Origin of the sequence: Pseudomonas sp. LAIL14HWK12:I10, from assembly GCF_900184205.1 — a bacterium.
GTDB classification, from domain to species: Bacteria; Pseudomonadota; Gammaproteobacteria; order Pseudomonadales; family Pseudomonadaceae; genus Aquipseudomonas; species Aquipseudomonas kermanshahensis.
Genome location: NZ_FXWU01000006.1, coordinates 1 through 57,671, shown reverse-complemented (window position 1 = coordinate 57,671; position 57,671 = coordinate 1). Strand labels below are relative to the sequence as shown.

At 63.0% G+C, this 57,671-nt stretch carries 48 protein-coding genes and 1 pseudogene (1 of these 49 running past the window's edge); 26 read left to right on the top strand and 23 right to left on the bottom strand.

Annotated features, from left to right (window positions below):
- The 4 genes from sfnR to mrdA form a co-directional block, all read right to left on the bottom strand.
- On the bottom strand, positions 1–1,025 hold the 5' portion of the coding sequence (sfnR, locus tag QOS90_RS14920) for a sigma54-dependent transcriptional activator SfnR (RefSeq protein ID WP_085273331.1). 73 nt of this gene lie to the left of the window's left edge; only the first 1,025 of its 1,098 coding nucleotides appear in the window; its start codon is at positions 1,023–1,025; its stop codon lies off the left edge, out of view.
- Between the two features lie 9 nt (positions 1,026–1,034).
- Positions 1,035–2,222, bottom strand: coding sequence for an acyl-CoA dehydrogenase family protein (locus QOS90_RS14915; protein WP_085273332.1), 1,188 nt, complete (start codon positions 2,220–2,222; stop codon positions 1,035–1,037).
- A 9-nt stretch (positions 2,223–2,231) separates the two neighbouring features.
- Positions 2,232–2,792 (bottom strand): FMN reductase, encoded by a 561-nt coding sequence (gene msuE, locus QOS90_RS14910; protein WP_085273333.1) that lies wholly within the window; start codon positions 2,790–2,792, stop codon positions 2,232–2,234.
- Between the two features lie 337 nt (positions 2,793–3,129).
- A complete protein-coding gene (gene mrdA / locus QOS90_RS14905) occupies positions 3,130–5,022 on the bottom strand; it encodes a penicillin-binding protein 2 (protein ID WP_085273334.1) in 1,893 nt (630 codons plus the stop codon).
- A gap of 563 nt (positions 5,023–5,585) precedes the next feature.
- Here mrdA and QOS90_RS14900 point away from each other — a divergent pair.
- The gene (locus tag QOS90_RS14900) at positions 5,586–6,917 is read left to right on the top strand and encodes an MFS transporter (protein ID WP_027593686.1); all 1,332 of its coding nucleotides are present in this window, start codon (positions 5,586–5,588) and stop codon (positions 6,915–6,917) included.
- 396 nt (positions 6,918–7,313) lie between these two features.
- Positions 7,314–8,027: a GntR family transcriptional regulator gene (locus tag QOS90_RS14895; RefSeq protein WP_027593685.1), complete on the top strand. Its 714-nt coding sequence runs from the start codon at positions 7,314–7,316 to the stop codon at positions 8,025–8,027.
- Between the two features lie 6 nt (positions 8,028–8,033).
- Here the strand turns inward: QOS90_RS14895 and QOS90_RS14890 are convergent, their stop codons facing one another.
- From QOS90_RS14890 to QOS90_RS14855, 9 genes and pseudogenes are all read right to left on the bottom strand, one after another.
- The gene (locus QOS90_RS14890; protein ID WP_027593684.1) at positions 8,034–8,984 is read right to left on the bottom strand and encodes a PDR/VanB family oxidoreductase; all 951 of its coding nucleotides are present in this window, start codon (positions 8,982–8,984) and stop codon (positions 8,034–8,036) included.
- 12 nt (positions 8,985–8,996) lie between these two features.
- Positions 8,997–10,064 carry an aromatic ring-hydroxylating dioxygenase subunit alpha gene (locus QOS90_RS14885; RefSeq protein WP_027593683.1) on the bottom strand — a complete coding sequence of 356 codons (1,068 nt, stop codon included), beginning with the start codon at positions 10,062–10,064 and terminating at the stop codon, positions 8,997–8,999.
- Between the two features lie 292 nt (positions 10,065–10,356).
- A pseudogene (locus tag QOS90_RS14880) lies at positions 10,357–10,476 on the bottom strand (flagellar basal body protein); the annotation flags it as partial.
- A gap of 400 nt (positions 10,477–10,876) precedes the next feature.
- Positions 10,877–11,263 (bottom strand): hypothetical protein, encoded by a 387-nt coding sequence (locus tag QOS90_RS14875; RefSeq protein ID WP_085273335.1) that lies wholly within the window; start codon positions 11,261–11,263, stop codon positions 10,877–10,879.
- A 511-nt stretch (positions 11,264–11,774) separates the two neighbouring features.
- Positions 11,775–11,957: an RHS repeat-associated core domain-containing protein gene (locus QOS90_RS27635; RefSeq protein ID WP_225876703.1), complete on the bottom strand. Its 183-nt coding sequence runs from the start codon at positions 11,955–11,957 to the stop codon at positions 11,775–11,777.
- Between the two features lie 75 nt (positions 11,958–12,032).
- A complete protein-coding gene (locus QOS90_RS14870) occupies positions 12,033–12,446 on the bottom strand; it encodes a hypothetical protein (RefSeq protein WP_050580739.1) in 414 nt (137 codons plus the stop codon).
- Positions 12,443–13,633, bottom strand: a complete 1,191-nt coding sequence (locus QOS90_RS14865; protein WP_177408596.1) for an RHS repeat-associated core domain-containing protein — start codon at positions 13,631–13,633, stop codon at positions 12,443–12,445. Before QOS90_RS14865 ends, QOS90_RS14870 begins: the two co-directional genes overlap by 4 nt.
- Positions 13,633–14,352, bottom strand: a complete 720-nt coding sequence (locus QOS90_RS14860) for a hypothetical protein (RefSeq protein ID WP_283600553.1) — start codon at positions 14,350–14,352, stop codon at positions 13,633–13,635. The genes QOS90_RS14865 and QOS90_RS14860 overlap by 1 nt, the downstream gene beginning before the upstream one ends.
- On the bottom strand, positions 14,340–16,169 hold the full coding sequence (locus QOS90_RS14855) for a type VI secretion system Vgr family protein (protein WP_085273336.1): 1,830 nt from the start codon (positions 16,167–16,169) through the stop codon (positions 14,340–14,342). The genes QOS90_RS14860 and QOS90_RS14855 overlap by 13 nt, the downstream gene beginning before the upstream one ends.
- A 350-nt stretch (positions 16,170–16,519) precedes the next feature.
- On the opposite strand from QOS90_RS14855, the gene QOS90_RS14850 reads away from it, so the two are divergent.
- The 3 genes from QOS90_RS14850 to QOS90_RS14840 are packed head-to-tail and all read left to right on the top strand — an operon-like array spanning position 16,520 to position 20,698.
- On the top strand, positions 16,520–17,188 hold the full coding sequence (locus QOS90_RS14850) for an ABC transporter ATP-binding protein (protein ID WP_027593680.1): 669 nt from the start codon (positions 16,520–16,522) through the stop codon (positions 17,186–17,188).
- Positions 17,185–19,647 carry an ABC transporter permease gene (locus tag QOS90_RS14845; protein ID WP_085273337.1) on the top strand — a complete coding sequence of 821 codons (2,463 nt, stop codon included), beginning with the start codon at positions 17,185–17,187 and terminating at the stop codon, positions 19,645–19,647. Before QOS90_RS14850 ends, QOS90_RS14845 begins: the two co-directional genes overlap by 4 nt.
- Positions 19,637–20,698: a lipocalin-like domain-containing protein gene (locus tag QOS90_RS14840; RefSeq protein WP_085273338.1), complete on the top strand. Its 1,062-nt coding sequence runs from the start codon at positions 19,637–19,639 to the stop codon at positions 20,696–20,698. Before QOS90_RS14845 ends, QOS90_RS14840 begins: the two co-directional genes overlap by 11 nt.
- A gap of 277 nt (positions 20,699–20,975) precedes the next feature.
- Here the strand turns inward: QOS90_RS14840 and QOS90_RS14835 are convergent, their stop codons facing one another.
- Positions 20,976–21,722: an enoyl-CoA hydratase gene (locus QOS90_RS14835; protein ID WP_085273339.1), complete on the bottom strand. Its 747-nt coding sequence runs from the start codon at positions 21,720–21,722 to the stop codon at positions 20,976–20,978.
- Positions 21,723–21,852: 130 nt separating this feature from the next.
- Here QOS90_RS14835 and QOS90_RS14830 point away from each other — a divergent pair, with 130 nt between their 5' ends.
- From QOS90_RS14830 to QOS90_RS14760, 15 genes are all read left to right on the top strand, one after another.
- The gene (locus QOS90_RS14830; RefSeq protein WP_027593676.1) at positions 21,853–22,497 is read left to right on the top strand and encodes a TetR family transcriptional regulator C-terminal domain-containing protein; all 645 of its coding nucleotides are present in this window, start codon (positions 21,853–21,855) and stop codon (positions 22,495–22,497) included.
- Between the two features lie 73 nt (positions 22,498–22,570).
- Positions 22,571–23,287: a response regulator gene (locus QOS90_RS14825; protein WP_085273340.1), complete on the top strand. Its 717-nt coding sequence runs from the start codon at positions 22,571–22,573 to the stop codon at positions 23,285–23,287.
- 5 nt (positions 23,288–23,292) lie between these two features.
- Positions 23,293–24,066 carry a substrate-binding periplasmic protein gene (locus tag QOS90_RS14820; protein WP_085273359.1) on the top strand — a complete coding sequence of 258 codons (774 nt, stop codon included), beginning with the start codon at positions 23,293–23,295 and terminating at the stop codon, positions 24,064–24,066.
- A complete protein-coding gene (locus tag QOS90_RS14815) occupies positions 24,063–26,315 on the top strand; it encodes an ATP-binding protein (protein ID WP_085273341.1) in 2,253 nt (750 codons plus the stop codon). The genes QOS90_RS14820 and QOS90_RS14815 overlap by 4 nt, the downstream gene beginning before the upstream one ends.
- Before the next feature lie 196 nt (positions 26,316–26,511).
- Positions 26,512–27,921: an amino acid permease gene (locus QOS90_RS14810; RefSeq protein ID WP_027593672.1), complete on the top strand. Its 1,410-nt coding sequence runs from the start codon at positions 26,512–26,514 to the stop codon at positions 27,919–27,921.
- 229 nt (positions 27,922–28,150) lie between these two features.
- On the top strand, positions 28,151–28,945 hold the full coding sequence (locus tag QOS90_RS14805) for an enoyl-CoA hydratase/isomerase family protein (RefSeq protein ID WP_027593671.1): 795 nt from the start codon (positions 28,151–28,153) through the stop codon (positions 28,943–28,945).
- Positions 28,946–28,972: 27 nt separating this feature from the next.
- Positions 28,973–30,133 (top strand): acyl-CoA dehydrogenase family protein, encoded by a 1,161-nt coding sequence (locus tag QOS90_RS14800; protein WP_027593670.1) that lies wholly within the window; start codon positions 28,973–28,975, stop codon positions 30,131–30,133.
- A gap of 18 nt (positions 30,134–30,151) precedes the next feature.
- Positions 30,152–32,269, top strand: a complete 2,118-nt coding sequence (locus QOS90_RS14795) for an acetate--CoA ligase family protein (RefSeq protein ID WP_027593669.1) — start codon at positions 30,152–30,154, stop codon at positions 32,267–32,269.
- Complete coding sequence (locus tag QOS90_RS14790; protein ID WP_027593668.1) at positions 32,262–33,869, top strand: 5-guanidino-2-oxopentanoate decarboxylase; 1,608 nt, start codon at positions 32,262–32,264, stop codon at positions 33,867–33,869. The genes QOS90_RS14795 and QOS90_RS14790 overlap by 8 nt, the downstream gene beginning before the upstream one ends.
- A 34-nt stretch (positions 33,870–33,903) precedes the next feature.
- Positions 33,904–35,133: an alanine racemase gene (gene alr, locus QOS90_RS14785; protein WP_027593667.1), complete on the top strand. Its 1,230-nt coding sequence runs from the start codon at positions 33,904–33,906 to the stop codon at positions 35,131–35,133.
- Between the two features lie 22 nt (positions 35,134–35,155).
- Positions 35,156–36,343 carry a pyridoxal phosphate-dependent aminotransferase gene (locus QOS90_RS14780; RefSeq protein ID WP_027593666.1) on the top strand — a complete coding sequence of 396 codons (1,188 nt, stop codon included), beginning with the start codon at positions 35,156–35,158 and terminating at the stop codon, positions 36,341–36,343.
- Positions 36,340–37,041, top strand: a complete 702-nt coding sequence (locus QOS90_RS14775) for an NAD(P)H-dependent oxidoreductase (RefSeq protein WP_085273342.1) — start codon at positions 36,340–36,342, stop codon at positions 37,039–37,041. The genes QOS90_RS14780 and QOS90_RS14775 overlap by 4 nt, the downstream gene beginning before the upstream one ends.
- Before the next feature lie 251 nt (positions 37,042–37,292).
- A complete protein-coding gene (locus QOS90_RS14770) occupies positions 37,293–38,396 on the top strand; it encodes a polyamine ABC transporter substrate-binding protein (protein ID WP_085273343.1) in 1,104 nt (367 codons plus the stop codon).
- Positions 38,397–38,430: 34 nt separating this feature from the next.
- A complete protein-coding gene (locus QOS90_RS14765) occupies positions 38,431–39,843 on the top strand; it encodes an aminotransferase (protein ID WP_027593663.1) in 1,413 nt (470 codons plus the stop codon).
- Positions 39,840–40,742 carry a helix-turn-helix domain-containing protein gene (locus QOS90_RS14760; protein ID WP_027593662.1) on the top strand — a complete coding sequence of 301 codons (903 nt, stop codon included), beginning with the start codon at positions 39,840–39,842 and terminating at the stop codon, positions 40,740–40,742. Before QOS90_RS14765 ends, QOS90_RS14760 begins: the two co-directional genes overlap by 4 nt.
- Positions 40,743–40,757: 15 nt before the next feature.
- Here the strand turns inward: QOS90_RS14760 and QOS90_RS14755 are convergent, their stop codons facing one another.
- Positions 40,758–41,849 carry a tartrate dehydrogenase gene (locus tag QOS90_RS14755; protein ID WP_027593661.1) on the bottom strand — a complete coding sequence of 364 codons (1,092 nt, stop codon included), beginning with the start codon at positions 41,847–41,849 and terminating at the stop codon, positions 40,758–40,760.
- Positions 41,850–41,946: 97 nt separating this feature from the next.
- On the opposite strand from QOS90_RS14755, the gene QOS90_RS14750 reads away from it, so the two are divergent.
- The gene (locus QOS90_RS14750; protein WP_085273344.1) at positions 41,947–42,858 is read left to right on the top strand and encodes a LysR substrate-binding domain-containing protein; all 912 of its coding nucleotides are present in this window, start codon (positions 41,947–41,949) and stop codon (positions 42,856–42,858) included.
- A 226-nt stretch (positions 42,859–43,084) separates the two neighbouring features.
- Here the strand turns inward: QOS90_RS14750 and QOS90_RS14745 are convergent, their stop codons facing one another.
- Entirely contained in the window at positions 43,085–43,567 is a 483-nt protein-coding gene (locus QOS90_RS14745) for an Lrp/AsnC family transcriptional regulator (RefSeq protein WP_027593659.1), read from the bottom strand.
- A gap of 123 nt (positions 43,568–43,690) precedes the next feature.
- Here QOS90_RS14745 and QOS90_RS14740 point away from each other — a divergent pair, with 123 nt between their 5' ends.
- The gene (locus tag QOS90_RS14740; protein ID WP_085273345.1) at positions 43,691–44,725 is read left to right on the top strand and encodes a histone deacetylase family protein; all 1,035 of its coding nucleotides are present in this window, start codon (positions 43,691–43,693) and stop codon (positions 44,723–44,725) included.
- Between the two features lie 70 nt (positions 44,726–44,795).
- Positions 44,796–46,193 (top strand): amino acid permease, encoded by a 1,398-nt coding sequence (locus QOS90_RS14735; protein ID WP_085273346.1) that lies wholly within the window; start codon positions 44,796–44,798, stop codon positions 46,191–46,193.
- Here QOS90_RS14735 and dsdA read toward each other — a convergent pair.
- On the bottom strand, positions 46,190–47,521 hold the full coding sequence (dsdA, locus tag QOS90_RS14730) for a D-serine ammonia-lyase (protein ID WP_085273347.1): 1,332 nt from the start codon (positions 47,519–47,521) through the stop codon (positions 46,190–46,192). The genes QOS90_RS14735 and dsdA overlap by 4 nt on opposite strands.
- Before the next feature lie 169 nt (positions 47,522–47,690).
- Entirely contained in the window at positions 47,691–48,563 is an 873-nt protein-coding gene (locus tag QOS90_RS14725; RefSeq protein WP_085273348.1) for a LysR family transcriptional regulator, read from the bottom strand.
- 135 nt (positions 48,564–48,698) lie between these two features.
- Here QOS90_RS14725 and QOS90_RS14720 point away from each other — a divergent pair, with 135 nt between their 5' ends.
- Genes QOS90_RS14720 through catA form a run of 3 tightly spaced genes read left to right on the top strand, consistent with a single transcriptional unit; the run spans position 48,699 to position 51,122 of the window.
- Positions 48,699–49,820 carry a muconate cycloisomerase family protein gene (locus tag QOS90_RS14720; RefSeq protein ID WP_085273349.1) on the top strand — a complete coding sequence of 374 codons (1,122 nt, stop codon included), beginning with the start codon at positions 48,699–48,701 and terminating at the stop codon, positions 49,818–49,820.
- Positions 49,821–49,852: 32 nt separating this feature from the next.
- Entirely contained in the window at positions 49,853–50,143 is a 291-nt protein-coding gene (gene catC / locus QOS90_RS14715; RefSeq protein ID WP_027593653.1) for a muconolactone Delta-isomerase, read from the top strand.
- 43 nt (positions 50,144–50,186) lie between these two features.
- Positions 50,187–51,122: a catechol 1,2-dioxygenase gene (gene catA, locus QOS90_RS14710; protein WP_027593652.1), complete on the top strand. Its 936-nt coding sequence runs from the start codon at positions 50,187–50,189 to the stop codon at positions 51,120–51,122.
- Between the two features lie 865 nt (positions 51,123–51,987).
- Here catA and QOS90_RS14705 read toward each other — a convergent pair.
- The 5 genes from QOS90_RS14705 to QOS90_RS14685 form a co-directional block, all read right to left on the bottom strand.
- On the bottom strand, positions 51,988–53,346 hold the full coding sequence (locus QOS90_RS14705; RefSeq protein WP_085273350.1) for a spinster family MFS transporter: 1,359 nt from the start codon (positions 53,344–53,346) through the stop codon (positions 51,988–51,990).
- Between the two features lie 94 nt (positions 53,347–53,440).
- Entirely contained in the window at positions 53,441–54,748 is a 1,308-nt protein-coding gene (locus tag QOS90_RS14700) for an MFS transporter (RefSeq protein WP_085273351.1), read from the bottom strand.
- A 22-nt stretch (positions 54,749–54,770) separates the two neighbouring features.
- Entirely contained in the window at positions 54,771–56,015 is a 1,245-nt protein-coding gene (locus QOS90_RS14695) for an OprD family porin (RefSeq protein ID WP_027593649.1), read from the bottom strand.
- A 114-nt stretch (positions 56,016–56,129) separates the two neighbouring features.
- Positions 56,130–57,089 carry a PDR/VanB family oxidoreductase gene (locus QOS90_RS14690; protein ID WP_027593648.1) on the bottom strand — a complete coding sequence of 320 codons (960 nt, stop codon included), beginning with the start codon at positions 57,087–57,089 and terminating at the stop codon, positions 56,130–56,132.
- A 10-nt stretch (positions 57,090–57,099) separates the two neighbouring features.
- A complete protein-coding gene (locus QOS90_RS14685; protein ID WP_027593647.1) occupies positions 57,100–57,576 on the bottom strand; it encodes an aromatic-ring-hydroxylating dioxygenase subunit beta in 477 nt (158 codons plus the stop codon).
- Positions 57,577–57,671: the final 95 nt, after the last annotated feature.

Below are 57,671 nucleotides of genomic sequence, written 5' to 3'. Positions count from 1 at the left end.
TCGCCAATCGCAATCAGCCGGGTCCGGGTGATGTTGCGCGACAGCCCCAGCAACTGCGCGGTATGCACCTGGTTGTAATGGCAAAAACGGTACGCCGAGCGCAGCAGGGCATTTTCGACCTTCTCGTACAGCCCCCCAGGCTGCTCCTCGTACAATTGGCTAAACGCCCGCTGCAGCAGTTCTTCCACGGCATTGCTGGCAGGCTCCTCCTGCCGTTCGATACGCAGGTTGGACAGCCGCAAATCCTGCGCCTGGATCACCCCGTCAGCACAGGTCAACAAGCTGTGGTGAATGACGTTTTCCAACTCACGGATATTGCCCGGCCACGCATAGTCAACCAGCTTGGCCTGGGCCGTCGGGTTCAGTTCCACCGGCCCGTAGCCCAGCCGGTCGCTGTAGCTACGAATGAAATGCCGCGCCAATGGCAGGATGTCACCTGGCCGGTCACGCAGCGGGTGCAACTGCAAGGTCACCACGTTCAGCCGGTAATACAAGTCTTCGCGAAAATGCCCGGCATTGATGGCCTTCTCCAGCTGCACGTTGGTCGCCGCCAGCACCCGCACATTGATCGGGATGCTTTTGCGTGAACCCAGCCGCACCACTTCGCGCTCCTGCAACACCCGCAGCAGCTTGACCTGGATCGGCAAGGGCAGGTCGCCGATCTCATCGAGGAACAGCGTGCCGCCGTCAGCCTCCTCGAACCAGCCGGCCTTGGCCGCCAGGGCGCCGGTGAAGGCGCCTTTTTCATGGCCGAACAGTTCGGCCTCCACCAGCGACTCGGAAAACGCCCCGCAATTGACCGCGACGAATGGGCCGTTACGCCGGCCGCTGAGGTTGTGAATATGGCGTGCGACCAGCTCCTTACCCGTGCCGGTTTCGCCGATGATCAGCACGCTCGCCTCACTCGGCGCGACCTGTTGCAGGTGGGCGAGCAGCGCCTGTGACCTGGGGTCTTCGAAAACCTGCGCGGTCGCCCTGATCGAGGTGGCCAGTGTCGGGGACGGGGGGAGGGTCAGCAGTTGCATGGGCAATCCTCAGGAGTAGAAGGATGGGTCAGGGCGCTTGCCGTTGAGGGCCCACTCGCCCAATTCATGGATGCGGTAGTCCACGGGGTCGTGCAGGGTCTGTGTCCTCAGGTTGCGCCAGTGGCGGTCGAAGCGCAGCGAGGCGTGGGTAGCGCGGGCACCGGTGACCTCGAACAGCCGGTTGCAGATATCCAGGCCATGGCGGCTGGCGGCAACCTTGGCGGTGCCGATGGCCAGGGCCAGGTCGCCGCGTTCCTCTGCGCTCAAGACATGCTCCTTGGCCCAGGCGCTATCGAGCTGGCGGGCAGCGCGTTCGATCAGCAAACGGACGCTTTCCAGGCCGACCCAGAACTCGCCGTAATGGCGCAGCACATAAGGGTCTTCGGCAGTGGTGGTGGCGTTTGAGCGGAACCACGGCCGGCTTTCCTTGAGGGTGTACTGGCGGGCTTCCTCGTACGCGCCTTCGGCGATACCCAGGAACAGGTTGGCGAAGTGCAGCTGCGCGATCAGCGGGCGCAAGGCGGCGAAGGGCGTGCTCAGCGGCCCTGGGTCGAGCAGCAGTTCAGCGTGCTCGACCCGCACCCGTTCAAACGTGGCGCTGCCGCTGTCGGTCTGGCGTTGGCCGATGTTGTGCCAGTCGCTGTGCAGGCTGATACCGGTACGGCCACTGGGGATCGCGGCGATCAGCAGTTTGCCGCCCGCGCGTTCGTCCACGGCGGAGGCGATCAGCATTTCCGAGTCGCTGGCACCGGAGCAGAAGCTCTTCTTGCCAGAGAATTCGCACCAACCGTCGAAGTGCTTGACCACGGTGCGTGTGTCCAGCGGGTTGAGGGCGTTACCCCAAAACCACTGCTTGCGTGCAGTCTGCTCGAACCACGGCTGCCATTGGTCTGGGCGCGAAAACAGGCGCACGGTGGCCAGCATCAGGTGATGGAAACCGAAGACGTGGGCAATGGAGCTGTCGACCCGGGCGAACTCGCGCACCACTTCGAAAGTATCGAACCAGCTCGCGCCTTGGCCACCGAACGCTTGTGGGATAGCCAGCGACAACAGGCCGCTGCCACGTAGCGCGTCGCGCTCAACCTTGGGCGTGCCGCCGCGCTCGTCACGCTCTACGGCGGTCTGGGCGAACTGCCCAGCCAACTCGCGGGCGATGGCCAGGGCAGGGCGTGGTGCTGTGTTTACCAGTGCATTCATGGCCGCTCCTCAGGCGCTTTTGCGCAGCGCGTGGTGGGCGCCGAACAGTGGCACGGCACGTTCGGCGGCCAGGCGGATACGCGCGGCGAGGGCCTCGCTGGAAACGCGGTAGTCGGCCAGTTCCGCTTGGCTGGCAAACACACCAATCGGCAGTGTCAGGGCCTGCAGGAAGCTGAACAGCGGGCGCAACTGGTGATCGAGCACCAGCGCGTGGCGCTCACTGCCCCCAGTGGCGGCGAGCAGCACTGGGGTGTCGACCAGGGCGTCCTGGCCAATAAGGTCGAACAGATGCTTGAAGTGGCCGGTAAAGCTGCCGCGGTACACCGGCGTGGTCACCACCAGCAGGTCGGCCTTTTCCACCAGCCGCAGTTGCTGCTCCACCGCCTCGGGCAGCTCGCTGCGCCACAGGGCACTGCCCAACGGGCGGGCAATGTCACCCAGGTCGATGAGGTGAGGCTTGATGTTCAGGTGTTCGGCCAGTTCCGCGAGGATCGCCTCGGTCAGGGCCAAGGTGCGCGAAGGGCGGGTAGTACCGCCAGACAGGGCTACGACATTCAGTGGGGTGCTCATGGGCAAGTCTCCGGTTCGGGTTGAGCGGGGGACTTTGCTGGAGCAATCGTCGTGCCGTTTATAAAACGTATTTTAGATCAACGGGTTACGCGTTTTAGCGCCCGGGGCGATGTTGCCGTGCGGGCGCTGGCTGTTGATCGGGTGTTGCGCTGCAGACAGTTGGCCGGGTGTTGGCGGCTGTACAGTTGGGAGTGTTATAGAGGAATTTGGGTGCGGCTAAAAAAGAATAAGAACTTATATTCTTATTCCGCTGACCAGTCGGCGCGCGCGAAGCTCGATTTCCTAGGCGCTGCAAATCCCATGGCGAACCCCTAGCAACCCATCGCCACATCCACCCCTAACCGTGCGGCACTGCCTTGGTCGCCGTATTGCCCGCATATTCAGGCTTCAAGTGCCCCTGCTCATCCAGCAGGTACGCATCCATCACCTCGCGCACCACCGGCCCTGCCACACGCCCGCCCGCTTCGCCGTTCTCGATCATCACCGCCACCACCACGCTTGGGTGATCGGCCGGTGCGAAACCGACGAACAGGGCGTTGTCGCGGTGCCGTTCCAGGGTCTTGTTGCGGTTGTAACGCTCGCCTTGCTTGATCGCCACCACCTGCGCCGTGCCGCTCTTGCCGGCGATGCGGTACTGGGCGCCGGCTGCCGAGGCGCGGGCGATGCCGCGGGGGTCGTGCATGACCATCTGCATGCCTTGGCTGACCTGGTCCCAGGCGCGTTTGTCATGCAGCACGATGTCGGGCATCGGGTTGGGGTCGACCGGGGTCTCGCCACCCACTGTCATGGCCAGGTGCGGGCGGTGCCATACACCCTTGCTCGCCAGCAGGCTGGTGGCCTGGGCCAATTGCAGCGGGGTGACCTGCATGTAGCCCTGGCCGATCCCCAGGATCAACGTCTCGCCCGGGAACCAGGCCTGGCGGCGCGTGGCGCGCTTCCATTCGGCGGAAGGCATCAGCCCGGACGCTTCCTCGAACATGTCCAGCGACACTTTCTGCCCCAGACCGAATTCGGCCATGTAGTCGTGCAGGCGCTCGATCCCCAGCTTGTGCGCGAGGTCGTAGAAGTAGGTGTCGTTGGACCGCATGATGGCGGTGTACATGTCTACCCAGCCGTCACCGCTGCGGTTCCAGTTGCGGTATTTGTGTTCGTAGTTGGGCAGCTCGTAGTAGCCCGGGTCGAACACCCGGCTGCCGGGGGTGATCACGCCACTGTCCAGGCCGGCGATGGCCACTTCCGGCTTGACCGTCGAGCCCGGCGCATACAAACCGCGCAGCACGCGGTTGAACAGCGGCCGGTCGATGGAATCGCGCAGGGCGGCGTACTGCTTGAAGCTGATGCCTTTGACGAACAGGTTGGGGTCGAAGCTTGGGTTGCTGACCATCGCTAGCACGTCGCCATTGGCAGGGTCCAGCACCACCACCGAACCGCGGCGGTCGCCCAGGGCCTTTTCGGCCGCCAGTTGCAAGTGGCTGTCCAGGCTCAGGATGATGTCCTTGCCGGGGATCGGGGCCTTGTGGTTGAGCACGCGCATGACCCGGCCCTGGGCGTTGGTCTCGACTTCTTCATAGCCCACCTGGCCGTGCAGCTGGCGTTCGTAGAAGTGCTCGATACCGGTCTTGCCGATCGACTGCGTGCCGCGATACTCGGTGCTGTCGAGGGTCTTGGCTTCTTTCTCGTTGATGCGCCCAACATAACCCACCGAATGGGCGAAATGCTCGGCCAGTGGGTATTCGCGGATGAACTGCGGTTCTACTTCAAGGCCGGGCAGGCGGAACTGGTTGACCGCAACCAGGGCGATCTGTTCTTCGTTCAGGCCGACCATCAGAGTGACCGGCTCGAAGGGTTTGCGGCCGCGGCGCAGGTCCTTGTCGAACTGCCGGCGGTCATCCTCCGAAAGGCTCAACACCTGCGCCAGGGTATCCAGCACTTTGGCTGAGTCGCCGGCCCGCTCACGGGTCATGGTCAGGTCGAAACTGGGCTTGTTGTCGGCCAGCACCACACCGTTGCGGTCATAGATCAGCCCGCGCTCAGGGGCGATGGGCAGCACGTGTACGCGGTTGTTTTCCGACACGGCGCTCTGCTGGTCATGTTGCAGCACCTGCAGCACATAAAGGCGGCCCACGAGGACGGCGACCAGGGTGAAGACCAGGGTGGCGCAGGCGATCAGCCGGCGGTTGACCAGGTGCTTTTCCTTTTCGTGGTCCTTGAGGGGGATGGGCTGCGGCATGGGTGGCTCTGTGGGGTGGCGGTGTGGCCGGGCGGCGGCCCCGGGGCCGGCGATGCTACGCAACCCCTCCCTTTCGCTCAAGGCAGGGGGCCTTGGGCCGGGGGCGGCGATCAGCTGTTGGCCCCGGTATCAGGGTGTTCACGGCGAACATGAAGATTTGTTCATGCCGGCACTCGGATGGCTGCGCAGAGGGGGCGTATAAGGTTGTTTGTGGATCCACAAAACAACTGCTGTGCGATAAGCGAACGAAATAATCATCAGGCGCTAAATTCATAAAATATTGAAAATTAACGTGTTCTTGTATTAATTCGTTGTGAGCTTGCCGCTTTGTGTCGTCGGATTGGTGTTTAGCAAATCACACACGGTTGTCTGTGGATCCATTATCTGGTTGATTAGCGCCTGACGACGGCCAGCCCTCCGGCCGTGCGCGACGACAATTACAAGAAGGGTCCAGTCATGAATGGCTTATCTGGGGCACGGAACCGTCAACGTTCCTTCTGCTCTGCTTGCGTGTGCACGTCTGTCCTCCCGCCTGTGGCCCGCATTGGCCTGCAGGTGGCCCCATGAACATCGATCTCAAGCAACGTCTGGACAATGACCCGATGGGCCGCTTCCAGTGCCTGGCCATCGGCATTTGCATCGTGCTGAACATGATCGATGGCTTTGACGTGCTGGTGATGGCCTTCACGGCCGCCTCGGTGTCTGCCGAGTGGGGCCTGAGTGGGGCGCAGGTGGGGCTGCTGCTCAGCGCCGGCCTGTTCGGCATGGCGGCAGGGTCACTGTTCATTGCGCCGTGGGCCGACCGCGTTGGCCGGCGCCCATTGATTCTGTTCTGCCTGGCGCTTTCCGGTGTGGGCATGTTGCTCTCGGCGTTGAGCCAGAGCCCGTTGCAACTGGCGCTGCTGCGCGGGCTGACCGGCCTTGGCATCGGCGGCATCCTGGCCAGCAGCAATGTGATCGCCAGTGAATATGCCAGCAAACGCTGGCGTGGCCTGGCAGTGAGCCTGCAGTCCACGGGGTATGCCCTGGGCGCGACCTTGGGCGGCTTGTTGGCGGTATGGCTGCTGGGCCACTGGGGCTGGCGTTCGGTGTTCCTGTTCGGCGGCATCGTCACGGTGCTGGTGATCCCGCTGGTGCTGCTGTGGCTGCCGGAGTCGCTGGACTTTTTGTTGGCACGCCGCCCGGCGAACGCCTTGGCGCGGGTCAATCGGTTGGCCGACAAACTCGGGCAACCGGCACTGTCCCAGCTGCCGCTGCCCGCGCAAAGCGTGCCTGGTGCCGCCACAGGGTTCAGGCAGTTGCTGACCCCCGCCATGCGCCGCACCACGCTGGTGATCTGGTTGCTGTTCTTCCTGGTGATGTTCGGCTTCTACTTCGTCATGAGCTGGACCCCGAAGCTGCTGGTCGCGGCTGGCTTGTCGGCGCAGCAGGGCATTACCGGCGGGGTGCTGCTGAGCGTTGGCGGCATCCTTGGCGCGGCGCTGATTGGCGGCCTGTCGTCACGCTGGCCACTGAGCCGCGTGTTGGCGATGTTCATGCTGGTCACGGCCGGGCTGCTGGTGCTGTTCGTGGCCAGCGGGTCATCGGTCACCGCCGCGCTGGCGCTGGGCTTGCTGATCGGGCTGTTCGCCAACGGTTGCGTGGCTGGGCTGTATGCGCTGTCACCGGTGGTCTATGACGCGTCGGTGCGCGCCACTGGGGTGGGCTGGGGCATCGGCATTGGCCGGATTGGCGCAATCCTGTCGCCGACCGTGGCCGGCGTACTGCTAGACGGCGGCTGGCAACCGCTGCACCTGTATGGGGTGTTTGCCAGTGTCTTCGTGCTTGCTGCTGGTTGCCTGCTGTTGCTCAAGCCAGCATCGCGGCCGGGGCAGGCAGTGATGGCCGATGCCTAGGGTCGGGCTTTTGGTGCCCGGCCTGGCCGTAGATCCCAGCAAAATGTTGCCTAGAATGGGTGTGGCTGGCAGGTGTACGCCGCAGCAATTTTGCCGGCATTGAGATCGAGCGCCGCCCGCGCGGCGCTTCGCAGCACAAGGCTGCTCCCACATCTGTTTCGGGCCAATTATTCCTGTGCCATGAGCGCGCACCCCCTTGGCGCCTGACACGATATTGAGTCGGACCAACAAGGCGGTCGCGCGCAAATATCACAGGCCTCACTGGCCCGAAACAGATGCGGGAGCAGCCTTGTGCTGCGAAGCGCCGCGCGGGCGGCGCTCGATCTCATGGCCACCCAATGCGTCGTGGCGAGCACTACGATAAGATTACCGCTCATGTCTCTGGAAACTGCCTGGATGAGCAAGCCCGGTCAATTAGTGCTGGTTACGCTTCGCAAGATGATCGCCTCCGGCGAATTGGCGGCCGGCGAGCGTCTGATGGAAATCCCCACCGCCGAACTGTTCGGTGTCTCGCGGATGCCGGTGCGCATGGCATTTCGCACCCTGGAGCAGGAGGGCCTGCTGGTGCGTTTTGGCGGGCGTGGGTTTCAGGTGCGTTCCGTCAGCGCAGACGACATCGCCGGTGCGGTCGAGGTGCGTGGCGTGCTGGAAGGCTTGGCTGCGCGCCAAGCGGCAGAGCGTGGGCTGTCCGCTGAAGCGCGCGCAGCGCTGCAGCGCTGCCTGGTCGAAGGCGACCAACTGTTCGACAAGGGTTTTGTCACCGAGGAAGACCTGCAGGCCTACCATGACCTCAACATGCGCTTCCACCAGGTGATCATCGCAGCCAGCCACAACCCGGCGATTGCCGATGCCCTGGCGCGCAATGACCACCTGCCGTTCGCCTCGGTCACTGCGCTGGCCGTGGACCGCCACGACCTGGCGCGAGAGTACCGGCGCTTCAACTATGCACACATGCAGCACCATTCGGTGTTCGATGCCCTGGTCAGCGGGCAGGGCGCCCGCGCCGAGGCCATCATGCGCGAGCACGCCAATGCCACCTTGCGCTACGCCGAGACGTTCGGCGCGGCCACGGCCGATGCGCGCATGAAGGTCATCCTGCCCTCGTCCTGAAGCGCTTCAGATATCCAGCACCAGCAGCGGCGTTTTCGAGCGCGAGCAGCAGGGCGTGAACTGATCGTTCTGCGCCTGCTCCTGCTCCGTGAGGAACAGGTCGCGATGCTCCGGTGTGCCTGCCAGCACGCGCGTCAGGCAGGTGCCGCAAATGCCTTGCTCGCACGACATGGCGATCGCGATGCCGTGCTGTTCAAGCACCTGCACCACACTCTGGTCGGCGGGCACCTCGAAGACCTGGCCGGTGCTGTTCACCTGCACCGAGAAGCTGCCGTCGTTCTGCGTATCAACCGGCGCGGCGGCAAAGTATTCGCGGTGCAGGCAGGCCTCCTGCCAGCCCTGCGCCTTGGCGCTTTCCAGCACATGCTGCATGAACCCGCTTGGGCCGCACACATACAGGTGCATATCGTCTTGCGGGTTGGCCAATACCTGAGCGATGTCCAGTGCAGTCTCGGGTTGCTCGTCGAAATGCACGAACAGGCGGTCGGCGAAGGCGGCACCGCGCATGCGTTCGACGAAGGCTGCACGTTCGCTGGAACGGGCGCAGTAATGCAGTTCGAAGTCCTCGCCGCTATGGGCCAGTTGCTCGGCCATGCAGAGGATCGGCGTAATGCCGATGCCACCTGCGAACAACAGGCTGCGACGGGCGCCCTGGGCCAGGGGGAACAAGTTGCGCGGTGCGCTGATACGCAGGCGGGCACCGTTGTGCACCTGCTCGTGCAGGCTGCGCGAGCCGCCACGTGAGGCAGGGTCCTTGAGTACGCCGATCAGGTAACGGTGGCGCTCTTCGGGGTGATTGCACAGTGAATACTGGCGGACTTGCCCATCCGGCAGGTGCACGTCAATGTGCGCGCCTGCACTAAAGGGCGGTAGCAGGCTGCCATCGAGTGCGGCCAGCTCGAAGCTGCAGATGTCCTGCGCTTCGTCGTTACGGGAAACCACTACGGCATCGATCATGTCCGTTCCTCGTCAGGCTGGGCTTGCGCTGGTCGCGATCAGTTGGGCTTGGGCCGTGCGTTCGTTGGCGATCAGGCGCTCCAATATTTTGCGCGACTGGACCCCGCCGGCATCGATGTTGAGCTTGAGCAGGTTGCGCTCGGGGTAGGCGAGCAGGTTCTGTTGCTGGCGTTCGAGCATTTCCAGGTCTTCGCTGAAAATCTTGCCCTGGCCCTCGCGGATGTTGGCGGTCAGCGTTTCGTCGTGCGCTGCAAAGTTGCGCGCCATGCCCCAGAAGTACCAGATCGAGGTGTCGGTCTCTGGGGTGATGAAGTCGACCACGATGCTCGAGGCTTTGTGCTGCGCATCGGCGTGATAACCCCCTTTGCCTGCGTGGGCCACGCCAACTTCGATCAGCACATGGCTGGGTGGGGTGAAGCGGCAGATCTGCCAGCGGTCCACCGGCACATCGTCAGCCAGGCCGTTGCCGCGCAGGGCCATGCGCCAGAACGGCGGTGCCATGATGTTTTCCATGTGTCGGGCAGTCACCACTTCGTCACCGGTGACGGTGGTCACGGGCGGGGCTTCGTCGATTTCCTTCTGACCAATGCTGGAGGCATGCACGTAGGTTTCGTGGGTCAGGTCCATGAGGTTGTCGATCATCAGCCGGTAGTCGCAGCCAATGTGGAACAGCCCGCCGCCGTAGGCCCACGCGTCATTCACCGCCCACTCCAGGTGTGGGATCAGGCTTGGGTCCGCTTGCGCCTGGTCGCCGGGCCAGACCCAGATGAAGCCGTAGCGCTCGACCACCGCGAAGGTCTTGTTGCAAGGGAAGCCCCTGACCCGCTGCCCTGGCATCTCGACGGTCTTGCCGTCGCAGCCCATCACCAGGCCATGGTAGCCACACACCAGGTTGCCGTTTTCGACATAGCCCAACGACAGCGGGGCGCCACGGTGCGGGCAAAAATCTTCCACTGCAGCCACCCGGTTTTCGTGGCCCCTGTAGAACACGATCCGCTCCCCGCAGACCTGACGGCCCAGCGGTTTCTCGGCGATTTCATCGGGGGTGCAGGCGACATACCACGTGTTTTTGGGGTACATGAAGGCTCTCCGGAGTAGCGATTGTTTTTATTTAATGGATCCATTAAATGTGGCGGAGGGCGGCCCGGTCAACGATTGTGGCATTTTTTGCTGATTTATTTGGGCGATTATCGGACTGCTATGAGTGGTTCTTTGTTTTATGGATCCATTAGCCGGAGTTTTCAGCACCGCTGGATGTCACCCTGCCGCGCTTGAACGATCCGGAACCTGACGAAACCAATCCCGACCTCGCCTGGCACAAAAAGCAGTGGCATGCAGTGCCTAGCGAGACCCTGACCGAACAGGTTTTTTTCAGGTCCTGGACTTCGGCGCGATCACGTTTGAAGCCAGTGGTCGAGACGTTGGCCAGGTTGTTGGAAATGGTGTCCTGGGCGGACAGGCCGGTTTTAGCGACCCAGCGAGCCGGAAGCATGCTGTTCTCCTCGTGCGCCTGTTTACGGCACCCGTTCAAATATGATTAGCCGATTTGCAATTGAGCGCTTGTACTCATTGAATGTTAGGAAGTATTAGCGCCAAGGTTCAGCGTCGAAAACTAGTAGAAGTACCAGGTGACCCGTTCCACTCGCGACGCCGAAGGTTGACTTCCAGATCACCCTTTCCGCTTGCCAGACCGACCCGGACCAGAACGCCTTCGCAACACTGGAGCTGGATGGCAAGAATGGCTCGCTGCCGATCGGCCCCATCGCAAAGGGTGTCTTCAAGTAGGCCCAACACAATGATGAAAATAATCTGTCTTGGTGACACAACCGATCATGGCGGAGATTCAGTTGGAACTCAATCAATAGTGTCTGTTTTGGGTTTGCGGCTTCGTTTTAGGTATAAAGTTTTCTAATGGCTGATGATGCAACCATGGGGTCAGGGTCTTTGGATAGTTGTTGCAGGATGTCTTTGGGCACCTTGGGATTGCAGGCAATTCGGTGTCTTACAGTTGCGTCCGAATCGATTGCGAGTCGCTCGAAGACCGTTCTATTAAGTTTTCGTTTGGTTGCTATTTTCCATCGGATATCTATGTCGCTGCTCTTCGAGAGAAGGTCTATGATGTCGTCGGGAATGTTTTTGTTCCCAGCTACGCATCGTGCGAGCTCCGGGTAGTTATTAAGTATTTCAGTCCATACTTCAAGTGAGGCAGTTTGGTGTGCGAGCGTGGTATCTTCATCATCGTCGCAAAGGATTCTGAATTCTTCAGCTGAAATACCCATCTATTTCCCCTTTTGGCCCTTGCATTGCACCTCGATCATTGATCTTTCTCTCTGGGCGGAGTGTGCTTCGATTTTGTTGGGGATGCTCTCTCAGTGGATGTTTGATGCGCCTGTTGGTAGTAGTTTTCCAATTTCCTTCAAAGCCTCATCTTGCCTTTCATATAGCTGGGTGTTGATGTAGGTCTGGCATTCTGGTGTGAAGTTCATCGGTTAAGTCTCCATGCTATTCTTCCCACTGTTTTTTGTGTTGCCTCAAAGCAAATTGTTCTTTCATTTTTTTGTTAAAAGCATTTATATGAGCCTTGTCTCTGTTGTCATACTCCACGCGAAAGCCCCGATGCTCATCTAGAAAGCGTCCCCCGTTGAAGGGGTCCGGTATGAATTTTGCCGTATTAGGAACGGAATCTTTGGCGGAGATTTGAGTGTGTCCTAGGGCGCTGTTCATAGCTTGACTGTAGTCGTCGTGCAACTCGTCGCATTGACGCTCTTTCCTGATTCTCTCTCTTTCTAGTTATTTTCTCTTGTCTTTAGCGCTGCATGGGTTGGCGGTTCTTGTCAGTTCAAGTGGGTCGATCCACTGTCTCGGGTTTGGCGCGTACTGGTACGTATTAATCTCGCCATCAAGCACTACTGGATCCTTACTAATAAACCTTGCTGTCCGAGGATCAGTAGCGATGGTGAAAAATGGTGTCATTTTGTTTCTTGATTGGTGGCTGACTTGTGATGGGTGGAGCATCTTTGTGATGCTCCACTATCCGATAATTGGGCGCTATTGTTGCTGCTTCTTTCGCAAATCTAAATTGTAGTGCGCGACCTGCTTGACATTTGTGACGGTGTCTTTCGATAAGCGTTCTAGAATTTCAATAGGTGTTTTTTGATTTGCAGCAATAGCCTGCCTAACACGAGGCTCTTCGTCTCTGGATAAAAGGTGCATGCTGTCGAGGTCTAGTTTACGTTTTCTAGCTACAGTGTGGCGAGTTTTCCAGTTACCACTAAGGGCTAGTTTGGCGAGGATAATGGCTGGTATGGTGTTGTTTTGTAATAGCATTAACTCGTAATCCGCATGTTGCTCAAGCATGCTTTCCCAGACGTGCATCTCTGCCTCATCTGAAATTGCCCTGCTTTTAAGTGTCGGGTCATCGCTTTCGATTAAGCTCATGAATTCCGCTGCTGAGTTTATCATTTCTTTTCCTGGCACTTTAATGATTTTAAGTCTATCTGACGACCAGTTGGGCCTTTGTGTTTTTTGCCAGTAAGCATGTCCCCATGCTCATTAAGGTCGGCTAACCATTCGAGCGTGCTGTTTCTTGATTCCGTGAATACTTTCCAAGAACTACCGTGCTCGGTCTTATCTGGTGAGTACCAGTTGCCGTCTTTTGGATCTCTGTACAAGCTTACGTTGCCAACTCCCGGTACATGGCCGCTGCACCTTTTGTCATATCTCTGGATAATCCATTTTTCAGCGCAGCAGGTTCTGTTGTCGATGTTTTTCTTTCCAGTAGGAGGAGGCGTTCTCCCTGTGCGTGATAATCCTAATGGATCGGTCCATTCGATCGGGTTGGGTGCATACGTATAAGAATTGATGTCACCGTAAAGACCTATCGGGTCTCGAGTGATAAATCGACCCTGAAAGGGGTCATAATATCGATACCGGCTGTAGTGAAGCACAGCCTCGGGGTCGAAATACTGCCCTTGGAAGCGCAGTGGATAGTGCATTCCTGACAAATCTGCTTGTTTATTTCCATTTTCTTTGGCTGTTCCCCACGCCTCATAGATTGCTGTCCATGCAATTTTCGCATTAGCGTCGGTGACTTCCATTGGAATGCCGAGGTGATCGCATTGATACCAGACCAGAGCATCGAACGGCTTCGGCGTTGGCTTGTGCTGCCATACTGGATCTCGGTCGATGTCATACGGGAAATGATAGTTTGGCTGCCGCAGCATTTCCTCAATGTGATTCATCACCCCTTGCGCGACAGGAACGAAGGTTCCTGGCTCAAATACATAATGTGTGGTCTGCCCCTTGCCATCTCGGCCTCGTTGCTCGAACGCCAGCGTATCGCCGTCCCAGATAAACAGCGTCAGATTGCAGCCTAGCTGCTCATCCAGCGCACGCCGTGCGTTCTCGTTCCAGACCGGTCCGGCCTGGACCCGGTTGCGGTACTTCGAGCGCGAGTCCTTGTAGACACGGCGGCCTAAAGCGTCATAGCCAAACTCGACAACCAGCCGATCGTCCTCGTATCTACGCAGGCGGTCGTACAGGTCCCAGGTGAACTTGCCAGCCTTGCCGTTCTCTATCCGCTCCAGCAGATTGCCGCGCTCGTCGTACCGGTATTGCGTTCCGCAGTAGCTGCGCAGCACGTTGTCCATCAGCTTGCGTGGCGAGTGCGGATTTGGCCCGGGCGGTGCCTCGGGGTCCAGCAGGTTGCTCGCTGGGTCAAAGGCAAATATTTCCTTCTCGTAGTTAAGGCTGGCTTCAAGCAAACGACCAACCGGGTCATATTGTTGCCCGCGGCATCGTAGAACCACTGCAGTTTGCAGGTGCCGTTCTCAGCCCAGGTCAGATTGCCATTGCCGTCATAGGCAAAGGTCTCGATCTCCCATTTCTCACCGCCGCGTCTGCCTGCTTTGCGTTCAAGAAGTCGGCCCATAGGGTCGTAAGTGAAATGGCTGGTCCTATCTCCATCCAAGCGTCTAGTCGGCAGGTTACTGCCGTTGTCGTACAGGTAATGGGTGGTTTCCTGGTCGAAGCCGGTTTCCTTGAGCAAGCGCCCAGCAGGGTCATATTTGAAGCGGGCTTCGCTGTTGTTTTCGTTGCGCAGACGCACGAGCTGGCCGAGCTTGTCCCAGTGGTAGGTGAGGGTGGTGTCGTTGGCATTGTGGCGTTGATGGATCAGCCCGGCTTCGTTGTAGTCCCAGCGGGTGCGACGGTGCAGGGCGTCGGTGTGGCTGAGTAGTCGGCCTTCGGCATCGCGTTCGAAACGCTCTTTGGTCTTGTCTGGGTGGATAAGCCGTACCAGTTGGCCGGCTTCGTAGTGGTACTCGGTCACCTCACCGGCGGCGTTGATGAGTTTGGTCAATTGGCCCAAGGCGTTGTACTTCCACTGCGTGGATTCACCTCATCCTGATCGCCACCGTCTTGGGCCAGGTGATCGCGGGCTTCACTGGCGAAGGTGGTGTGGTACTCCTGTGCGACCTTCAGGCGCTCGGCGGTTTCGACGAGGTCCGTATGGTGTTCACTGGCGCGAGCACGCATCTCGGTGGTCAGCAGCAGGCCACCGCCGGCGCGTAGCACGCCGTGGGTATCGGTGCGCAGCTCGAAACCTTGGCCACGCGGCTTGCCGCCAAAGTGGCGAGGATGGGTGAGGTAACCGAGGTTCAGTGCCGAGTGGTCGTGATCGCTCATCAGCGCCGCGCTGATCTGCCCGGTGGTGTCGTCCAGGCGCAGTTCGTTGTGGCGCTTGCCGTGGTGCTCCTTGCTGCGGATCGGGCTGAGTGCCTTGAACTCAGGCAGCCGGTACGGCGGGCGGTTGACGATGTGATAACTGCGCCCGGTGATCATCGGCTGATCGGGGTCGCCGTTGAGGAAACTGACCACCACTTCCTGCCCGATCCGGGGAATGGCCATGTGGCCCCAGGTGGCGCCGGCCCAGGCTTGAGTGACCCGCACCCAGCACGAGCTTTTCTCATCGTCCTGGCCTAGGCGGTCCCAGGGGAATTGCACGCGCACACGGCCATGCTCGTCGCAATAGATTTCCTCACCGGGTGGCCCAACCACCTTGGCCATCTGCGGGCCTTCGATTATCGGTTTGGGGCGGGCAGGGGCGTGCCATTCGACCACTGCCGGAATCAAGGTCGCAGTGAGGGTGTAGGACGTGCCGACCTCGGCTTCGGCAGCATCCTCTTCCAGTGCCGCAAACTGGCGGCCCTTGTGCGTAATGCGCAGGGGGCGCCAGAGGATGTTCATATCCTCGCGGGCGTGGCCGGTCAGCTCGAATGCAATACCCGGTTGCAGGCGAGCATCATCGCCTTCGACTTCGGCCACGCGCGCATCGCCGAACAGGGCATTGACTTTGGTCTGGGTGAACGGCTTGCCGGTGTTGTCGTGCTTGTAGCGGCCAGGGTAGTCGTAGCGTTCGTAGTCGTTGCTTTGATTGCCCATGTCCTGAGGGAACATGGTGTGCTCATGGTTGTAGCGTGGGTGAGTAAAGGTGTAGTCGCGCTGGACTTGGCTGCTGGTGCGCACCTGTTCGCGGTAGTCGAAGTGGCGCAGGCAGGGTTGCTGCTCCATGCCGCCGCGGTTGGCGACATACAATACTGGCTCGCCTTCCAGGCTACCGAAATTGCTGATGTGATCCGTCTGGATCACCACGTGGTTGGCTGCGCTGTGCTCGAAGGTGCAGATCAAGCCTTCTTCGGCCGACAGGCGCCAGAAGAAGTTCAGGTCCAGGTCGCCGGCCTGGACGCAGAATTCGCGGCTCTGGTGTGTGTTGACCACATACTGGATCAAAGTGCCCCATTGGCGTTCGCGGAACAGTTCCTCTAACAGCTGCGGGATCGGGCGGTGCTGGAAGATACGCCAGTCCGATTGCAGGCCAGCGCGGGCGAGTTGTGGCTCGATCACGGCGCGGTAGCGGGTGCGGCGGTGGCCGGTTTTGCCTTGTTCGAAACTGCTGATCAGGCCGTGCACATGGCGCACTGCTTCCTGCTGCTGCCAGATGGTCAGCACGGCGGGTTGGTCGAGGAGAGTGGCGAAGTCGGCGTCGTCGGCGAAGCTGACCAGTTCGACTTCCAGGCGGTACAACTCGCTGACTCCTTCGGTCAGTTCGAACGACACCACATCAAACGCTATTGCCTCATCGGCGGGTGTGCTGAAGGTGAAGCGCACATCGTTCAAGTTGCTCATACGGGCTCCTGCTGTTCATTCCATCGGGCAGGTTTATCGGGCCGGACGCGTTGTAGAATGCGGGGCATAAGTGCACCCAAAGACCGTAACGGGGAATCCATTCCTCGTCGCCGTAATGGCTTCCTAAAGAGTTGTAGGAAGTTTCGCTAAATGCGGATGTTGTATGTTTCTGAGCAAAGCCGTGCTCGCTGCGCTTTGGGCACAGGGGGCTGTTAAGTGAAGTCAATCAGGGGTTGCCGAATATCAAGGTCGCACTCGACGTAGTGATCAACATGACGTCCTGGTAACCCTTGCACAGCCGTGACCTGCTATGCCTATGGGATACAACGCGCAAAGAGGACAGTCCCCCGATGCTGGTCGTCGAGCAACTGCACAAGTCATTCATCACCCCTCAAGGCCCGCTGCCTGTGCTGCAGGGCATCGACCTGCGCCTGGCCCGCGGCAGCAGCCTGGCGCTGATGGGGGAGTCGGGGAGTGGCAAGAGCACCTTGCTGCATTTGATTGCCGGCCTGGACCGGGCCGACAGCGGGCGCATCCTGATTGATGACGAACCACTCGATGGCCGTTCGGAGTCGGCACTGGCGCGGTGGCGCCGGGATGGCATTGGCCTGGTGTTCCAGCAGTACAACCTGATCAGCAGCCTGGACGTGGCGGCCAACCTTGCGTTTCAGGCCCGGCTTGCCAACCGGCATGACCCGCACTGGCTGGCGTACTTGGCAGAGCGCCTGGGGCTGGCTGCGTTATTGACGCGCTACCCGGAACAGCTATCTGGCGGCCAGCAACAGCGGGTCGCCATTGGCCGCGCCCTGGCCGGTCGCCCCGCCTGGGTGTTGGCAGACGAGCCGACCGGCAGCCTTGACGAAGCCAGCAGCGATGAGGTGTTAGGCCTGTTTTTGCAACTGGTCACCGAGGCCGGCAGCAGTGTCCTGATGGTGACCCACAGCCAGCGCCTGGCGGCGCGGCTAGCGCACAGTTGCTACCTGCAGGCGGGCCGCGTGCGCGCCGAGCACGGCCTATGAGCCCATTGCTGCTGACCCTGCAGGCGCTGTTGAGCCATTGGCGGCGCCATCGCGTGCAGTGCCTTAGCATCTTTACCGGGTTGTGGCTGGCCACTGCGTTATGGACCGGCGTCCAGGCACTCAACAGCCAGGCACGTATCGACTACGCCCGTGCCAGTGCGGTACTGGCGGCACCGATGCAGGCGCAATTGGTGCCGCGTGACGGCGAACGCTTCGAGCAGGCGCTGTATGTGCAATTGCGCCAGTTGGGCTGGCCGGTTGCCCCGGTACTGGAGGGGCGGCTGCGGTTTTCTGGCGAGCAGCCGGTGACTGTCCGGCTGATTGGCGTCGAGCCGTTGAGCTTGCCAGTTTCCACCGCCGTGGCCGGTGTGCGGGTGGCCGATTTCGACCTGCTGGCCTTTATTGGCAAGCCGGGGCAGGCCTGGGTAGGGCCGGACACCTTGCGCCAACTGGGCAAAACCGTTACCGACGTGGCCGTCAGCAGCGAAGGGCAGCGGCTCCCACCCTTTGTGCTCAAGCCGGAGTTGGCGCCCGGGGTGATCGTGGTCGACATCGGCCATGCGCAGGCCTTGCTGCAGGCACCCGGACAGCTGTCGCGGCTTCTACTGACAGGGCCTTCGGCGCCCTTGCCCGCAGCCATCGCTGCGCGGCTCGAACTGCAAACACCGAGTGATGACGGTGGCCTGCAACGCCTGACCGAGAGCTTTCACCTGAACCTCACCGCCCTCGGCTTGCTGGCCTTCGTGGTCGGGCTGTTCATCGCCCACGCCGCCATTGGCCTGGCACTGGAGCAACGCCGTGGCTTGATCAGAAGCCTGCGGGCCTGCGGCGTCATTTTGCATTGCCTCTTGCTCGGCTTGGCGCTGGAGCTGGGCCTGTTCGCGGTGCTGGGCGGGCTGGCCGGGGTGGCGGGCGGCTATGGGCTGGCCGCGTTGCTGTTGCCGGACGTTGCCGCGAGTTTGCGTGGCTTGTATGGCGCCCAGGTCGCCAGCGTGTTGCACCTGTCGGCTGGGTGGTGGTTGGCTGGGGTGCTGGTGAGTGTGCTCGGGGCCTTGTTGGCGGGGCTGAGCAGTGTTTTGCAGGCCGCGCGCCTGCCCCTGTTGGCGCTGGCTCAACCCCAGGCCTGGCGCTTGGCGCAAGGCCGTTGGTTGCGGCGCCAGACGTGGGTGGCACTGCTGTTGCTGCTGGTGGCGCTTGGCTGTTGGCAACTGGGCCAGGGCTTGGCCAGCGCTTTCGCCTTGCTGGCGGCGTTGTTGCTGGCCTCGGCGTTGCTGTTACCTCCCTTGCTCGACGGCGTGCTGGCCTGGGCTGCGCGTGGGCGCCGACGGCCGCTGTCGCAGTGGTTCGTCGCCGACAGCCGCCAGCAATTACCCGGGTTGAGCCTGGCGCTGATGGCCTTGTTGCTGGCACTGGCCGCCAGTGTTGGCGTGGGCAGCATGACCGAGGGCTTTCGCAAGACCTTCATCGGCTGGCTCGATGCGCGTTTGTCCGCCGACCTTTACGTGACGCCTCGGGACACCGCGCAGGGCCTGCAGATCAGTGAGTGGCTCAAGCAGCAACCTGCGGCCACGGCGGTGCTGCCAGGCTGGCGTGTGGAAACGCACCTTAAGGGTTGGCCAGTGCAGGTGCAGGGGGTTATCGACCACCCGGCCAACCGCGACCGCTGGCCGTTGCTGGACCAGCACGCGCAGGCCTGGCAGCAGTTGGCGGCGGGCAAGGCGGTGATGCTCAGTGAACAATTGGCCCGCCGCCTAGGGCTGGCGGTGGGCGACACTTTGATGCTGGCGGCCGACGCTGCGCCGCCCATGACGGTTGTGGGGGTGTACGCCGACTACGGCAACCCCAAGGGCCATTTGTTGGTCAATGCCGACTGGCTGCGCAGGCATTGGCCGCAGGCGACATTGACCGGCCTGAGCGTGGATGTCGCGCCCACGCACCTGGCGCCCCTCAAGGCTGCGTTGCAGCAGCGCTTTGCCCTGGACGACAGCCGGGTGGTCGAGCAATCGCGCCTGAAGCGCTGGTCGACCGAAGTGTTCAACCGCACCTTTGCCGCCACCGCCGCCCTCAACAGCCTGACACTGGGTGTCGCCGGCGTGGCCATGTTCATCAACCTGCTGACCCTGAGCCAAAGCCGCCTGGGCCAGCTGGCGCCGCTTTGGGCATTGGGTGTGCGGCGCACGCAACTGGTTTGGCTGACCCTGGGCCAGACGCTCATGCTGAGCAGCCTCACCGTGCTGCTGGCGATCCCTGTCGGTGTCGTGTTGGCCTGGTGCCTGGTGGCGGTGGTGAACGTGCAGGCATTTGGCTGGCGGTTGCCGCTGTATGTGTTTCCTGGGCAATTGGTGCAACTGGCGGTGCTGGGCATCCTCACCAGCCTGCTGGCCAGTGCCTGGCCGCTGTGGCAACTGGCGCGGCGACAGCCCAGCGATCTGTTGAGGCAGTTTGCCGATGAACGTTAAAGCCTGTGTCGTGCTGTGCGCGCTGCTGAGCGGCTGTGACCAGCCTGCGCCAGCGCCGCAGAGTTTTGCCGGGTTGGGCGAGCAGGCCAGTGGGTTCAGCCAGGTGACCCGCGATCACCCCTTGGTGTTCCCGCGCGATCACGGTGCTCATGAGGGGTTTCGCATCGAATGGTGGTATGTCACCGCCAACCTTGAAGACGCCCAAGGGCGGGACTGGGGCGCGCAGTGGACGCTGTTCCGTTCGGCCTTGCGCCCAGGGGCGGAAACGGCCGACTGGAACAGCCCGAACCTGTGGATGGGGCACGCGGCGCTGACCGGGCCGGGTGGGCATCGCGCTGGCGAGACCCTGGCGCGTGGCGGTATCGGGCAGGCAGGCGTCGAAGTCCAGCCGTTCCGGGCCTGGATCAATGACTGGTCACTGCAGGGGGGGGAGGGCATTGCAGGGTTGCACATGAAGGCTGCCGGCCAAGGCTTTGGTTACGACCTGAATCTGCGCAGTGACAGGCCGCTGGTGCTGCACGGCAGCCAGGGCTACAGCGAAAAATCGGGCAAGGGGCAAGCGTCGTATTACTACAGCCAGCCGTTCTACCGCGTCAGCGGCGAGGTGGAGCGCGATGGCCTATGCATTGCGGTCACCGGGCAGGCCTGGCTGGACCGGGAGTGGAGCAGCCAGCCGCTGGCGGCCGGGCAAACGGGCTGGGACTGGTTTTCACTGCACCTGGACAGCGGCGCGAAGCTGATGCTGTTCCAGGTGCGCGAGGCCAAGGGTTTGCCGTATCGGGCGGGGACCTGGGCCAGTGCCCAGGGTGAGGTGGTAGCGCTGCGAGGCGATCAGATTCAGCTTCAGGCGTTGGCCTGGACGCGGCAGGAAAACGGCAAGGAGGTGCCGACACGTTGGCGAGTGCGGGTGCTGGCGTACGGCGTGGATGTGCAGGTTGATGCCGTCGAGCCGCGTGCCTGGATGAACACCCGGTTTCCTTACTGGGAGGGGCCGGTGAGGTTGCAGGGGAGTGCGGGCGGGCGGGGGTATCTGGAGATGACGGGGTATTAGGGGCATGCAGGGGTGTGAGGCTGCCAGGTGTATGGCGATGGGGGGGGGCGCCTGTGAGATCGAGCGCCGCCCGCGCGGCGCTTCGCAGCACAAGGCTGCTCCCACATTTGTTTCGGGCCAGTCATGTCTGTGAAGGCGGCGCGCGACCGCCTTGTGTGTTCGACTCGATAGCGCGCCATGCACCTGTAGGAGCAGCCTTGTGCTGCGAAGCGCCGCGCGGCGGCGCTCGATCTCGACAGCGCCGCAAACCTCAACCCGATCACCTCAAACCATCACCTCAACCCTTGATCAACCCCCGTAACGCCGCCTTGGCCTCAGGCGTACGCAGGCATTCGATAAACAACTGGCTCTCCCGCTCCACAGTGGCCTCCAGCTCCGCGCGCCCCCCATCCTTGAGCAGGCGCTTGCTAATACGCAGCGCCTCTTGCGGGTAACTTTGCAGCCGCCGCGCCAGTTGCCGGGCGGCCGCCAAGCACTGTTCGCCATCTTCATGCAGCTCACTGGCCAAGCCCCAGGCTACCGCCTGCTCACCCTCAAGCAACGCGTTGCCCATCAGCAAGCGGGCGGCGCGGGCGTGCCCGAGCATGCGCGGCAGCAGCAGGCTGGAGCCGAACTCCGGGCATACCCCCAACGGCGCAAACGGCATGCGCAGCTTGGCCGTGCGGCTGACCAGCACCTGGTCGCAATGCAGCAGCAGGGTGGCGCCGATGCCGATCGCCGCGCCACTGACGGCAGCGATCAGGGGTTTATCCAGGCCCATCACAATGCGCATCAGGCGGAACACCGGGCTGTCCCTGTCGCTGGGCGGGTTGTCGAGGAAATCGCGCAGGTCATTGCCGGCGCTGAAGCAGTGGGGGCCGCCCGTGATCAGCACCGCATCAACGTGCGGGTCTTCGCCCGCCGCCAGCAGCAGGTCGCCAAACTGGCGGTACATGGCGATGTTCAGGGCATTGAGCTTGTCGGGGCGGTTGAAGGTCAGGGTCAGCAGGCCCTGGTCCAGGTCGCGTGTGATCAGGTCGTTCATGGCAGCCGCTTTTGTTGTTGTGGTCAGGCCCGGCAACAGGGTGCACACCGGGCATTGGCCACTAGGGTTTATCATGGCGCTCGGCTTGCTGTACAGTCGTTCAGCCCAGTCTACTGCCCGAGAATCGCCGATGAGCCAGGAAGCCCGCTACCACCGCATGCTGCCGGAATTGCGCAAAGCCAACCTGGTCGAGGCGACCTTGGTGTGCCTCAAACGCCATGGTTTTCAGGGGGCTTCGATCCGCAAGATTTCCGCCGAGGCGGGGGTTTCGGTGGGGTTGATCAGCCACCATTACGCGGGCAAGGACGAACTGGTGGCCGAAGCTTACATGGCGGTCACCGGGCGGGTCATGGGCTTGCTGCGCGAAGCCATGGCCCAAGCCGCGCCCACGGCCCGCGAACGGCTGTCGGCGTTCTTCCGTGCCTCGTTTTGCGCCGAACTGCTCGACCCGCAACTGCTCGATGCCTGGCTGGCGTTCTGGGGCGCGGTGAAGACCGCCGATGCGATCAACCAGGTGCACGACCATTCCTACGGTGAGTACCGCAACGAGTTGAGCCGGCTGCTCGCCACGCTGGCGGTGGAAGAGGGCTGGCAGGGCTTTGACGCCGACCTGGCGGCGATCAGCCTGAGCGCGTTGCTCGATGGCTTGTGGCTGGAGTCGGGCCTCAACCCGGGCACCTTTACGCCGGCCCAGGGCGTGCAGATCTGCGAGGCCTGGGTGGATGGCTTGCAGGCCGGTGGTCGGCAACGCTTCAGCCTGCCCAAGGGCTGTTGATCGCCTGTTCAGTAACGAGTAGGCTGCTGTCGCGAGTGTGTAGAACAAACCAATAAAAAAGAGACTTCACGCAATGACGCCTCGGGTATTGATCGTCGATGACGATCCGCTTATTCGTGACTTGCTGCAGGCCTATCTGTCCCAGGAAGGCTATGACGTGCACTGCGCCGACACCGCAGAAAAGGCCGAGGCATTGCTCGACAGCCAGGACGTCGACCTGGTGCTGCTGGACATTCGCCTGCCTGGCAAGGACGGCCTGACCCTGACCCGCGAGCTGCGGGTGCGCTCGGAAGTCGGCATCATCCTCATCACCGGGCGCAATGACGACATCGACCGCATCGTCGGCCTGGAGTGCGGCGCCGACGACTACATCATGAAACCGCTCAACCCCCGCGAGCTGGTGTCCCGCGCCAAGAACCTGATTCGCCGCGTACGCCATGCCCGCGAGGTGCACCCGGCGCCCGCCTGCGCACAGTCGCTCAAGCAATTTGCCGACTGGGCACTGGACACTGACCGTCGACGCCTGATCGACCCGCGTGGCGGGCAAACGCTGCTGACCCATGGCGAGTTCCAACTGCTCAGCGTCTTCCTGCGCAACAGCGGCCACACCCTGAGCCGCGACCAGTTGATGGACCAGATCCGCAACCGTGAGTGGGTACCCAACGACCGCTCCATCGACGTGCTGGTCGGCCGCCTGCGCCGCAAGCTGCATGACGACCCGGCCGAGCCGCAACTGATCATCACCATTCATGGCACCGGCTACCTGTTCACCGCCAGCGTGGCCGCGTGAGCACCCTGCGCCGCCTGCTGGCGCTGGCGGTGCTGGTACCAGGCTTGCCAGCAGCGGCGGCTGAGCCGGTGCGCTACTGCGACTACCCCGTGTACCCGCCGATTTCCTGGAGCGATGGCCACCAGGTGCGTGGCCTGGCGCCGACGGTGGTGCGGGAGCTGTTTGCGCGCATGGGCCGAGAGGTGCAAACCGTGGTGCTGGGCAATTGGAAGCGCTGCCTGATGGACGCTGCCGCCGGGCGGGTGGACGTGGTGCTCGCCTACGACAGCGACCAACGTGACCAAGGCATGCGTTTTTCGTCGGTACCGGTGATACGTGAAGAGGTGGCGGTGTTTTTCAATCGCCGCCGGCCCGTGCAGTTTCAGCACCTGGAAGACTTGGCCGGGTACCGTGGCGGCTTGCTCTACGGTGAAAGCTACGGCGCCGACTTCGACCGTTTTGTCGCGCGCCACCAGAACATCGAGCGGGTCTCGTCCAGCCAGCAGAACTTCGGCAAGCTGATCCGTGGGCGCATCGACTTCGTGATCCAGGAGCGGCGTACCGGCGAGCTGTTCATCGAGCACCTGCCCGGCGCCGAAGACATCCGCGCCTTGCCGGCCGCGCTGAGCGTGGACTACCTGCGCGTGGCGGTGTCGCGCCAGTCCTCCCTGAGCCAGCACATGAACGAGATCGACCACCAGTTGCGGCGCATGCACGAAGCTGGCGAGATCGACCGCTGGCTGGAGCAGAGCGAAGTGACCTACCGCGACATGATCAACCTGCCGGCGGATGCCCGATGATCCGCCTGCGCACCGACGGCCTGTTGCGCCGCCTGCTGCTGTTTATCCTGCTGTTCAGCCTGTGCTTCACGGTGCTGGCCAGTTCCGTGCAGCTGTATTTCGAGTACCGCCGCGAGATGCGCGACATCGAGGCGCGCATGGCGTTGATCCGCGTGGGGTACCTGGCCAGCCTGGAGCGCAGCTTGTGGGACCTCGACGAAGCGCAACTGGATGTTCAACTGCGTGGCCTGGTGGACTTTTCAGATGTGGCGCGGGTGCGCCTGCTCAGCGATGACTTCACCCTGTTGCGCGGTGAAGCCGAGCCTAAGGGGCCACTGCGCATCGAGCGTTTCCCGCTGGATTACCAGCCACCGTCGGGGCCGGCACGGCACCTTGGCGAGCTGGAGGTGAGCATCGACCTGGGCGCGGTGCACCGGCGGCTGTATGCCACGGGCCTGGCCAGCCTGTTGTGGATGGGGGTGTTTCTGTGTGGCCTGGCGGTCGCGTTGTCTGGCTTGTTCTACCGCCTGGTGACGCGCCATTTGCAAGTCATGGCCGAGTTTGCCCGGCGTATCGGGGCCGGGCACTGGCAGGAGCCGCTGCGCCTGGATCGCCGCCGTTCGGCGCATGCTGATGAGATCGATACCGTGGCGCATGCCCTGGACGACATGCGCCGGGCCATCCTCAGCGATATCGAGCGCCGCGAGCTCGACCGCGTGGCCCTGCAGGACAAGCGTGACGAGCTGCAGGCCATGGTCGAGCGGCGTACCGCGAGCCTGGCACGGGCCAAGGACGAGGCCGAAGCCGCCAACCTGGCCAAGTCACGCTTTTTGGCGACCATGAGCCATGAGCTGCGCACGCCGCTCAATGGCATCCTCGGCATGGCCGAACTGCTGCGTGGCGCCAGGCTCGATGCGCTCGACCGGCAACGCCTACAGGCTTTGTACAAGGCGGGTGAAGGGCTGTTGGCCATTCTTAACGAGGTGCTTTGCTTTGCCCGTCTCGAAGAGGGCGAGAGCCAGGCCGAAATGCTCGGTTTCTCACTGCGCCAGTTGTGCACGGAGGTGCTGGCATTGCTCGAACCAATGGCCTTGGAACGCGGCGACACCCTGCACGTGGAGGTCGATGAGCAACTGGCGGCGCATCAGCATGGCGCCGAGCAGTACCTGCGCCAGGTACTGAGCAACCTGCTGGCCAACGCCATCAAGTTCACCGCGCACGGCCAGGTCGAACTCAGGGTGCAGGTGCTGGCCAGCGATCAGAGCGGGCAGCGCCTGCGCGTGTCGGTCAGTGACAATGGCATTGGCATCGAACCGGCCATGCAGGCGAAGATTTTTGACCGTTTCGTGCAGGCCAGCGAAGCGGTGGCCCGGCGCTATGGTGGCACTGGCCTGGGCTTGGCGATCTGCAAGCACCTGGTGGAAAAACTTGGCGGCCGCATCGGCCTGGACAGCGTGCCGGGGCAGGGCAGCTGCTTCTGGTTCGAGCTCGACATGGCGCGTGGGCAGCCTGCCGTTGCCCATGAGCCGGTCTGCTCGGCGTCGGCCAGCCTGAGTATCCTGGTGGTCGAGGACGTGGCGTTGAACCGTGAGGTGGCGGGTGGGTTGCTGGTACGCGATGGCCACCAGGTGTGCTTTGCCGAGGATGCCGAGCAAGCCCTGCAAGCCTGTGCCCAGCAGCGCTTCGACCTGATCCTGCTGGATGTGCACTTGCCCGGCTTGAGCGGGGTCGAGTTGTGCCGGCGCATCCGCGCCACCCCAGGGCCAAACCGTGGCAGCCGGATCCTGGCGCTGACTGCCGGGGTGCAACCGGCGCAAGTCCCCGATTACCTGGCCGCAGGCATGCAGGGGGTGCTGGCCAAACCGCTGCGCCTGGAGCACCTGCGCCAGGCCCTGGCCGAGGTTGCGCCTGCCCCGGTGGCTGCACCTGGCTCGGGCATGGACTGGTCACTGTTGCAAACCCACCGCAGCTTGCTGGGTGAGCAGAAGTTGCAGGCGCTGCTGGCAGTGCTGCGCCAATCGATCGAGCAGCACGCCACGGCGCTGGCCGAAGCCTTGCAGGCACGCGACTGCGCTGCAGTGTCGCACTTGGCGCACCGCCTGGCGGGCAGTTGCGATTCCCTCGGCTTTGCTGGCTTGGCTGGCCTGTTGCGCCGCCTCGAAGACGCCGCCCAAGGCCAAGATGAACAGGCGCTGCTGGCGCTCAGCGAGCCACTAGCGGCACAGCTGGAACAGGCCCGCACCACCCTGAAACAGTTGATCCAGAGCTGACGTACAAAAAACTTACGACTTTTTACATCTTTGATCGGTTCGTACAACGGCACCTTACATCCGTTTCCAATAATCGATGGCAACCGTGTTGCACGCGGTCCATGAGGCTTATTGGAGATAACAATAATGACATGCCGTAGCGCTCAGCCCCTCCTTGAACGATCGTTTTGCACCCCCTGCTACAGCGGGGTGAACCATGACTGACACCCACGAAGGCAAAATCCAACTGACCCGCGCGCTGAAAAGCCGGCACATCTTCATGCTGTCGCTGGGCGGCGTGATCGGCACCGGCCTGTTCATGGGCTCGGGCGTCACCATCAACCAGGGCGGGCCGGTGGGGGCGATCCTGGCCTACCTGGTGGCGGGGCTGTTGATGTACCTGGTGATGGTGTGCCTGGGCGAGCTGTCGGTGCAGATGCCGGTTTCCGGTTCGTTCCAGGCCCATGCCACCAAGTTCATCGGCCCAGCCACGGGCTTCATGATTGGCTGGGTGTACTGGATGAGTTGGGCCACCACGGTGGGCCTGGAGTTCACCGCTGCGGGCATGCTGATGACCCGCTGGTTCCCCGAGGTGCCAATCTGGTATTGGTCGGCGTTGTTCGTGGTTGTGCTGTTCGGCCTCAATGCCCTGGCTACACGGGCCTTTGGCGAGGCGGAGTACTGGTTCTCGGGGATCAAGGTGGCGACCATCCTCGGCTTTATCGTGGTCGGCCTGCTGGTGATCTTCGGCGCCATCCCGCTGAACAACGGGGCGCCGGCACCGATGCTGAACAACCTAGTGGGCGAGTCGCTGTTCCCCCATGGCCTGTCGGCGGTGTTCGCGGTGATGATGACCGTGGTGTATGCCTTTCAGGGCTGCGAAATCATGGGCGTGGCGGCCGGTGAGACCGAGCACCCGGAAAAGAGCATCCCCCGGGCCGTGCGCAACGTGGTGTTCCGCGTGCTGATCTTCTATGTGCTGGCGATTGCCGTGCTGTCGGCCATCGTGCCGTTCGAGCAGGCCGGGTTGATGGAAAGCCCGTTCGTGCAGGTGTTCGACATGGTCGGCATTCCCTATGCGGCCGACCTGATGAACTTCGTCATCCTCACCGCCATCCTGTCGGTGGGTAATTCCGGGCTGTATGCCTCCACGCGCATCCTCTGGGCCATGTCCAAGAGCGGCATGGCACCCAAGAGCCTGTCGCCGCTGAGCAAGCGCGGCGTGCCACTGCGTGCCCTGAGCATCACCCTGTGCTTTGCCCTGGTGTCGCTGATGACCAGCTTCGTGGCTGCCGACACCTTGTTCATGGTGTTGATGGCCGTGAGCGGCATGTCCGGCACTGTGACCTGGATCGTCATCGCCCTGGCGCAGTACCGGTTCCGCAAGGCGTACCTGCGTGATGGCGGGCAACTGCAGGACCTCAAGTACAAGGCGCCGCTGTACCCCTTGGTGCCGCTGCTGTGCATCACCCTGTGCTGTTCGCTGTTCGTGTTTCTGGCCATCGATGAGACCCAGCGGCCGTCGTTGTACTGGGGCTTTGGTTTCATTGCCCTGTGCTATGCGGCGTATTACGGGGTGAACCGCCGGCGGCAAGGGGCCTTTGCGCCGAGTGCGCCTGGGGTTTGAAGCCGCTTGTTGGGGGCAGCCTTGTGCTGCGAAGAGGCCGGTGCAGGCATCAACATTGTTTTGAGCCTGCACTGGCCTCTTCGCAGCACAAGGCTGCCTCTACAAGGGAAGCGCAAGGGTTTTGATCCGAGTTGTGCAAAGTTGTAACAACCCATCCCGCCTTGTTGAACACTCGTTTAGTATCACCTTCATCACGTCCTCCACCCCAATAACAACAGCGAGGCCTCCCATGACCACCCCGTCATCGTCAGTGTTGAGCAAGGTCGAAGCCGGTGTTGCCTGGCTCACCCTCAACCGCCCCGAGCAGCGCAACGCACTGGACATTCCCACCCTCAAGCATCTGCATGCCCTGCTCGACACCTGCAACAGCGACCCCGCCGTCCGGGTGGTGGTGCTGACCGGCAGCGGGCGCAGCTTCTGTGCCGGCGCCGACCTGGCGGAATGGGCCGAGGCCCAGGCCCGTGGTGCACTGGAAAGCTACGGCTGGACCGAGACCGCCCACGCCCTGATGCTGCGCCTGCACAGCCTGGATAAACCGACCCTGGCCGCCATCAACGGCACCGCCGTCGGCGGCGGCATGGACCTGAGCCTGTGCTGTGACCTGCGCATCGCTGCTGCCTCGGCACGCTTCAAAGCCGGATACACCAGCATGGCCTACAGCCCCGATGCCGGCGCCAGCTGGCACCTGCCACGGCTGATTGGCAGCGAGCAAGCCAAACGCCTGTTGTTCCTCGACGAACTGTGGGGCGCCGAACGGGCCTTGGCGGCAGGGCTGGTGAGCGAGGTCTGCGCCGACGAGCAATTGCCTGCGGTGGCCGCTGAACTGGCGGGCCGCCTGGCCAACGGCCCGACCTTCGCCTACGCGCAGACCAAGCGGCTGATCCGCGAAGGCGCCCAGCGCACCCTGGCCGAGCAACTCGAAGCCGAGCGCCAGGCCGGCTTGCTATGCGGGCGCAGCCAGGACGGCGCCGAGGCGCTCAAGGCCTCGGTAGAACGGCGCCCAGCGCACTTCGTCGGCCAATAACCCGTTACCTCTCCAGGACCTTCGCAGATGAATTTCCAACTGACCCAAGAACAAGAAATGTTGGTGGATGCGGTACGCAGCTTCGTGGCCAAGGAACTGCTGCCCCATGAAGAAGCGGTAGACCGTGCCGACGCGGTGTCGCCGGAACTGGCTGCGCAGATCCGCGGCAAGGCCATCGCCGCCGGGTTCTATGCCTTCAACATGCCTGAAGAAGTCGGCGGCGGTGGCCTCGATTACCTGTCCCAAGCGCTGATCGAGCGCGAGTTGTCCAAGGTTTCCTGGGCGCTGCACGTGTTTGTCGCACGCCCGTCGAAGATTCTCATGGCCTGCAAGGACCAGCAGGTCACCGACTACCTGCTGCCGTGCGTGCAGGGCGAAAAGACCGATTGCTTCGCCCTTACCGAGCCTGGCGCGGGCTCTGACGCCAACGCCATCAAGACCCGCGCCGTGCGCCAGGGCGATGACTTCGTGATCAACGGCAGCAAACACTTCATCAGCCACGCCGGGCATGCCGACTTCGCCATCGTCTTCGCGGTGACCGACACCTACGAGCACAACGGGCGCAAACGCAATGCGGTCACCGCCTTGCTGGTCGACCGGGACACCCCCGGCATGACCATCCGCCGCGGGCCCAAGTGCGTGAGCAACCGCGGCTACCACACCTACGAGCTGTTCTTCGACGACTGCCGGGTGCCAGCCAGCAACGTGCTGGGCGAAGTCGGCAAAGGCTGGGAGGTGGCCAACGCCTGGCTTACCGCTGGCCGGGTGATGGTCGCCGCCAACTGCGTCGGCCAGGCCCAGCGTGCACTGGACGCATCGCTGCAGTGGGCCGCCGACCGCAAGCAATTTGGCCAGCCCATCGGCAGCTACCAGGGTGTGTCGTTCAAGCTGGCGGACATGGCCACGCAGATCCGCGCCGCCGAACTGCTCACCCTGCACACCGCCTGGAAGATGGACCAGGGCAGCATGACCGATGGCGAGGCGGGCATGGCCAAGCTGTTGGCCAGCGAAGTGCTGGGCAAGGTCGCTGACGAAGCCGTGCAGATTTTTGGCGGCATGGGCCTGATGGATGAGGGGCCGGTCGAGCGCATCTGGCGCAACGCCCGCATCGAGCGGATCTGGGAGGGCACGTCGGAAATCCAGCGGCACATCATTTCCCGTGAGCTGCTGCGCCCGTTGCTGCGCTGATCGACCTGGAGACTCAGCATGTCGCATTCCAATCGTGACAACCTCAAGCGCCTGCTGGCCCCACGGCACTTGGCCTTCGTGGGTGGGCGCAGCATGGCCCGTGCCCTCAAGCGCTGTGCCGAAGGTGGCTTTGCCGGCCCGCTCTGGCTGGTCAACCCGCAACACGCGAGCCTGGAGGGCATCCCTTGCGTGGCGCGGGTGGCAGACCTGCCATGCGCCCCAGACGCGGTGTTCATCGCCACCCACCGTGAACTGACCCTGCAGTGTGTCGCGGAACTGGCCGCCATCGGTGCCGGTGGCGCCATCTGCTACGCCTCGGGCTTCGCCGAAAGCGGTGAACAAGGCCGCCTGTTGCAGCAGCGCCTGCTTGAGGCCGCCGGCAGCATGGCCTTGCTTGGCCCCAACTGCTATGGCCTGCTCGACTACTTGCACGGCGCGGCCCTATGGCCGGTGGCCCATGGCGGCAAGCAGGTGGAGCAGGGCGTGGCGATCCTGACCCAGAGCGGCAATTTTGCCTACAACCTGTCCATGAGCGACCGCTCGCTGCCGGTGGCCTACATGGCATCGGTCGGCAACCAGGCGCAGTTGGGCGTGGCCGAGTTGATGGACGTGCTGCTCGACGACCCACGGGTGACCGCCATCGGCTTGCACCTCGAGGGCCTGAAAAACGTGCCGGGCTTTGCCCGCGCCGCCTACAAGGCACTGCAACAGGGCATCCCGATCATTGCCCTGAAAACCGGCGTGTCGCAGATCGGCGCTGAACTGGCGCTCAGCCACACCAGTTCGCTGTCAGGCTCCGATGCCCTGTACGACAGCCTATTCCAGCGCCTGGGCGTGATCCGCGTGAGTGGCCCGGTGAGCTTCGTCGAGACCCTCAAGGCTGCCGCCTGTGGCCGTTTGCCGGCCGGCGACCGGCTGGTCGCCCTGGCCTGTTCGGGCGGCGATGCGGGCTTGATCGCCGACTACGCCGAGCGCAACCAGTTGCGCCTGCCCGCGCTGGCGCCAGGGCAGGTGAGGGCACTGGCCCAGGTACTTCCGGCCTACGCCAACCTGGTCAATCCGCTGGACTTCACAACAGCGATCTGGGGCGATGAAGTGGCCCTGCAACAGATGCTCGACAGCACCCTGGGCGCTGACACCGATGCCGCCATGCTGGTGCTCGACTACCCCGCAGCGTTCACCGGTGAGCGCAAGGAATGCGACCTGTTGCTGGCGCTTTACTGCGACGCCCTGGCGCGCCACGGCAAGATCGGCTTCGTCACCTCGGCGTTCCCCGAGCTGTTGCCAGCCTCGGCCCGTGAGCGCCTGCATGCCCATGGCATCGCCGCGCTGCAAGGCGTGGAAGATGGCCTGGCAGCGTGGGGGCGGATCGTGGCCTATCAGCGCAACCGCCAGCGGCTGCTGGAACAGGGCGAGGCGGCGCAGGTGCCGCTGTGGCCACGGCCCCTTGCAGGTGAAAGCCGCCTGCTAGACGAATGGCAGTCCAAGCAGGCCCTGAGTGCGTTTGGCCTGCCGGTGCCAGGCGGGGTGCTGAGTACCCCGGAGCACGCGCTAAACGATGCCAACCGCGTTGGCTACCCGCTGGTGCTCAAGGCGGTCAGTGCGCAGTTGCCGCACAAGACCGAAGCCGGTGCGGTGGCGTTGAACCTGCGTGATGGCGCAGCGCTGCAGGCCGCCCTGGCGCAGATGCGCCAGCGCATCGACGCCTATGCGCCGGGGGTGGCGTTCGACCAGGTCTTGCTCGAACCCATGGCGCCGCCGCCCTTGGCCGAGTTGATCGTCGGCATCAAGCGTGAAAACGACTTTGCCCTGGCCTTGGTGATCGGGGCGGGCGGTGTGCTGGTGGAGCTGCTTAAAGACAGCGTCAGCCTGTTGCTGCCCACCACCGACAGCGCCATTCGCGCAGCACTGCTTGGCCTGCGCAGCGCCAGCCTGCTGCAGGGTTTTCGGGGGCGCCCGGCTGCCGACCTGGATGCTCTGGTGGCGGCGATCCGCGCGGTGGCCGACTATGCCTGCGAAAACGCCGGGCAGCTGCTGGAACTGGATGTGAACCCATTGATGGTCGGTGCCCACGGCACCACCGCGGTCGATGCGCTGATCCGCCTCGGCCAGCCGCAAGGAGATCAGCATGAATGAGCACTCGATGACCGCCGGCCAGGCGCTGGTACGGCTGCTGGCCAACTATGGGGTGGATACCGTGTTCGGCATCCCAGGGGTGCATACCCTGGAGCTGTACCGCGGCTTGCCCGGCAGTGGCATCCGCCATGTGCTGACGCGGCATGAGCAGGGCGCGGGCTTCATGGCCGATGGTTACGCCCGGGTCAGCGGCAGGCCGGGCGTGTGTTTTGTCATCACCGGCCCAGGCGTGACCAATGCCGCCACTGCCATCGGCCAGGCCTATGCCGACTCGATCCCGTTGCTGGTGATATCCAGCGTCAACCACACCGCCAGCCTGGGCAAAGGTTGGGGCTGCCTGCACGAAACCCAGGACCAGCGCGCCATGACCGCGCCGATCACGGCGTTCTCCGCCGTGGCACTGAGCGCTGAAGACCTGCCCGAGCTGATTGCCCGTGCCTGGGCAGTGTTCGACAGCGAACGCCCGCGCCCGGTGCACATCTCGGTCCCGCTGGACGTGCTGGCCGCGCCGGTTGCCCGCGACTGGAGCGACGCGGTGGTACGTCGCCCTGGGCGCGGCCTGCCCGACCGGGGCACGCTGGAGCAGGCCGCGCTGAAACTGGCCGCAGCGAAACGGCCAATGATCATCGCCGGCGGTGGCGCACTGCAGGCCGCCGCGCAACTCGAACAGTTGAGCACCCGCTTGGCAGCGCCGCTATTCACCAGCGTCGCTGGCAAGGGCCTGCTGCCGCCTGAGGCGCCATTGAACGCGGGTTCTAGCCTGTGCGTCGCGCCGGGCTGGCAGATGATCAGCGAAGCCGATGTGGTGTTGGCGGTGGGTACCGAAATGGCCGATACCGACTTCTGGCGCGAGCGCCTGCCGCTCAACGGTGAGTTGCTGCGGGTCGACATCGACCCACGCAAGTTCAACGATTTTTACCCGTGCGCGGTGGCCTTGCACGGCGATGCTCGACAGACCCTCGACGCTTTGCTGGCGCACTTGCCCGAGGTCGAGCGCGACCCTCGCCAGGCCATCGAAGCGGTGGCCGGCCTGCGCCAGGCCATTCGCACTGGGCACGCACCGTTGCAGGCCATCCATCAGGCCATTCTCGACCGCATCGACGCGGTGCTGCCAGACGACGCCTTCATCAGCAGCGACATGACCCAACTGGCCTACACCGGCAACTACGCCTTTGCCAGCCGGGCGCCGCGCAGCTGGTTGCACCCCACCGGTTACGGCACCCTCGGCTATGGCTTGCCGGCGGGTATCGGCGGCATGCTCGCCACTGACCATCGCCCCGGCCTGGTGCTGGTGGGCGACGGCGGTTTCCTCTACACCGCCCAGGAACTGGCCACCGCGGTCGAGGAACTGGACCGGCCGTTGGTGGTATTGCTGTGGAACAATGACGCCCTTGGCCAGATCCGCGACGATATGCTCGGCCTGGATATCGAGCCGGTCGGCGTACTGCCGCGCAACCCTGATTTCATCGGCCTGGCCCGTGCGTTTGGCTGCGCGGTGCGTCAGCCACGTGACCTGGATGCCTTGCAGGCTGACCTGGCCGACGGCTTCGCCACGCCAGGCGTGACCTTTATCGAACTCAAACATACCTGCGTCTGCTGACCGCAGCGCATCGTCCATAACAAGAGAAACCACCATGCAATTTCGCCGTACGCTCCTCGCTGCCTCCCTGGCCCTGCTGATCACCGGCCAAGCCCCGCTGTATGCCGCGCCGCCGCTGTCGATGGACAACGGCAGCAACGCGCTGACCGTGCAAAACAGCAACGCCTGGGTCGAGATCAGTGCCAGTGCCTTGCAACACAACATTCGCACCCTGCAAGCGGAGCTGGGTGGCAAGTCCAAGCTGTGCGCCGTGCTCAAGGCAGACGCCTACGGCCACGGTATTGGCCTGGTGATGCCGTCGGTGATCGCCCTTGGCGTACCTTGCGTGGCGGTGGCCAGCAACGAGGAAGCCCGCGTGGTGCGGGCCAGCGGCTTCACCGGGCAACTGGTGCGGGTACGCCTGGCCAGCCTGAGCGAGCTGGAAGATGCCCTGCAATACGACATGGAAGAGCTGGTCGGCAGCGCCGAGTTCGCCCGCCAGGCCGATGCCATCGCCGAGCGCCATGGCAAGACTTTGCGCATTCACCTGGCGCTCAACTCCAGCGGCATGAGCCGTAACGGCGTGGAAATGGCCAGCTGGAGCGGGCGAGGTGAGGCACTGCAGATCACCGACCAGAAGCACCTCAAGCTGGTGGCGTTGATGACCCACTTCGCCGTGGAAGACAAGGATGACGTGCGCAAGGGCTTGGCAGCGTTCAACGAGCAGGCCGACTGGTTGATCAAACATGCCAAGCTCGACCGCCGCCAACTGACCCTGCACGCCGCCAACTCGTTCGCCACCCTGGAGGTGCCGGAAGCACGCCTGGACATGGTCCGCACCGGCGGTGCGCTGTTCGGCGACACCGTGCCCGAGCGTACCGAGTACAAGCGTGCCATGCAGTTCAAGTCGCGGGTGGCGGCGGTGCACAGCTACCCGGCTGGCAACACTGTCGGCTATGACCGCACCTTCACCCTGGCGCGCGACTCGCGCCTGGCCAATATCACCGTCGGCTATTCCGACGGCTACCGCCGGGTGTTCACCAACAAGGGCCATGTGCTGATCAACGGCCACCGCGTGCCGGTGGTGGGCAAGGTATCGATGAACACCTTGATGGTCGATGTCACCGACTTCCCCGACGTCAAGAACGGCAACGAAGTGGTGCTGTTCGGCAAACAGGCCGGTGGCGAGATTACCCAGGGCGAGATGGAGGAAATCAACGGCGCATTGCTGGCCGACCTCTACACCGTGTGGGGCAGCTCGAACCCCAAGATTCTCGTCGATTGACCGCATTTGAAGGGAGACTGCCATGCGCTATGCCAAGCTGACCCAACGCATCGCCGGTGACGGTGCTGCCGCCTGGGACATCCACTACCGCGCCCTGGCGATGCAGGCCGAGGGCAAGGACGTTCTGCTGCTGTCGGTGGGCGACCCGGACTTCGACACCCCGGCCCCCATCGTTGAAGCGGCCATCGACAGCCTGCGTGCCGGCCACACCCATTACGCTGATGTACGCGGCAAGCTGGCGCTGCGCCAGGCCATTGCCGATCGCCACCGGCAGCGCAGCGGCCAGCCCGTCAGTGCTGACCAGGTCACGGTACTGGCGGGTGCCCAGTGCGCTTTGTTCTGCGTAGCCCAGTGCGTGCTCGACCCGGGTGATGAAGTGATCGTCGCCGAGCCGATGTACGTCACTTACGAGGCGGTGTTCGGTGCCTGTGGTGCCACGGTGGTGCCGGTGCCGGTCAAGCCGGAGAACGGCTTTCGGGTGTGCCCGCAGGACGTGGCCGCGCGCATCACCCCACGCACCCGCGCCCTGGCCCTGAACAGCCCGCACAACCCTTCGGGCGCGAGCTTGCCGCGCTCGACCTGGGAGGCGTTGGCCGAGCTGTGCGTCGCCCACGACCTGTGGCTGATCTCCGACGAGGTGTACAGCGAACTGTTGTACGAAGGCGAGCATGTCAGCCCGGGCAGCCTGCCCGGCATGGCCGAGCGCACCGCAACCCTCAACAGCCTGTCTAAATCCCATGCCATGACCGGCTGGCGGGTGGGCTGGGTGGTGGGCTCGCCTGAGCTGGCCACGCACCTGGAGAACCTGGCGCTGTGCATGCTCTATGGCTCGCCGGACTTTATCCAGGACGCCGCCGTGGTGGCCTTGAATCAGCCCTTGCCCGCCCTTGAGGCGATGCGCGACGCCTATCGCCAGCGCCGGGACCTGGTGTGCGAACAGCTGGCCGGTTGCCCGGGCGTCAAGGCGCTCAAACCCGACGGTGGCATGTTCGTGATGGTCGATATCCGCGAAACCGGCCTCAGTGCCCAGGCCTTCGCTGACCGCCTGCTGGACCGCGAAGGTGTGTCGGTACTGGCGGGAGAAGCCTTTGGCCCGAGCGCCGCCGGGCATATTCGCCTGGGGTTGGTGGTAGGCGCCGAGGCCTTGGCCGAGGCGTGCCAGCGCATTGCCCGGTGTGCGGGTGAACTGATGCAAGGAGAACTGTCGTGAATGTATTGATCGTCCATGCTCACCCCGAGCCGCAATCCTTCACCGCCGCCCTGCGTGACCAAGCGGTGGCTACCTTTCGCGCCCAGGGCCACGCGGTCAAGGTCAGCGACCTGTATGCCATGGGCTGGAACCCGGTGGCCAGTGCGGATGATTTCGCCACGCGGGAGAACCCCGAGTACCTGGTGTACGCGCTGGAGCAGCGCCTGGGGGTGAAGAGCGGCGCCATTGCCGCAGATATCCAGCAAGAGCTGGAAAAGCTGTTATGGGCCGACTTGCTGGTGCTGAACTTCCCTGTCTTCTGGTTCTCGGCGCCGGCCATGCTCAAGGGCTGGATCGACCGGGTGCTGGTGTCGGGTGTCTGTTATGGCGGCAAGCGCTTCTACGACCAGGGTGGGCTGGCCGGCAAGAAGGCGCTGGTGACGGTGACCCTTGGCGGGCGTGAGCACATGTTTGGCGAAGGGGCTATCCATGGGCCGCTCGAGGACATGTTGCGGCCGATTCTGCGGGGGACGCTGGCGTACGTTGGCTTCGACGTGCTGCCGCCGTTTGTGGCCTGGCATGTGCCGTATATCAGCGACGAAGCGCGGCAGGGTTTTCTGCAGCAGTATCAGCAGCGTCTGGAGCAGTTGGCGGATGATCAGCCGCTGGTGTTCCCGCGGTTGGCGCAGTTCGATGAGGCGTTGTACCCGCTGGCGTGAATCAACCCGAGTTTGAGTCGATTGATCCGGCCCTATCGCCGGCAAGCCGGCTCCCACAGTTACCGCACCGACTCTGAATTGTGTGCGATACCTGTGGGAGCCGGCTTGCCGGCGATAGGGCTATGAGTACCTACCAATGAGTATCTGCCCAAAAACGACCACCCACACATTCGGGGTATGTTGCCCTCAAGCAAATCCCCCGATAGTGAACCCATCGGCTCGATCCGGAGCAGTCACACGATGGAGTTGCTATGCGCAAGGCACTGAAGGTGATTGGCAGCCTGTTGCTGGCGTCGGCCGCGACGCAGGCACTGGCGGTAGAGGGGGACAGCGGTAACACGTTAAGGCTGTACAACTGGACCGACTACATCGGCGAAACCACCTTGGACGACTTCGAGAAGGCCACCGGCATCAAGGTCATCTACGACACCTTCGATGGCTACGAAACCGTCCAGACCAAATTGCTCACCGGCCGCTCCGGCTACGACCTGGTAATGCTCAACGCCTCCCTGGTACCCCCGTTGATTCAGGCCGGCGTGTTCCAGCCGCTGGACAAGCAGCAACTGCCCAGCTGGCACAACCTGGATGAGCAGGTGGTGAGCAACCTGCAAGGTTACGACCCCGGCCTTAACTACTCGGCACCCTATACCTGGGGCAGCTCCGGGATCACTTACAACGTCGACAAGATCACCGCGCGCATGCCCGATGCACCGATCGGCTCGCTGGCCATGTTGTTCGATCCCAAGATCGTTTCGCGCTTCGCCGACTGCGGTGTCACCCTGATGGACGCGCCGACAGAGGTGATCCCGCTGGCCCTGCAGTACCTGGGCAAGGACCCCCGCAGCGCAGCGCCCGCCGACCTCAAGGCTGCCGAGCAGCTGCTGATGGGCATTCGCCCGTACATTCGCAAGTTCGACTCGGTCAACTACCTCACCAGCCTGCCCAACGGCGATGTCTGCCTGGCCCTGACCTGGTCAGGTGACTACGCCACCGCCCAGGCCCGTGCCATAGAAGCGGAAAAGGCCATCAAGCTGGCGTTTTTCATCCCCAAGGAAGGCTCGCTGATCTGGTTCGACAACCTCTACATCCCCAAAGACGCGCCGCACGCGGCCAATGCTCACCGCTTCATCGAGTTTTTGCTGCAGCCGCAGACCATGGCCAAGGTCACCGACTTCATCCACTACGCCAACAGCAATGCCGCTGCCACGGCGCTGGTGCACGCCGACATCCGCCAAGACCCGGCGATCTACCCCGATGCCCAGACCCGCGAACGCCTGTTCGCCCAGAAGACCCAGAGCCCCAAGGACATGCGCGCCATCACCCGGGTCTGGAGCACGGTCAAGACCGGTTTCTGAACACTGCCAACCGATTTCCGCCAAGGAGCTGCCCATGGCCACACCCAGCAAAGCATTCGCCATTGCCCACGACCCACTGGTGGACGCCGACAAGGCCCACTACATGCACGGCTACCATGTGTTCGACGAGCACCGCGAGCAAGGTGCGCTGAACATCGTCGCAGGTGAGGGCGCCTATATTCGCGATACCCACGGCAACCGTTTTCTCGATGCGGTCGGCGGCATGTGGTGCACCAACATCGGCCTGGGCCGTGAAGAGATGGCCCTGGCCATTGCCGACCAGGTGCGCAAGCTGGCCTACTCCAACCCGTTCTCCGACATGGCCAATGACGTCGCCATCGCGCTGTGCCAGAAACTCGCGCAACTGGCGCCAGGTGACCTCGACCACGTGTTTCTCACCACCGGTGGCTCTACCGCCGTCGATACCGCCTACCGGCTGATTCAGTACTACCAGAACTGCCGGGGCAAGCCGCACAAGAAGCACGTGATCGCGCGCTACAACGCCTATCACGGCTCCACCACCCTGACCATGGCGATTGGTAACAAGGCTGCCGACCGCGTGCCAGAGTTCGATTACGCCCATGACTTGATCCACCATGTCTCCAACCCCAACCCGTACCGTGCCCCGGACGACATGGACGAGGCCGAGTTCCTCGACTTCCTGGTGGCCGAGTTCGAGGACAAGATCCTCTCCCTGGGCGCCGACAACGTGGCGGCGTTCTTCGCCGAGCCGATCATGGGCTCGGGCGGGGTGATCATCCCGCCCAAGGGCTACTTCGAGCGCATGTGGCAGGTGTGCCAGACCTACGACATCCTGTTCGTCGCCGACGAGGTGGTGACCTCGTTCGGTCGCCTGGGCACCTTCTTCGCCAGCGAGGAACTGTTCGGTGTCACGCCAGACATCATCACCACCGCCAAAGGCCTGACCTCGGCCTACCTGCCGCTGGGCGCGTGCATCTTCTCCGAGCGGATCTGGCAGGTGATCGCCGAGCCGGGCAAGGGCCGCTGCTTCACCCACGGGTTCACCTACAGCGGGCACCCGGTGTGCTGCACGGCGGCATTGAAGAACATCGAAATCATCGAACGCGAGCAGTTGCTGGCGCACGTCAAGGACGTGGGCAGCTACCTGGAGCAACGGCTGCAAACCTTGCGCGACCTGCCTTTGGTGGGGGATGTGCGTTGCCTGAAACTGATGGCCTGTGTCGAGTTCGTTGCCGATAAAGCCAGCAAGGCGCTGTTCCCTGATGCGGTCAACATCGGTGAGCGCATCCACAGCAAAGCCCAGGCCAAGGGGCTGCTGGTGCGGCCGATCATGCACCTGAACGTGATGTCGCCGCCGTTGATCATCACGCATGCGCAAGTCGACGAGATCGTCGAAACCCTGCGCCAGTGCATCATCGAAACGGCGCGCGAACTGACCGCGCAAGGGCTGTACCAAGGGCGATGAGCCTGGCGCAAAGGGCTGTGCGTGGGCGTGCCTGGCAGGCTAGACTGCCGGGCATGACCCAGGCCACTTCCGACACTCCGCTCACCCTCTCGCTGGGGGCGCTGCAGCACTGGCATGCAGCGCTGCAGCGTGCGCTCGCCCACTGTGAATCAGGCGATGCCCTGAGCTACGTGGCGGCTGCGATCAGCCAACTGGTGCAGGTCGAGTCGATGATGATCAGCCTCGAATGCCAGGGGCGTGCACCGCGCCTGCTGTACAAGCAGGGCATCCCCGAGGTGCATCGTGATGCGGTGCTCGAGCGTTACTTCAGCGCGGGCTACCTGCTCGATCCCTTTTGCCTGGCCGTGCAGAGTGGCTTGGCCGAAGGGTTCTATCACTTGCAGGAAATCGCCCCGGACAACTTCTTCGACAGCGACTACTACAAGGCCTACTACCTGGGCACCGGCTGCAGTGAAGACAGTTACTACATCGTCGACCTCAGCGAGGGCCGCAAGCTTTCGTTCAGCTTGTTTCAGGGGTGCAGTGGCACGCGTTTGAGCAGCGGGCAGATCGACCTGTTGCGGGCGGTCGAGCCCATGGTGCGCGAGCTGCTGGTGCGTTATGCCCGCTACAACCTTGAACCTGCCACGGCCTCGGCCGAACGGGGCAGCGTACAGGCAGCGTTCGAGAGTTTTGGCTGCCAGGTGCTTACGGATCGTGAGCGTGAAGTGGCGCACATGATCTTGCGCGGGCACTCGGTGAAGTCCACGGCGGTGGAGTTGGGGATCTCGCCGGAGACCGTGCGCATGCACCGCAAGAATTTGTACCTGAAGCTTGAGATCAATTCACAGTCGGAGCTGTTTGCGCGGTTTATCGACTGGTTGCGCCAGGGTGCCGTCGAGCACACCCTGGCGTTGTAGGCGCGGCCCTGGGCGTCAGGCCTCGATCAGGGCAGTGATGGCCCGGCCGACCTCCTGGGTGGACTTGTGCCCGCCCATGTCGCGGGTGGTATTGCCTGCGGCGATAACCTGCTCGATGGCCTTGAGGATCTCATCGTGAGCGGCGCGGTAGCGCGGGTCGGCACCGTCGTTGCCGAGGAATTCGAGCATCAGCGCTCCGGACCAGATCATCGCGATCGGGTTGGCGATGTTCTTGCCGAAGATGTCCGGCGCCGAGCCGTGTACCGGTTCGAACAGGGACGGGAACTTGCGTTCGGGGTTGAGGTTGGCCGAAGGGGCGATGCCGATGGTGCCTGCGCAGGCCGGGCCGAGGTCGGAAAGGATGTCGCCGAACAGGTTAGAGGCCACGACCACGTCGAAGCGGTCCGGTTGCAGCACGAAGCGGGCGCAGAGGATATCAATGTGCTGCTTGTCCCAGCTGATTTCCGGATAATTGGCAGCCATGGCTGCGGTGCGTTCGTCCCAGTACGGCATGCTCACGGCCATGCCGTTGGACTTGGTGGCCGAGGTGACGTGCTTGCGCGCGCGGGTTTGTGCCACGTCGAAGGCGTATTTGAGGATGCGGTCGACCCCACGGCGGGTGAACACCGATTCTTGCAGCACAATCTCGTTTTCGGTGCCTTCGAACATGCGCCCGCCCATGGACGAGTACTCGCCTTCGGTGTTCTCGCGGATCACCACGAAGTCGATGTCGCCGGGTGCGCGGCCGGCCAGCGGGCACGGCACGCCCGGGAACAGGCGCACCGGGCGAATGTTCACGTACTGGTCGAAGTCGCGGCGGAACTTGAGCAGCGAGCCCCACAGCGAGATGTGGTCCGGGACCTTGTCGGGCCAGCCGACTGCGCCGAAGTACAGGGCGTCGAAGCCTTTGAGCTGCTCGAACCAGTCGTCCGGCATCATCTTGCCGTGGGCCAGGTAGTAATCGCAGCTGGCCCACTCGAAGAACTCGAAGCTGATGGCCAGGCCGTGCTTGCGAGCAGCAGCCTCGACCACGCGAATGCCTTCGGGGAGCACTTCGGTGCCGATGCCGTCACCGGGGATGGCTGCGATTCTGAATGTCTTGGTCATGGGGCGCACTCGTTGGCTAGGGAACAGGTGCGAGCCATGCTATAAGGCCTTCAATCGGAGATAATCCAGCCTTTCATGGATTCTTGGAACACGAAACGTGAATAATCTGCCCAACCTCGATGACCTCAATATCTTTCTGCAGGTGGCCAAGCGCGCCAGCTTTGCCGCCGTGGCCGACGAACTGGGCATGTCGGCGGCGTACATCAGCAAACGCATTCGCGTGCTCGAGCAAAACCTGGAGGTGCGTTTGCTGCACCGCACCACGCGGCGGGTGACGATCAGCGAAGAGGGTGAGCGGGTGTACCAGTGGGCGCTGCAGATTTTCGATGCGGTGCAGCGCATGGGCGATGACATCAGTGCCCAGCACCGCGAACCGGCAGGGCAACTGCGCATCGCCAGCAGCTTGGGCCTGGGGCGCAGGTTCGTGGCCCCGGCCTTGTCGGAACTGGCCGAGCGCTACCCGCGTCTGGATATTCGGCTGGATGTGCATGACCGCCTGGTGGACCTGATCGAGGAGGGGGTCGACCTGGACATCCGCGTGGGCAATACCATCGCGCCCAATCTGATCGCCAAGTTGCTGGCCAAGAACCGGCGAGTGCTCTGTGCTTCACCTGCGTACCTGGCGCGGCAAGGCACACCGAAAGTGCTGGCCGACCTGGGCAGCCATGACTGCTTGGTGATCAAGGAGCGCGACCACCCGTTTGGTATCTGGCAGCTCGTGGGCCCTGATGGCGAAGAGAGCGTGCGGGTGACCGGGGGCTTGTCGAGCAACCACGGCGAGGTGGCCCACCAGTGGTGCCTGGACGGGCGTGGGATATTGCTGCGTTCCTGGTGGGATGTGCACGACAGCCTGCAGGATGGGCGCTTGGTGCAAGTCCTGAGTGACTATCACCAGCCTGCCGATATCTGGGCCGTGTACACCTCGCCGCTGGCCAGTTCGGCCAAGGTGCGGGTGGCGGTGGATTTCTTCCGGCAGTATTTTGCCGAGCGGTATAGGTTGCCAGGGTAGCCGGGCTTTCGTGTTGTGGCGCCTATGCGATCGAGCGCCGCACGCGCGGCGCTTCGCAGCACAAGGCTGCTCCTACAGTTGTTTCGCAACGCCTGTACCAGCGCGCGCGACCGCCTCAGGAATAATTGGCCCGAAAAAATGTAGGAGCAGCCTTGTGCTGCGAAGCGCCGCGCGTGCGGCGCCCGATCTCATAAAAGCCCCAAAAACCAAGTCAGGCAACCAACGCCTACCTCACCGGTATCCGGCTAACCGCCTTGATTTCCCGCAGGGCCAGGCTCGACTGGATCGACGCTATGCCAGGTTGCCGCCGCAACACGTCTTCGACGAAACGGCCATAGCTTTCCAGGTCGGTCGCCAGCACCGTCAATACGTAATCAGCCTCACCCGTGACCTTGTGGCAGGACAATACCTGCGGCAATTTCAGAATCACCTGCTCGAAGTCGTCAGGTGCTTCGGCCGAATGGTTGCCGAAGCGCACCTGGGCGAAGGCCATGACGTCATAACCCAGTTTCTTGCGGTCCAGGTTGGCCTGGTAGTCCTTGATCAGGCCCAGCTCCTCCAGGCGTTTGCGCCTGCGCCAGCAGGGCGTCACGGTCATCGACAGGCGCTCGCCCAAGGCGGCGCTGGACAAGGTGCCGTCCTCCTGCAGCAGGCGCAGCAGTTCGCGGTCTACTTCGTCCAGTTCTTCGTAAGCAAAGGCTTTGCTCATTATGGGGCTACCGGGTGAATGTTTCGCTCAAGCATCCGGTTTGGCTGAGCATAAAGCAAAGCATTTTCAGCGGTCTGTCGCGAAAATTGGTTATCCGATACCACCTTGAAAAAGGACATTCGCGTGCTGACAGTCTTTAGCAACAAACACCGCTTGCACCATGGCTCCGAGCTCAAGGACGGGGCCATCACGCCGTCATTCGAGAACCCTCAGCGTGCCGATACCGTGCTGGCGCGTGTGCAGTCCACAGGCCTGGGCGATGTCATCGCCGAGCAATCGTTCGACCGTGCCTGCTATGTCGCGGCGCACAGCGAGCGCTATGTAAGCTTTCTGGAAAATGCCTGGGCAGAATGGACCGCCACCGGCAAGACCCATGATGCGCTGCCGCTGGTATGGCCGGTGCGCGACCTGGCTATCGACCGGGAGCCGGGCTTCATCGATGGCAAACTGGGCTTCTACGCCATGGACGCCGGCGCGCCGATTACCGGCGGCACCTGGGAAGCCGTGCGCAGCAGTGCCAACGTGGCACTGACCGGCATGCAGCGTGTAATCGATGGCGCGCCCAGTGCCTTCGCCCTGTGCCGTCCCCCAGGGCACCATGCTGCCCGCGAATACATGGGCGGCTATTGCTACCTCAACAATGCCGCCATTGCCGCCGAACGCTGCCTGAGCCAGGGTGCACGGCGCGTGGCCGTGCTGGACGTGGATTTCCACCACGGCAACGGCACGCAGAACATTTTCTATGACCGCCCCGATGTGTTTTTCGCCTCGATCCACGGTGATCCGCATGTGTCCTACCCGTACTTCTCCGGCTATGCCCACGAACAGGGCGCGGGGGCCGGCGAGGGCTTCAATGCCAACTACCCGCTGGGCAAAGGCACCCTCTGGGCGCAGTACCGGTTGGCGTTGCAGGACGCGCTCAAGCGCGTTGTCGCGCACCAGCCGGACTTTCTTGTCGTGTCGCTTGGCGTCGATACCTTCGAGGACGACCCGATCAGCCACTTCAAGCTCACCAGCGAAGACTTCCTGCGCCTAGGCGCCGAGATCGCACGCATAGGCATCCCGACGCTGTTCGTGATGGAGGGCGGCTACATGGTCGATGAAATCGGCATCAATGCCGTGAACACGCTGCAAGGGTTCGAAGGCGCGGTTCGATAGCACACCGCGGCAAGGCCCTGCGCGGGCCTTGTTCGAAAGCCCTGATACCCACAATAAAAAGAGGTCGCTCATGCAAGACATGTCCGCAAGCCTTGATCAAAGCAAACCTACAGACTCAGCCCAAGACGGGCACCTCAAACGCACGCTGGAAAACCGCCATATCCAGCTGATCTCCATTGGTGGCGCCATCGGCACCGGCTTGTTCATGGGCTCGGGCAAGGTCATCGCGCTGTCCGGTACCTCCATTCTGCTGGTCTACGCGATCCTCGGTTTTTTCGTGTTCTTCGTCATGCGTGCCATGGGCGAGCTGCTGCTTTCTGACCTGCGTTTCAAATCGTTCGCCGACATCGTCGCCCACTACCTGGGCCCGCGCGCCGGCTTCGTGCTGAGCTGGTCCTACTGGCTGAGCTGGAGCGTGGCGGTGGTCGGCGACGTGGTGGTCGTGGCGGGGTTCTTCCAGTACTGGTATGCGGATGTGCCCGCGTGGATACCGGCGTTCTTCACCCTGTTCGTGCTGCTTGGGCTGAACATGTTGGCGGTGCGGATCTTCGGCGAAGTGGAGTTCTGGTTCGGGATCATCAAGATCGTGGCCATCGTCACGCTGATCATCACCGCAGCGGTGATGATCGCCACTGCCTATGTGTCACCCAATGGCGTGGTGGCCTCGCTGTCCAACGTGGTGGCGCCCGGCGCGGTGCTGCCCCATGGCATCAGTGGGTTTTTCGCAGGCTTCCAGATTGCCGTGTTTTCCTTCGCTGGCACCGAGCTGATCGGTACCACCGCCGCCGAGGCAAAGAACCCGCACCGTTCGCTGCCCAAGGCCATCAACACCATTCCTTTACGCATCCTGCTGTTCTACATCCTGGCGCTGGTGTGCATCATTAGCGTGGTCTCGTGGGCAGAAGTGCCGGCCAACCGCAGCCCCTTCGTCGAGCTGTTCCTGTTGGCCGGCTTTCCCGCCGCTGCCGGCATGCTCAACTTCGTGGTGCTGACGTCGGCGGCATCCTCTGCCAACAGCGGCGTCTATTCCGGCTGCCGAATGCTGTTTGGCCTGGCCGAGCGGCGTAATGCACCCGCCATCTTTGCCAGGCTTTCGGCCCTCAGCGTGCCGGTGCACAGTTTGCTGTTTTCGGCGATGTGCATGCTGGCCGGGTTGGCCCTGCTGTTTATCATCCCCGAGGTGATGACGGTGTTCACGCTGATTTCGACCATCTCGGCGATTCTGGTGATCTTCACCTGGTCGATGATCCTCGCCGCGTACATCGCCTACCGCAAGCACAACCCGGCCGCGCACCAGGCGTCGAAGTTCAAGCTGCCGGGTGGCGTGCCGATGGCCGTCACCTCGCTGGGCTTCCTCGGCTTCGTGCTTTTGCTTCTGGCCCTTGAGCCGGATACGCGGATGGCCCTGTGCGTGATGCCGTTGTGGTTTGTCTTTCTGCTTGTGGCTTATCGTCGGCGCAAGGCCTAACGCCCCTTGGCCAGGTAGGCGGCATATTCGTCATCCGGCACCATGCTGCCACCGGTGCCCCACACCAAGTGGGTGGCGTTGGCCATGTGCTGCGCCTTCAGCCCCATGCGCGCCAGGTACTGCGTTGCTTGCAGTACCTGCACCATGCCAGGCATGCCAGCCAGCGCCGAGGGCTCGAGGCGTACCTGCTCCAGGTCATGGGCCAGCACCAGCAATTGGTACAGCCGCTCGTCCGTGACCGTGTAGTAGCCATCGAGCAGGCGCTGCATGGCCTTGCCGACAAAGCCGGAAGGGCGGCCTACCGCCAGGCCATCGGCTGCGGTGGCGTTGTCGATGCCGAAGTCCTGCACGCTGGTTTCGTCATGCAGCCCGGTGTACACGCCAAGGAACATGCAGGGCGAATGGGTGGGTTCGGCGAAGACGCAGTGCACGTGATCACCAAACAGCAGCTTCAAGCCGAACGCCACCCCGCCAGGCCCGCCACCCACGCCGCAGGGCAGGTAGACGAACAGCGGGTGCTCGGCATCGACCTTGATGCCGGCGGCCTTGAACTGGCCCTGCAAGCGTTCGGCAGCCACGGCATAACCGAGGAACAGGTGAGGCGAGTTTTCATCATCGACGAAGTAGCAAGTAGGGTCCGCTGCTGCTTGCTGGCGGCCTTGTTCCACCGCAACGCTGTAGTCGGAGGGGTATTCGATCACGCTCACGCCGTTGGCGCGCAGCTTGTCCTTTTTCCACTGCCGCGCATCTGACGACATGTGCACCGTGGCCTGGAAACCCAGCCGCGCGCTCATGATGCCGATCGACAGCCCGAGGTTGCCGGTCGAGCCAACCGCTACCTTGTACTGGCTGAAAAATTGCCGGGCGTCATCGCTGGCCAGTACTCGGTAATCGCTGTCCAGGGTGATCAGCCCGGCCGCCAGGGCCAAGTCTTCGGCATGCTTGAGCACTTCGTGGATGCCGCCGCGGGCCTTGATCGAGCCGGAAATCGGCAGCTCGCTGTCGGCCTTGAGCCACAGCGCACCGCCTTGGGCAAGACCAGCCTCTTGCAGCAAGGTGTGCTGCAGGGCAGGCAGCGGGCGAATCGGCGACTCGATGATGCCGCCAGACGCGGCGGTGTCGGGGAACACCTCGGCCAGGTACGGTGCAAACCGCTGCAGCCGGGCACTGGCTGCGCTGACGTCGGTGGCAGTGAGGCCGACGTCGCCCAGGGCTTGTGCGGTGGGCACGATGCCAGGGTTGAACCAGCAGGTTTCGCGCAGCGCGACCAAGTCCTCGACCCGCGGGTGAGAGGCGTACCAAGCGTCTAGCGTTTTGCCGTGAATCATGCGTTGTTCCTGTGCTGGTGGGGATTGCCAGGGGGCTGCTGGCTCTTGTAAGAGTGGCCGTGCCGGGGCGCCGGACCGGTCGGAAAGGGCTCCAAGCTTGGCCAGTTAATGTAAATCACGGTGGTGTTGGTGCTCCCACTGGTCGCTCTCGATGTGACAGCGCAGCCCATCACGTCGCCTGTTGTGCAATCAACGCCAGGCACCGTTGCACGATCGGGCTCACATCGCCCTTGCGACGGCTTAGGATGATCGGGCTGACGGCGCTGGTGTCCAGCAAGCTGACATACTCGATATCCGTGCGGTGCTGCTGTTGCACCGACGCCGGCACCAGGGTCACGCCGAGCCCGACGGCCACCAGGCCGATGGCCGTTTGCAGTTCGTTGGCCCACTGGCTGATCTTCAGGGTCATGCCGTGGTGGGCGAACAGGGCCAGCACATGGTCGGCATAGCTGGGCCTGGGGTTGGCCGGGTACAGAATGAACGGCTCCTTGGCCAGTTGCGCGAGGGTCAGTGGGGTGCCTGCCATCGGGTGGCCCTTGGGCAATACCGCGACCAAGGGGTCTTCGCACAGCACCTGCTGGAGGATGGCCGAGTCATCGATACGAATACGGCCGAAGGCGATGTCGATGCGGCCACTCTTGAGTGCCTCGACCTGCTGCAGCGTGGTCATTTCGCTCAACCCCAGTTCCAGCTCGTTGTCCTGGCGCAGTTCGCGGATCAGCGCTGGCAGCACGGTGTACAAGGTCGAGGGAGCAAAACCGATGCCCAGCCACTGGCGTTGCCCGTGGCCGATACGGCGGGTGTTGTCGCTGATGTTTTCCAGTTGCTGGAGCAGGGTGCAGGTCTGTTCATAGAAGAACCGCCCGGCTTCGGTCAGGCGCAGCGGGCGCTCACGCAGCACCAGCAGCGTGCCGAGCTGCTCCTCGAGCTGGCTGATCTGCCGGCTTAGCGGCGGCTGGGCGATATGCAGCAGCTCAGCGGCACGGGTGAAGTTCAGCGTTTCGGCCAGCACCTTGAAGTAGCGAAGGTGGCGCAGTTCCATCAGACCTCCAGGGTATGGTGGGAGATTCATTTGATATTGGACGGGTATCAGGGTCTCGCGCAATGCTTGATCAATCAAGTAAGTGCAACTATCGGGTCTGCCATCTGCGGTCCGATCTGACGGGACCTGGCAACAATGACAAACACCCTGATTGAACGTATAGATGCAATTATCGTCGACCTGCCGACCATTCGCCCGCACAAGCTGGCCATGCACACTATGCAGCAGCAAACCCTGGTGGTATTGCGCGTGCGTTGCAGCGACGGCGTCGAAGGTATCGGCGAGGCAACCACCATCGGTGGCCTGACCTACGGCTACGAAAGCCCCGAGGGCATCAAGGCCAATATCGACGCACACTTGGCACCGGCGCTGATCGGCCTGCCGGCTGACAACATCAACGCCGCCATGCTCAAGCTGGACAAGCTGGCCAAGGGCAACACCTTTGCTAAGTCGGGGCTCGAAAGCGCCTTGCTCGATGCCCAGGGCAAGCGCCTGGGCCTGCCGGTCAGCGAACTGCTGGGCGGCCGAGTACGCGACAGCCTGGAAGTGGCCTGGACGCTGGCCAGCGGCGATACCGCCCGTGATATCGCCGAAGCCCAGCACATGCTGGAGATCCGTCGCCACCGTGTGTTCAAGCTGAAGATCGGCGCCAACCCGGTGGAGCAGGACCTCAAGCACGTGGTGGCGATCAAGCGCGAGCTGGGTGACAGCGCCAGCGTGCGGGTCGACGTCAACCAGTACTGGGACGAGTCCCAGGCCCTGCGCGCCTGCCAGGTGCTCGGCGACAACGGTATTGACCTCATCGAACAGCCCATTTCGCGGATCAACCGCGGCGGCCAGGTGCGTCTCAACCAGCGCAGCCCAGCGCCGATCATGGCCGACGAATCGATCGAAAGCGTCGAAGACGCCTTCAGCCTGGCCGCCGACGGTGCGGCCAGCATCTTCGCTCTGAAAATCGCCAAGAACGGCGGCCCACGTGCAGTGCTGCGCACAGCGCAAATCGCCGAAGCGGCCGGTATCGCCCTGTACGGCGGGACCATGCTTGAAGGCTCGATCGGCACCCTGGCTTCGGCCCACGCGTTCCTCACCTTGCGCCAGCTGACCTGGGGCACCGAGCTGTTCGGGCCGCTGCTGCTGACCGAAGAGATCGTCAACGAGCCGCCGCAGTACCACGACTTCCAGCTGCACATTCCACGCACGCCAGGCCTTGGCCTGACCCTGGACGAGCAGCGCCTGGCGCGCTTCGCCCGCCGCTGAACTGTACATTCAACGCCTTAAGGAGAACCCGCATGCTGTTCCACGTGAAGATGACCGTGAAACTGCCGGTCGACATGGACCCGGCCAAGGCCGCCAAGCTCAAGGCCGATGAAAAGGAACTGGCCCAGCGCCTTCAACAAGAAGGTACCTGGCGCCACCTGTGGCGCATTGCCGGGCACTACGCCAACTACAGCGTGTTCGATGTGGCAAGCGTCGAGGCCCTGCACGACACCCTGATGCAACTGCCGCTGTTCCCGTACATGGAGATCGAGGTGGACGGCTTGTGCCGCCACCCGTCGTCGATCCACAGTGACGACCGCTGATTCGTCCCTGACTACCTGACAAGAACAAGATGAGGTAAGCAAAATGACCGTGAAAATTTCCCACACTGCCGAGATCCAGTCGTTTTTCGAAGAAGTCGCAGGCCTTGGGCACGCCGAGGGTAACCCGCGTTTCAAGCAGATCATCCTGCGCGTGCTGCAGGACACTGCCCGTCTGATCGAAGACCTGGAAGTGAGCGAGGACGAGTTCTGGCATGCCGTCGACTACCTCAACCGCCTGGGCGGCCGTAACGAGGCGGGCCTGCTGGCAGCGGGCCTGGGGATCGAGCACTTCATCGACCTGCTGCAAGACGCCAAGGATGCCGAAGCGGGCCTGACCGGCGGTACCCCGCGCACCATTGAAGGCCCGCTGTACGTTGCAGGCGCGCCGCTTAGCCAAGGCGAAGCACGCATGGACGATGGCACCGACCCCGGCGTAGTGATGTTCCTTCAAGGCCAGGTATTCGGCGCCGACGGCAAGCCGCTGGCAGGCGCTACCGTCGATCTCTGGCACGCCAACACCCAGGGCACCTATTCGTACTTCGATTCGACCCAGTCCGAGTACAACCTGCGCCGACGCATCATGACTGACGCAGAGGGCCGCTACCGCGCCCGCTCCATCGTGCCGTCCGGTTATGGTTGCGACCCGCAGGGGCCAACTCAGGAGTGCCTGGACTTGCTTGGCCGCCACGGCCAGCGCCCGGCGCACGTGCACTTCTTCATCTCCGCGCCGGGGCATCGCCACCTGACCACGCAGATCAACTTCGCCGGTGACCAATACCTGTGGGATGACTTTGCCTATGCCACCCGTGATGGTCTGATCGGTGACCTGCGCTTTGTCGAGGATGCGGCGGCGGCGCATGATCGGGGTGTGCAAGGGGAGCGTTTCGCCGAGTTGGCCTTCGACTTCACGTTGCAGGCTGCGCAGGCGCCTGAGGCCGAAACCCGCAGCCATCGCCCGCGTGCGTTGCAAGACGGCTAAAGCTCAACCTTTGTAGGAGCAGCCTTGTGCTGCGAAGAGGCCGGTGAAAACACAGTAAATCTCCGCTGCTGTCACCGGCCTCTTCGCAGCGTAAGGCTGCTCCCCCACACGCCAGCCTCCACAGGTTTCACCGTTTATGCCTGGGCCTTTCCGTGCGGGGAGGGTCCGGGCTTTTTTGTGTGCCACATGTGGTGTGGGAAAAGAAAGTGTTGTCTTGCGTTTGGAGGTGGCGCTGGGCTGACGCTCAACCCGTGTAGGAGCAGCCTTGTGCTGCGAAGAGGCCGGTGAAAACACAGTAAATCTACGCTGCTGTCACCGGCCTCTTCGCAGCGCAAGGCTGCTCCACGCCAGCCTCCACAGGTTTCACGTTTTATGCCTGGGCCTTTCCGTGCGGGGAGGGTCCGGGCTTTTTTGTGTGCCACATGTGGTGTGGGAAAAGAAAGTGTTGTCTTGCGTTTGAAGGTGGCGCTCGGCTGACGCTCAACCCGTGTAGGAGCAGCCTTGTGCTGTGAAGAGGCCGGTGAAAACACAGTAAATCTCCGCTGCTGTCACCGGCCTCTTCGCAGCGCAAGGCTGCTCCTCCACACGCCAGCCTCCACAGTATTCACCGTTTATGCCTGGGCCTTTCCGTGCGGGGAGGGTCTGGGCTTTTTTGCGTTTACACGGAATATTGGGGGAGTGGGCTGCTATGTGCTTGTCGGCAGACAGGGTGAAGGCGGCCAGGTGCTTGCCTTAGGCTTGGAGGTGGGGCGGATAACGAGCGCCGCGCGGGCGGCGCTCGATCTGATAGGCGCTGAAAATGCCGAGCCTGCCACCCAGTGCCCCCGACTACAATCGGGTCATGCTGGCCTATGTGGCCAACACTTCAGGCCGCGACGGGGTGCTCACGCTGCATGCTGTGGCGGAAGCACTTGCAGCCTTTAGCCAGCAACACGATGGCCAGCAACGACGCGACGAAGCTGACAATCGACATCGAAGAACCGACCGCAGCCGGTACGCCGAAGTAGCGGTCGGTGATCAGCGCCACCAGCGTGGTGCCCAAGCCCAGGCCCAGCAGGTTACTGATCAGCAGGAACACCGCCGATACCTGCGCACGCACCTGGTTCGGCGAGAGGATCTGTATGGCCGCAGTGGACGCCGGCATGGGGAACGAGGCGAAGAACATGGCCGGTACCAGCAGGGTCACCGACAGCCACAGTTGGTCCACCTGCGAATACAGCACGGCCGGCACGATCATGCCCAGCGCGCCGATGACCCCGGTACGCATGGCCGCATCGCTGCGGCCGCGCTTGGCAAGGTGGTCGGTCAGCCAACCGCCGAACACCACGCCCGTGGTGTTGGCCAGCAGCAGGATGGTGCCGAGCATGAAGCCGGCTTGCTCGGGGCTCATGCCGAACTTGCGGATGTACAGCGCCGGTGTCCAGCTCATCATGCAGAACAGCGCCATGGCATAGAACGAGAAGCCCAGGTAGTGGCAGCTGAACGTGGCCCGGTGACGGCCGATGAAGCGCAGGCCGTCGGTGAGCTTCACCTTGCGCACATTACCGTCGGCGTCCAACTGCGCGCCCTTGCGCTCGGGGTTGCGCACGGTCAGCCAGATCAGCAGGCCCACGAGCACCCCAGGCAGGCCGACGATGAAGAACGCCAGTTGCCAGGCCTTCATGGCGCCAAGGAAGGCCACCTCGATGGTCTGTGCGTCCTTGAGCAAGGTGATCACGTAGCCGCCGACCAGAAAGGCAATGCCGCCACCGACGAACGAGCCGATGGAGTAGATGCCCACTGCACGGCCGAGCTTTTCCTTCGGGAACAGGTCGCTGAACATCGAGTAGGCCGAAGGCGACAGGGCCGCTTCGCCGACGCCCACGCCGATACGGGCAAGGAACATCTGCGTGAAGTTCTTGCTCAGGCCGCAAGCGGCGGTGGCGAAGCTCCAGAAAATCACCCCGACCGCGATGATGCGTGGCCGCGAAAAGCGGTCGGCCAGGTAGGCGATGGGCATGCCCATGAAGGCGTAGAACAGCGAAAACGCCAGGCCGTGCAGCAGGCTGAACTGGGTGTCGCTCAGCTGCAGGTCGGCTTTTATCGGCTCGATCATCAGGGCCAGAATCTGCCGGTCAACGAACGAGAAGATGTAGGCCACCATGCACAGGATGACCACATACCATTCGTACACGTAACGTTTTTGGGTGTGCTTGAGGTGTTGCGCTTCGGTCAGGGTATTCATGCTTGCAAGTTCCTGAGGGGACAGCCCTGATGGGGACAGCCTGATGGCCCCTTCGCAGCCCAAGGCCGCTCCTGCGAAGGGGCTGAACACGCGGTCAGTTATTGTCTGCAGAGGCTTGTGGCTTGATGGAAATCACCGCCAGGGTGGTGATCGCGCCCATCACCACGAGCATCACCGACACCGGCCAGGCATCCTTGTAAATGCTGAACAGCGCCGTTGCCGCCAGTGGCGCCAGGCCGCCGGAGAAGATCGAGGCGATCTCGTGCCCCATCGCCAGCCCCGAATAGCGCACCTTGGCCGGGAACAGCTCACCCATCAGCGCCGGCTGGGTGCCGATCATCGCGCCGTGACAGAAGGCCATGCCCAGCAACGCCGCCAGGTACACCCACACCGGTGAGTGGGTATCGAGCATCCAGAAGAACGGGAACGCCAGCACCATCAAACCGACCGAGCCGATGGCATACACCACCCGCCGGCCAATGATGTCCGACAGCCAACCCCAGAACACGATGGTGCCGGCCTCGACGATCATCGCCACCATCACGCTGGCCAGCACCAGTTGCGTATCCAGGCCGGTGAACTTGGCGTAGGCGATGGTGAAGGCGAGGAACAGGTAGGCGCTGCCGTTTTCGGCAATGCGGATACCCATGGCCTGCAGCAGGGCCTTGGGGTGGTTGCGCAGCACTTCCATGGCCGGCATGTGCTCGGGCTTGTCCTGCTGGGCCTGTTCCTCGACGAAGGCTTTGCTCTCTGGCAGGCGACGGCGGATGTACACCCCTACGCCAAAGATCAGGATGCTGGCCAAAAATGGCACCCGCCAGCCCCAGCTCATCATGTCTTCGACGGGCAGCATCTGCACCAGGTAGAACGCAGCGGCAGACAGTACGAACCCGCCGGAAACACCCAGCTGGCTCCAGGCCGCATAGAAGCCGACGCGGTCCTTGGGTGCGTTCTCGCTCAGCAGCAGCACGCCGCCGCCCCATTCGCCGCCCGAGGCAACGCCTTGCAGCACGCGCAGGATCACCAGGCAGGCGGGGGCCAGGTAGCCGACCTGTTCGAAGGTTGGCAGCAGGCCCATGGCGAAGGTTGCCGCACCCATGATCGCCAGGGTCATCACCAAGGCCTTCTTGCGCCCGGCCTTGTCGCCGATATGGCCAAAGATCAGGCCACCCAGCGGGCGTGCCAGAAAGCCCACGGCGAAACCGGCAAACGAGGCCATGGTGCCAAGCACCGGGTCGGTGCCGGCGGGGAAGAACAGCGGGGCGAAAATCAGTGCTGCGGCCGTGCCGTAGAGGAAGAAGTCATACCATTCCAGGGCATTGCCCAGGACCGAGGCGATGACAATGCGGCGCATGGTGCGCGGGTCGGTATCGCGGGTGATGCTGGTGTTCAGGTTACTCATGAGCCATCTCCATGCGGGCCGGTCACCAGAACTTCCAGGTGTAGGAAGTGATCAGGCGATACTCGTTGTAGTCGTTGCCGTACTGCTGTTGGGTACGCATGTTCTTCAGGTCGAAGGCCAGGTCCTTGAGCGGGCCGCTCTGGATCACGTAGCTGAGCATGATGTCGCGCTCGCTTTCCTGGTCCCTTGCAAGGCCCGGGCCGCGGTCGATGTCGGTGCCTTTGATGTAGCGGGTGAACAGCTTCAGCCCGGGCAGGCCCATGGCGGCGAAGTTGTAGCCATAACGCACCGACCAGCTGCGTTCATCCGGGCGAATGAACGGCAGGCCCGCCCAGTTCGGCAGCCACAGCTGCGGCACGTAGCCGTTCAACGTCGGGAACACGGTATCGCCGGTCATGCGCTGGTAGCTCAGGCCCAGCATGTGCCCGCTTTTTTCCAGGGTGACCAGGCCGAAGTAGGCGCGGTTGTCCACGGCGCCGCTGCGTGCGGCACCGTCTTCACGGTTGTTGAAGTACCCCACGTCGGTTTTCAACTGGTAGCCGTCGGCGAACTTCAGGGCGTGCTTGATGCCGCCGTAGTCCTGCTTGTAGATGTCGTTGAGCACACCATGGAAGTAACTGGCTTGCAGGTCTGGGGTCAGGGCGTAGGTGGCGCCGGCGAAGTCCAGGCCATCACTGTCCAGGTCGTCGCGGGTGCCGAAGCGGTAGAGGCGCTCATGGTTGGACGACTCGCGGGTGACGATGGACCAGAAGCGCCCGCCAACCAGGGTCAGGTTGTCGATGTCGCGTGATTCGATCACCGCGCCCTGGTAAATGGTGTCGAGCTGCCGGCTGGGGTCGTTGGAGGCGACGGGGTAGAAAGGTTTCTGATCGCCGATCAGTACCCTGGTATTGGCGTACTTGACCTTCAGGGTCGCACCGCCGCGGCTGTAGTCGTCGGCGGCCTGCTGGCGGTGCTTGCTGAAGGGCAGCGAGCCATCGTTGCCGGTGGAGTCCAGGCGCACGGCGTATTGGCCGTTGAGGTCGAGACCGAGCGCCACGGGGGTATCGGTGTAACCGGATTCGAACTGCAGGTCGAAGCCCTGCGACCAGTTGCCGACCTTGGACACCGGCGCGCTGGGGTTGGTGAAGTTACGGTTCAGGTAGAGGTTTCTGAAATTGAGCGAGAGGTGGCTGTCATCCACCACATCGGCCAAGCACGTCAGGGGTAATGCGGCGCCCACACACAAGCAAAACGGTTTCGCACGCAACGGCCATTTGAGTTCCATGGGGTAATCCTGGAAGTGTGATCAGTACAAGTCCTGGGCAGTCGAGCAACTGGGCAGAAGGGCTGCAGGTCTTGCGCCCGCTTGTCTGTCACGTATTGTTTTTGTTTTTGTTTTTCAGATATCCAGCACCAGGCGCTTGCCGCGCGCCCGGGAACAGCACAGTACGATCTGCTCGTTGGTGTGTTTCTCCTCTTCGGTCAGGTAGTGGTCACGGTGGTCGGGTTCGCCTTCGAGCACGTCGCACAGGCAGGTGCCGCACACACCTTGCTCGCAGGACACCTCGACCTTGATCCCGATACTGCGCAGGGCGGCGGTCAGGGGCTGGCCTTCCTGCACCTGCACGGTCTTGCCGCTGCGTGCGGCGACCACTTCGAAACTGCCGCCCGAGGTGTCGACCTCGGCCTGGAAGTACTCGTGGTGGATGTGTGTGTCGTCGTAGCCTTGCTGGCGCGCCCCCGCGATCACCCAATCCATGAAGCCCGCTGGGCCGCAGGTGTACAGGTGCACGCCAGGCATGGCGGGGCCCAGCACCTGGGCCAGGTCCAGGTGCTGCTCAGGGCCTTCATCGCTGAAGTGGGTGAACACGCTGGCCGCGAACGGTGCGCCGAGCAGTTCGTCGACGAACGCGCAGCGGCTGCGTGAGCGGCCGCGGTAATGCAGCTCGAACGGCTTACCTTGGGCATGCAGGGCATGGGCCATGGCGATCATCGGGGTGATGCCGATGCCACCGCCCAGCAAGATCGAGCGCGTGGCGTCGCTGGCCAGTGGGAACAGGTTGCGCGGCGCGCTGATGCGCATTGGCGTGCCGGGCTGCAGCTGCTCGTGCACCGCCACCGAGCCGCCACGGGACTGGCTGTCCTTGAGCACGCCCAGGCGGTAGACATTGGCATGCGCGGGGTCGCCGCACAGCGAATACTGCCGCACCAGGTCGGGCGCCAGGTGCAGGTCGACGTGGGCGCCTGCCGCAAAGCGCGGCAGGGCCTGGCCGTCGACCGCGGCCAGCTCCAGTACGACCACGTCGCCGCCTTGCACTTCGCGGGCTTGCACGATCACATCGAGCAGTTGTTCGCTCATGGTCGTGGCCCTAGAGGATGTAGCCGATACCGGCGAGGGTATCGTCACTGTTGATCAGGCTGATCACCTTGCGGTGGATCTTGAAGCTGCCTTGCGCCCGCACCAGGGTGTAGGTCAGGTCGGCGCTGTAGTGCTTGAGGCTCTCTTTGCGGAACTCGCGCACGTTCTGTGCGCAGCGCACGGTCACGTTGACGCCGTCGTCGCCCAGCACCCGGAAGCGCGAAATCGTGCGCACGGTGCGTGGTTGCGGGCTGGTGGAAATCGACTCGCCGCCGATCAACCGCTGCACGCGCAGGCCACGCATGTGGTGGTCGTCGTAGGCGTAGTTGAGGGTGTTTTCGTAGTCACTCTCGCGCGGGTCGATGGGAATGATGTACGTGCCTTTTTCGGTCCATTGGCCGAGCCAGGTGTCGTACTCGCCGTGGTCGAGCATGTCGCCTTCCTGCCAGATGAAGGCGGTGACTTCTTGCAGCAATTGCAGGTTCATAGGGTTCTCCACGCTCACGCCGACATCATCTTTTTCCACTGCTGGTACGCCGCGCGCATGCCGGTTTCGGCACTCACGTCGGACACCAGCCCGTC

Coding starts and splice junctions, on each gene's coding strand:
- QOS90_RS14885 (WP_027593683.1), bottom strand. CDS start 10,064: ATGTACCCCAAAAACACGTGGTATGTCGCCTGCACCCCCGATGAAATC.
- QOS90_RS14720 (WP_085273349.1), top strand. CDS start 48,699: ATGACAAACACCCTGATTGAACGTATAGATGCAATTATCGTCGACCTG.
- QOS90_RS14915 (WP_085273332.1), bottom strand. CDS start 2,222: ATGAATGCACTGGTAAACACAGCACCACGCCCTGCCCTGGCCATCGCC.
- QOS90_RS14695 (WP_027593649.1), bottom strand. CDS start 56,015: ATGGAACTCAAATGGCCGTTGCGTGCGAAACCGTTTTGCTTGTGTGTG.
- QOS90_RS14795 (WP_027593669.1), top strand. CDS start 30,152: ATGTCGCATTCCAATCGTGACAACCTCAAGCGCCTGCTGGCCCCACGG.
- QOS90_RS14790 (WP_027593668.1), top strand. CDS start 32,262: ATGAATGAGCACTCGATGACCGCCGGCCAGGCGCTGGTACGGCTGCTG.
- QOS90_RS14855 (WP_085273336.1), bottom strand. CDS start 16,169: ATGAGCAACTTGAACGATGTGCGCTTCACCTTCAGCACACCCGCCGAT.
- QOS90_RS14685 (WP_027593647.1), bottom strand. CDS start 57,576: ATGAACCTGCAATTGCTGCAAGAAGTCACCGCCTTCATCTGGCAGGAA.
- QOS90_RS14850 (WP_027593680.1), top strand. CDS start 16,520: ATGCTGGTCGTCGAGCAACTGCACAAGTCATTCATCACCCCTCAAGGC.
- alr (WP_027593667.1), top strand. CDS start 33,904: ATGCAATTTCGCCGTACGCTCCTCGCTGCCTCCCTGGCCCTGCTGATC.
- QOS90_RS14760 (WP_027593662.1), top strand. CDS start 39,840: ATGAGCCTGGCGCAAAGGGCTGTGCGTGGGCGTGCCTGGCAGGCTAGA.
- QOS90_RS14755 (WP_027593661.1), bottom strand. CDS start 41,849: ATGACCAAGACATTCAGAATCGCAGCCATCCCCGGTGACGGCATCGGC.
- QOS90_RS14870 (WP_050580739.1), bottom strand. CDS start 12,446: ATGATAAACTCAGCAGCGGAATTCATGAGCTTAATCGAAAGCGATGAC.
- QOS90_RS14900 (WP_027593686.1), top strand. CDS start 5,586: ATGAACATCGATCTCAAGCAACGTCTGGACAATGACCCGATGGGCCGC.
- dsdA (WP_085273347.1), bottom strand. CDS start 47,521: ATGATTCACGGCAAAACGCTAGACGCTTGGTACGCCTCTCACCCGCGG.
- QOS90_RS14875 (WP_085273335.1), bottom strand. CDS start 11,263: ATGGGTATTTCAGCTGAAGAATTCAGAATCCTTTGCGACGATGATGAA.
- QOS90_RS14895 (WP_027593685.1), top strand. CDS start 7,314: ATGAGCAAGCCCGGTCAATTAGTGCTGGTTACGCTTCGCAAGATGATC.
- QOS90_RS14805 (WP_027593671.1), top strand. CDS start 28,151: ATGACCACCCCGTCATCGTCAGTGTTGAGCAAGGTCGAAGCCGGTGTT.
- QOS90_RS14705 (WP_085273350.1), bottom strand. CDS start 53,346: ATGAATACCCTGACCGAAGCGCAACACCTCAAGCACACCCAAAAACGT.
- QOS90_RS14845 (WP_085273337.1), top strand. CDS start 17,185: ATGAGCCCATTGCTGCTGACCCTGCAGGCGCTGTTGAGCCATTGGCGG.
- QOS90_RS14800 (WP_027593670.1), top strand. CDS start 28,973: ATGAATTTCCAACTGACCCAAGAACAAGAAATGTTGGTGGATGCGGTA.
- QOS90_RS14815 (WP_085273341.1), top strand. CDS start 24,063: ATGATCCGCCTGCGCACCGACGGCCTGTTGCGCCGCCTGCTGCTGTTT.
- QOS90_RS27635 (WP_225876703.1), bottom strand. CDS start 11,957: ATGACACCATTTTTCACCATCGCTACTGATCCTCGGACAGCAAGGTTT.
- QOS90_RS14745 (WP_027593659.1), bottom strand. CDS start 43,567: ATGAGCAAAGCCTTTGCTTACGAAGAACTGGACGAAGTAGACCGCGAA.
- QOS90_RS14810 (WP_027593672.1), top strand. CDS start 26,512: ATGACTGACACCCACGAAGGCAAAATCCAACTGACCCGCGCGCTGAAA.
- QOS90_RS14690 (WP_027593648.1), bottom strand. CDS start 57,089: ATGAGCGAACAACTGCTCGATGTGATCGTGCAAGCCCGCGAAGTGCAA.
- catA (WP_027593652.1), top strand. CDS start 50,187: ATGACCGTGAAAATTTCCCACACTGCCGAGATCCAGTCGTTTTTCGAA.
- catC (WP_027593653.1), top strand. CDS start 49,853: ATGCTGTTCCACGTGAAGATGACCGTGAAACTGCCGGTCGACATGGAC.
- QOS90_RS14735 (WP_085273346.1), top strand. CDS start 44,796: ATGCAAGACATGTCCGCAAGCCTTGATCAAAGCAAACCTACAGACTCA.
- QOS90_RS14700 (WP_085273351.1), bottom strand. CDS start 54,748: ATGAGTAACCTGAACACCAGCATCACCCGCGATACCGACCCGCGCACC.
- QOS90_RS14840 (WP_085273338.1), top strand. CDS start 19,637: ATGAACGTTAAAGCCTGTGTCGTGCTGTGCGCGCTGCTGAGCGGCTGT.
- QOS90_RS14865 (WP_177408596.1), bottom strand. CDS start 13,633: ATGGACAACGTGCTGCGCAGCTACTGCGGAACGCAATACCGGTACGAC.
- QOS90_RS14830 (WP_027593676.1), top strand. CDS start 21,853: ATGAGCCAGGAAGCCCGCTACCACCGCATGCTGCCGGAATTGCGCAAA.
- QOS90_RS14770 (WP_085273343.1), top strand. CDS start 37,293: ATGCGCAAGGCACTGAAGGTGATTGGCAGCCTGTTGCTGGCGTCGGCC.
- QOS90_RS14890 (WP_027593684.1), bottom strand. CDS start 8,984: ATGATCGATGCCGTAGTGGTTTCCCGTAACGACGAAGCGCAGGACATC.
- QOS90_RS14765 (WP_027593663.1), top strand. CDS start 38,431: ATGGCCACACCCAGCAAAGCATTCGCCATTGCCCACGACCCACTGGTG.
- QOS90_RS14725 (WP_085273348.1), bottom strand. CDS start 48,563: ATGGAACTGCGCCACCTTCGCTACTTCAAGGTGCTGGCCGAAACGCTG.
- QOS90_RS14835 (WP_085273339.1), bottom strand. CDS start 21,722: ATGAACGACCTGATCACACGCGACCTGGACCAGGGCCTGCTGACCCTG.
- QOS90_RS14825 (WP_085273340.1), top strand. CDS start 22,571: ATGACGCCTCGGGTATTGATCGTCGATGACGATCCGCTTATTCGTGAC.
- mrdA (WP_085273334.1), bottom strand. CDS start 5,022: ATGCCGCAGCCCATCCCCCTCAAGGACCACGAAAAGGAAAAGCACCTG.
- msuE (WP_085273333.1), bottom strand. CDS start 2,792: ATGAGCACCCCACTGAATGTCGTAGCCCTGTCTGGCGGTACTACCCGC.
- QOS90_RS14780 (WP_027593666.1), top strand. CDS start 35,156: ATGCGCTATGCCAAGCTGACCCAACGCATCGCCGGTGACGGTGCTGCC.